The organism is Curtanaerobium respiraculi (assembly GCF_024609215.1).
Lineage (GTDB): Bacteria > Actinomycetota > Coriobacteriia > Coriobacteriales > Eggerthellaceae > Curtanaerobium > Curtanaerobium respiraculi.
Genome location: NZ_JANIPD030000034.1, coordinates 173,014 through 227,823, shown reverse-complemented (window position 1 = coordinate 227,823; position 54,810 = coordinate 173,014). Strand labels below are relative to the sequence as shown.

At 62.0% G+C, this 54,810-nt stretch carries 47 protein-coding genes (1 of these 47 only partly in view); 32 read left to right on the top strand and 15 right to left on the bottom strand.

Annotated elements, in window-relative coordinates:
* The first annotated feature begins 151 nt into the window (after positions 1-151).
* The 3 genes from NOV21_RS08865 to NOV21_RS08855 all read left to right on the top strand — a co-directional run bounded on the left by NOV21_RS08865 (position 152) and on the right by NOV21_RS08855 (position 4,071).
* The gene (locus NOV21_RS08865) at positions 152-868 is read left to right on the top strand and encodes a hypothetical protein (protein WP_283170686.1); all 717 of its coding nucleotides are present in this window, start codon (positions 152-154) and stop codon (positions 866-868) included.
* 2 nt (positions 869-870) lie between these two features.
* Complete coding sequence (locus NOV21_RS08860; protein ID WP_283170685.1) at positions 871-1,866, top strand: VirB6/TrbL-like conjugal transfer protein, CD1112 family; 996 nt, start codon at positions 871-873, stop codon at positions 1,864-1,866.
* Positions 1,867-1,950: 84 nt separating this feature from the next.
* A complete protein-coding gene (locus NOV21_RS08855; RefSeq protein WP_283170684.1) occupies positions 1,951-4,071 on the top strand; it encodes a VaFE repeat-containing surface-anchored protein in 2,121 nt (706 codons plus the stop codon).
* 146 nt (positions 4,072-4,217) lie between these two features.
* Here NOV21_RS08855 and NOV21_RS08850 read toward each other — a convergent pair whose 3' ends face one another.
* From NOV21_RS08850 to NOV21_RS08835, 4 genes are all read right to left on the bottom strand, one after another.
* Positions 4,218-5,186, bottom strand: coding sequence for an Abi family protein (locus tag NOV21_RS08850; protein ID WP_283170683.1), 969 nt, complete (start codon positions 5,184-5,186; stop codon positions 4,218-4,220).
* A 94-nt stretch (positions 5,187-5,280) separates the two neighbouring features.
* Positions 5,281-5,847: a hypothetical protein gene (locus tag NOV21_RS08845; RefSeq protein ID WP_283170682.1), complete on the bottom strand. Its 567-nt coding sequence runs from the start codon at positions 5,845-5,847 to the stop codon at positions 5,281-5,283.
* Positions 5,837-7,093, bottom strand: a complete 1,257-nt coding sequence (locus tag NOV21_RS08840; protein ID WP_283170681.1) for a relaxase/mobilization nuclease domain-containing protein — start codon at positions 7,091-7,093, stop codon at positions 5,837-5,839. The genes NOV21_RS08845 and NOV21_RS08840 overlap by 11 nt, the downstream gene beginning before the upstream one ends.
* Before the next feature lie 2 nt (positions 7,094-7,095).
* Positions 7,096-7,503, bottom strand: a complete 408-nt coding sequence (locus NOV21_RS08835; protein WP_283170680.1) for a hypothetical protein — start codon at positions 7,501-7,503, stop codon at positions 7,096-7,098.
* Between the two features lie 312 nt (positions 7,504-7,815).
* Between NOV21_RS08835 and NOV21_RS08830 the strand changes: the two genes are divergently transcribed.
* A complete protein-coding gene (locus NOV21_RS08830) occupies positions 7,816-8,217 on the top strand; it encodes a TIR domain-containing protein (RefSeq protein ID WP_283170679.1) in 402 nt (133 codons plus the stop codon).
* 5 nt (positions 8,218-8,222) lie between these two features.
* Positions 8,223-9,209 carry a caspase family protein gene (locus tag NOV21_RS08825; RefSeq protein ID WP_283170692.1) on the top strand — a complete coding sequence of 329 codons (987 nt, stop codon included), beginning with the start codon at positions 8,223-8,225 and terminating at the stop codon, positions 9,207-9,209.
* Positions 9,210-9,295: 86 nt separating this feature from the next.
* Here NOV21_RS08825 and NOV21_RS08820 read toward each other — a convergent pair whose 3' ends face one another.
* From NOV21_RS08820 to NOV21_RS08805, 4 genes are all read right to left on the bottom strand, one after another.
* Positions 9,296-12,421, bottom strand: coding sequence for an Eco57I restriction-modification methylase domain-containing protein (locus NOV21_RS08820; protein WP_283170678.1), 3,126 nt, complete (start codon positions 12,419-12,421; stop codon positions 9,296-9,298).
* Between the two features lie 424 nt (positions 12,422-12,845).
* A complete protein-coding gene (locus NOV21_RS08815; RefSeq protein ID WP_283170677.1) occupies positions 12,846-13,196 on the bottom strand; it encodes a YraN family protein in 351 nt (116 codons plus the stop codon).
* A 370-nt stretch (positions 13,197-13,566) separates the two neighbouring features.
* Positions 13,567-13,935, bottom strand: a complete 369-nt coding sequence (locus NOV21_RS08810) for a plasmid mobilization protein (RefSeq protein ID WP_283170676.1) — start codon at positions 13,933-13,935, stop codon at positions 13,567-13,569.
* Positions 13,935-15,005 (bottom strand): site-specific integrase, encoded by a 1,071-nt coding sequence (locus NOV21_RS08805; RefSeq protein WP_283170675.1) that lies wholly within the window; start codon positions 15,003-15,005, stop codon positions 13,935-13,937. Before NOV21_RS08805 ends, NOV21_RS08810 begins: the two co-directional genes overlap by 1 nt.
* 151 nt (positions 15,006-15,156) lie before the next feature.
* On the opposite strand from NOV21_RS08805, the gene NOV21_RS08800 reads away from it, so the two are divergent.
* Positions 15,157-15,582 carry a helix-turn-helix domain-containing protein gene (locus tag NOV21_RS08800; RefSeq protein ID WP_283170674.1) on the top strand — a complete coding sequence of 142 codons (426 nt, stop codon included), beginning with the start codon at positions 15,157-15,159 and terminating at the stop codon, positions 15,580-15,582.
* A 586-nt stretch (positions 15,583-16,168) separates the two neighbouring features.
* On the opposite strand, the gene guaA is transcribed toward NOV21_RS08800, so the two are convergent.
* Positions 16,169-17,761, bottom strand: coding sequence for a glutamine-hydrolyzing GMP synthase (gene guaA / locus NOV21_RS08795; protein WP_283170673.1), 1,593 nt, complete (start codon positions 17,759-17,761; stop codon positions 16,169-16,171).
* Between the two features lie 224 nt (positions 17,762-17,985).
* Here guaA and NOV21_RS08790 point away from each other — a divergent pair, with 224 nt between their 5' ends.
* The 6 genes from NOV21_RS08790 to pgi all read left to right on the top strand — a co-directional run bounded on the left by NOV21_RS08790 (position 17,986) and on the right by pgi (position 25,735).
* Positions 17,986-18,852 carry a hypothetical protein gene (locus NOV21_RS08790; protein ID WP_283170672.1) on the top strand — a complete coding sequence of 289 codons (867 nt, stop codon included), beginning with the start codon at positions 17,986-17,988 and terminating at the stop codon, positions 18,850-18,852.
* Positions 18,853-18,893: 41 nt separating this feature from the next.
* Positions 18,894-19,808, top strand: a complete 915-nt coding sequence (locus NOV21_RS08785) for an undecaprenyl-diphosphate phosphatase (RefSeq protein WP_283170671.1) — start codon at positions 18,894-18,896, stop codon at positions 19,806-19,808.
* A 77-nt stretch (positions 19,809-19,885) separates the two neighbouring features.
* Entirely contained in the window at positions 19,886-20,167 is a 282-nt protein-coding gene (locus NOV21_RS08780; protein WP_283170670.1) for a chorismate mutase, read from the top strand.
* Between the two features lie 221 nt (positions 20,168-20,388).
* On the top strand, positions 20,389-22,776 hold the full coding sequence (locus NOV21_RS08775; RefSeq protein WP_283170669.1) for an ATP-dependent helicase: 2,388 nt from the start codon (positions 20,389-20,391) through the stop codon (positions 22,774-22,776).
* A gap of 32 nt (positions 22,777-22,808) precedes the next feature.
* Entirely contained in the window at positions 22,809-23,744 is a 936-nt protein-coding gene (locus NOV21_RS08770; protein ID WP_283170668.1) for a manganese-dependent inorganic pyrophosphatase, read from the top strand.
* A 299-nt stretch (positions 23,745-24,043) separates the two neighbouring features.
* On the top strand, positions 24,044-25,735 hold the full coding sequence (pgi, locus tag NOV21_RS08765) for a glucose-6-phosphate isomerase (RefSeq protein WP_283170667.1): 1,692 nt from the start codon (positions 24,044-24,046) through the stop codon (positions 25,733-25,735).
* A 12-nt stretch (positions 25,736-25,747) separates the two neighbouring features.
* Here the strand turns inward: pgi and NOV21_RS08760 are convergent, their stop codons facing one another.
* Positions 25,748-26,338 carry a CYTH domain-containing protein gene (locus NOV21_RS08760; RefSeq protein ID WP_283170666.1) on the bottom strand — a complete coding sequence of 197 codons (591 nt, stop codon included), beginning with the start codon at positions 26,336-26,338 and terminating at the stop codon, positions 25,748-25,750.
* A gap of 91 nt (positions 26,339-26,429) precedes the next feature.
* Here NOV21_RS08760 and NOV21_RS08755 point away from each other — a divergent pair, with 91 nt between their 5' ends.
* The gene (locus tag NOV21_RS08755) at positions 26,430-26,963 is read left to right on the top strand and encodes a GNAT family N-acetyltransferase (RefSeq protein ID WP_283170665.1); all 534 of its coding nucleotides are present in this window, start codon (positions 26,430-26,432) and stop codon (positions 26,961-26,963) included.
* A gap of 51 nt (positions 26,964-27,014) precedes the next feature.
* On the opposite strand, the gene ygiD is transcribed toward NOV21_RS08755, so the two are convergent.
* On the bottom strand, positions 27,015-27,788 hold the full coding sequence (ygiD, locus tag NOV21_RS08750; RefSeq protein ID WP_283170664.1) for a 4,5-DOPA-extradiol-dioxygenase: 774 nt from the start codon (positions 27,786-27,788) through the stop codon (positions 27,015-27,017).
* A 235-nt stretch (positions 27,789-28,023) separates the two neighbouring features.
* Between ygiD and NOV21_RS08745 the strand changes: the two genes are divergently transcribed.
* Complete coding sequence (locus NOV21_RS08745; protein ID WP_283170663.1) at positions 28,024-29,160, top strand: aldo/keto reductase; 1,137 nt, start codon at positions 28,024-28,026, stop codon at positions 29,158-29,160.
* An 11-nt stretch (positions 29,161-29,171) separates the two neighbouring features.
* Here NOV21_RS08745 and NOV21_RS08740 read toward each other — a convergent pair whose 3' ends face one another.
* From NOV21_RS08740 to NOV21_RS08730, 3 genes are all read right to left on the bottom strand, one after another.
* Positions 29,172-30,692: a cation:proton antiporter gene (locus NOV21_RS08740; protein ID WP_283170662.1), complete on the bottom strand. Its 1,521-nt coding sequence runs from the start codon at positions 30,690-30,692 to the stop codon at positions 29,172-29,174.
* 411 nt (positions 30,693-31,103) lie between these two features.
* Positions 31,104-32,558: a flavin monoamine oxidase family protein gene (locus NOV21_RS08735; protein ID WP_283170661.1), complete on the bottom strand. Its 1,455-nt coding sequence runs from the start codon at positions 32,556-32,558 to the stop codon at positions 31,104-31,106.
* 159 nt (positions 32,559-32,717) lie between these two features.
* On the bottom strand, positions 32,718-33,710 hold the full coding sequence (locus tag NOV21_RS08730; RefSeq protein WP_283170660.1) for a hypothetical protein: 993 nt from the start codon (positions 33,708-33,710) through the stop codon (positions 32,718-32,720).
* Positions 33,711-33,993: 283 nt separating this feature from the next.
* On the opposite strand from NOV21_RS08730, the gene hypB reads away from it, so the two are divergent.
* The 4 genes from hypB to NOV21_RS08710 all read left to right on the top strand — a co-directional run bounded on the left by hypB (position 33,994) and on the right by NOV21_RS08710 (position 37,026).
* A complete protein-coding gene (hypB, locus tag NOV21_RS08725; protein WP_283170691.1) occupies positions 33,994-34,686 on the top strand; it encodes a hydrogenase nickel incorporation protein HypB in 693 nt (230 codons plus the stop codon).
* 83 nt (positions 34,687-34,769) lie between these two features.
* The gene (locus NOV21_RS08720; RefSeq protein WP_283170659.1) at positions 34,770-35,918 is read left to right on the top strand and encodes a 4Fe-4S dicluster domain-containing protein; all 1,149 of its coding nucleotides are present in this window, start codon (positions 34,770-34,772) and stop codon (positions 35,916-35,918) included.
* 97 nt (positions 35,919-36,015) lie between these two features.
* On the top strand, positions 36,016-36,357 hold the full coding sequence (locus NOV21_RS08715) for a hydrogenase maturation nickel metallochaperone HypA (protein WP_283170658.1): 342 nt from the start codon (positions 36,016-36,018) through the stop codon (positions 36,355-36,357).
* A gap of 123 nt (positions 36,358-36,480) precedes the next feature.
* Positions 36,481-37,026: a TetR family transcriptional regulator gene (locus tag NOV21_RS08710; protein WP_283170657.1), complete on the top strand. Its 546-nt coding sequence runs from the start codon at positions 36,481-36,483 to the stop codon at positions 37,024-37,026.
* 47 nt (positions 37,027-37,073) lie between these two features.
* Here the strand turns inward: NOV21_RS08710 and NOV21_RS08705 are convergent, their stop codons facing one another.
* Complete coding sequence (locus tag NOV21_RS08705) at positions 37,074-38,291, bottom strand: MFS transporter (protein WP_283170656.1); 1,218 nt, start codon at positions 38,289-38,291, stop codon at positions 37,074-37,076.
* A gap of 371 nt (positions 38,292-38,662) precedes the next feature.
* Between NOV21_RS08705 and NOV21_RS08700 the strand changes: the two genes are divergently transcribed.
* The 14 genes from NOV21_RS08700 to NOV21_RS08630 form a co-directional block, all read left to right on the top strand.
* Positions 38,663-39,166, top strand: coding sequence for a hypothetical protein (locus NOV21_RS08700; RefSeq protein ID WP_283170655.1), 504 nt, complete (start codon positions 38,663-38,665; stop codon positions 39,164-39,166).
* 37 nt (positions 39,167-39,203) lie between these two features.
* Positions 39,204-39,683, top strand: coding sequence for an RNA polymerase sigma factor (locus NOV21_RS08695; RefSeq protein WP_283170654.1), 480 nt, complete (start codon positions 39,204-39,206; stop codon positions 39,681-39,683).
* Entirely contained in the window at positions 39,680-40,759 is a 1,080-nt protein-coding gene (locus NOV21_RS08690; RefSeq protein ID WP_283170653.1) for a hypothetical protein, read from the top strand. The genes NOV21_RS08695 and NOV21_RS08690 overlap by 4 nt, the downstream gene beginning before the upstream one ends.
* Before the next feature lie 257 nt (positions 40,760-41,016).
* Positions 41,017-42,501 carry a rhamnulokinase gene (locus NOV21_RS08685; protein WP_283170652.1) on the top strand — a complete coding sequence of 495 codons (1,485 nt, stop codon included), beginning with the start codon at positions 41,017-41,019 and terminating at the stop codon, positions 42,499-42,501.
* 109 nt (positions 42,502-42,610) lie between these two features.
* Positions 42,611-44,032, top strand: a complete 1,422-nt coding sequence (locus NOV21_RS08680) for a hypothetical protein (RefSeq protein ID WP_283170651.1) — start codon at positions 42,611-42,613, stop codon at positions 44,030-44,032.
* Between the two features lie 59 nt (positions 44,033-44,091).
* Entirely contained in the window at positions 44,092-44,922 is an 831-nt protein-coding gene (gene rhaD / locus NOV21_RS08675; RefSeq protein WP_283170650.1) for a rhamnulose-1-phosphate aldolase, read from the top strand.
* Positions 44,923-44,953: 31 nt separating this feature from the next.
* A complete protein-coding gene (locus NOV21_RS08670) occupies positions 44,954-46,237 on the top strand; it encodes an MFS transporter (RefSeq protein ID WP_283170649.1) in 1,284 nt (427 codons plus the stop codon).
* A gap of 115 nt (positions 46,238-46,352) precedes the next feature.
* Positions 46,353-47,210 (top strand): MurR/RpiR family transcriptional regulator, encoded by an 858-nt coding sequence (locus NOV21_RS08665; protein ID WP_283170648.1) that lies wholly within the window; start codon positions 46,353-46,355, stop codon positions 47,208-47,210.
* A 93-nt stretch (positions 47,211-47,303) separates the two neighbouring features.
* Positions 47,304-47,855, top strand: coding sequence for a helix-turn-helix domain-containing protein (locus tag NOV21_RS08660; protein ID WP_283170647.1), 552 nt, complete (start codon positions 47,304-47,306; stop codon positions 47,853-47,855).
* 20 nt (positions 47,856-47,875) lie between these two features.
* On the top strand, positions 47,876-49,549 hold the full coding sequence (locus NOV21_RS08655) for an AMP-binding protein (protein ID WP_283170646.1): 1,674 nt from the start codon (positions 47,876-47,878) through the stop codon (positions 49,547-49,549).
* Positions 49,550-49,580: 31 nt separating this feature from the next.
* Positions 49,581-50,849, top strand: coding sequence for an iron-containing alcohol dehydrogenase (locus tag NOV21_RS08650; protein ID WP_283170645.1), 1,269 nt, complete (start codon positions 49,581-49,583; stop codon positions 50,847-50,849).
* A gap of 29 nt (positions 50,850-50,878) precedes the next feature.
* Positions 50,879-52,264 (top strand): aldehyde dehydrogenase, encoded by a 1,386-nt coding sequence (locus NOV21_RS08645; RefSeq protein ID WP_283170644.1) that lies wholly within the window; start codon positions 50,879-50,881, stop codon positions 52,262-52,264.
* Between the two features lie 148 nt (positions 52,265-52,412).
* Positions 52,413-53,816, top strand: a complete 1,404-nt coding sequence (rd, locus tag NOV21_RS08640) for a rubredoxin (protein WP_428978391.1) — start codon at positions 52,413-52,415, stop codon at positions 53,814-53,816.
* A 245-nt stretch (positions 53,817-54,061) separates the two neighbouring features.
* Positions 54,062-54,810 carry the 5' portion of a magnesium transporter CorA family protein gene (locus NOV21_RS08630; protein ID WP_283170643.1) on the top strand. 208 nt of this gene lie beyond the right edge of the window, so 749 of the gene's 957 nt are visible here — the first part of the coding sequence; its start codon is at positions 54,062-54,064; its stop codon lies beyond the right edge, outside the window.

The window sequence follows — 54,810 nt, the reverse complement described above, 5'->3', positions numbered from 1 at the left end:
GCCCGGCGACATCCTCTGGCGCCCGGGGCACGTGGCCATCTGCATCGGGGGCGACCAGTACATACACGAGCCGCACACGGGAGACGTGTGCCGCATAGGGACGGGCATCTCGTACTTCACGTGCGCGATCCACTACTAGGAAGGAGAGGCAATGGAGAGGAAGAGCAAGGTCATGCTCGCGGCCGCGCTGGGCACGGTCGCGATACTGGTGGCGAGCTCGGTCGTGCGCTGCACGCTGGCCGGCCCGCAGCGGGACGAGGCGCCCGAGGAGGCCGCCCGGGCAGCCCAGGGGCAGGAGGCGGAGCCGCAGGACGCGCCGGAGGGCCAGGGCACCCTCGCGCTGCTTCGCTCCCACGCCTGGCAGGCCGAGGGGGACGCGGGAAAGACCGCGGCCTTCACCGACGGCGCCATCGTGGAGACGGACGGGGGCGGCGTCCACGTGAGCGCCTTCGAGGTCGTCTCCGAGACCGAGGACTCCCTCGACGTGAAGGTGACGAGCGACGGGGGCGGCGAGCGGTCCGCAACCATCTCCATATCGGGTGCCGAGGGCTCCTACCGCGTCTCCTGCGACGCCTTCCAGGTATCGCAGGCCTACGTGCAGGGAAGCGCCGGTAAGGCGCCCGTGGCGGTGGAGGGCGTGACCGAGCCCTACACGACCCTCGTGGACGGGAAGACAGACGAGCTCGCCTCCGCGATAGCCGCCTACTGCCGCGCGCACGTGCCCACGGCGACGAAGGCCGTCTTCGACGGCGAGGTCTTCCTCGACGTGAGCGCCAAGACGGTGTCGGCAACCTTCCACTGCGACGACGCGGCGGCGACCATCCTGCAGGTGACCTACGCGGACGGCGCCTTCGCCGTGGCGGGCTAGCCATGGGACGCGCCCTCGCCATAGCGCGCGACCGCAGGTTCGCCCTCGCGTTCGCCGCCACCTTCACAGCACTTACGGCGCTGCTCCTCCCCGAGCCGGCGTTCGCCTCGATCGCCGACGACGTGAACGCGTGGCTCTGCGGCCTTCTCCGCGACACGTGCAATTGGATCTTCAACAGCCAGGTGGGGATGCTCAAGTCCATCGGGACCGACGGTGTGCTCTCCGCCGGCTTCACGCAGATGCTGGGCAGCTCCGGCAGCGTCACCATGTACGACATCGCCCACGGGGTCTGGGAGACGGCCATCCTTCCCATCGGCTGCGGGGTGCTCTCGTTCGTGTTCACCGTGCAGCTCATCAAGATCAGCCAGCGCATGGACGGAAACGCCGCCATGCCCGGGGTGCGCGAGGTCGTGTTCCTGCTGGTCTTCTTCGCGGTCTTCCTCTTCCTCGTGCAGAACAGCTTCGCCATCATGCAGTCGGTCTACGAGGTGGCAAAGCTCGCCATCGACCGAGTGGCGGGCCTCTTCGACACGGGCGCGGCCATCGACCTCCAGACCGTCTCCATCACGACCACCGACGACGATGCGGCGGCCCTGCTCGCCATGCTTGTCGTGGCGCTCGTGAGCTGGGTCGTGATCATCGTCGCCTACGTGGTGGCGCTCGTGGTGAGCTGGGCGCGCGCCATACAGATCTACGTGCTCGCCGCTTTCTCCCCGATCCCGCTGTCGCTCATGGCGCTCGAAGAGACGCGGCAGATGGGCGTGGGCTACCTCAAGAACTTCGCCGCCGTGTGCCTGGCCGGCGTCATCATCCTCGTGCTCCTCGTGAGCTTCCCGATCGTGCTGGGCGGTCTCAACGCCGCGAGCGCGGGCGTGCCCGTGGTCGACTCGATCGTCGGCGGGCTCAGCTACGCCCTGCAGTACCTCGCCCTGTGCATCCTGCTCATCCTCTCGCTCGTCAAGAGCGGGGCCTGGGCGCGCGACGTCATGGGCGGCTAGAGGGGGAAGGTTTCGCCATGGGGCCGTGAGGAAATGAAACAAGCGTCGGCGATAAGGGTCAACCACGACAAGAAGGAACGAGAGATGGAGAGAACGAGACGGAGAAGGGCGCTCAGGCGAATCGTCGCCGCCGTCGTGGCGGCGGTGCTCGCGGCGGTGCCCCTGCTCCCGCACGCGACCGCCTACGCCGACACGGGCGGCGTGCACATCAGCAGCTACGAGATAGAGGGCGGCTACGCGCCCGTGAACGAGGGCGTGGGCTACCGCACGTCGGGCGGGCAGGTGTCCTACTGCTACGACCACGGCGCCCACGGCCCGGGACGCGCCGGCCAGGACTACACCGACATCCGGGAGGCCACGCACGAGGAGGACTACCTCCTCGCCAAGGGGTATCCCATGACCAGCGAGATCGGGGGAACCAAGTGGAGCGACGCCGAGGCCCAGGCCGTGACGCAGATGGCCGTGTGGCTCGCCTCTGGAACGGCCAGCGAAGGCGACTTCGCGGACGCCGACCCCGCCATGGTCGCGGCCGCAGAGAGCCTCGCCGGAGAGGCGAAGGCATATCAGGGCGGGGACGCCGCCATCGACGGGCGCGGCACCGTGTGCTTCGTGGCGGGGAAGCCCGCCGTGCAGTCCATGCTTGTCGCCAAGCCGGGATGGAACATCCTGCTCGATAAGGGATCCGCCGACGCCAAGATGACCGCAGGCAACGCCCAGTACTCGCTCGCAGGAGCCGTCTACGGCGTCTATAAGGGAGAGGCGCTCGTGGCCCGCATCACCACGGACGCAGACGGTCACGGGACGACCGACATGCGCCTTCCCGACGGCGCCTACACCGTGCGCGAGATGGAGGCCCCTGCGGGCTACGCACTCTCCGACGAGGCCAAGACCGTCGTTATCGATGGAGCAGATGCCTTCGTGGGTGCCGAGGACGCCCCCGTCACCGTGAGGCTCGTCCTCGTGAAGAAGGACTCGGAGACCGGCGAGGCGGTGCCCCAGGGCGCGGCCACGCTCGACGGGGCGGAGTACGAGGCGACCTACGCCTACGACAGCGGCACCAAGACCGTGAGGGGCACGACCGAGGGCGCGCGCATCGTCTTCGAGGGCATCCCGCTCGGCACCGTCACGGTACGCGAGACCAAGGCGCCCGAGGGCTACCTGCCCGACACGGAGGAGCACGTCCTTACCGTGACCGCCGAGGACGCGGGCCACGAGGCCGTGTTCGAGCTCGCGCCCGACGGAGAGTTCACCGAACAGGTGAAGCGCGGCGACGTGGAGCTCGTGAAGGTGGGCGAAGGCGACTACAGCCGCCTGGCAAGCGTGCCCTTCAAGATCACCAGCAAGACCACCGGCGAGAGCCATGTCATCGTAACCGACACCAACGGCTACGCCTCCACGGCGGCGAGCTGGAACGCCCACACGGCGGACACCAACGGCGGCACGTCCGGATCCGGCATCTGGTTCGGCACGTCGGAGCCCGACGACTCCAAGGGAGCGCTCCTCTACGACACCTACACGATGGAGGAGCAGCGCTGCGACTCCAACGCCGGCCGCGCGCTCATCCCCGCCTTCGACGTCACGGTCTACCGCGACTCCGTGAAGATCAACCTGGGCACCATTGAGGACCCAGCGGGCCCCGCGGTGAGCACCGAGGCTACCGACGCCGACGACGGCGACCACGAGGCTGTGGCAGACGACACCGTGACCCTCGTGGACACCGTCTCCTACACAGGCCTCACGCCCGGCAAGGAGTACACGCTCACCGGCACGCTCGTGGACAAGGAGACCGGGCAGCCCGTGCAGTCGGACGGCCGCGACGTGAACTCCACGATCGCGTTCACGCCAGAGGCCCCCAGTGGCTCGGTGGACGTGACCTTCGAGTTCGACGGCAGCGCCCTTGGCGGGCACGCGATCGTCGCGTTTGAGAGCCTGAAGCAGGACGGGGAAGAGGTCGCCTCCCACGCCGACATCGACGACGAGGGGCAGACGGTCGAGCTCGTGCCGCCCGAGACCCCTCCCGCGACGCCTCCCTCCGAGGAGCACGGCGGCGGTAAGCTGCCCCAGACCGGAGATACCGCCTCCCTCCTACCCACCAGCCTCGCCGCCGCAGCAGCGGCCTGCGTAGCCGGGGCCCTTGCCGTCAGGTGCAGGAAGGGTATGACGACCCGTAAGGAGGCTAATGACGAGACTGTAGCTGAAGCCTAGGACCAGCTGCCAACACCCATAGACACGAAAGGAGCGCGCATCGCGAATCTCCGGTGCGCACTCCTTATTTGCCCCCATAAAAAAACTAGAGCGAGGCCCAGTGGGTCCCGCCCTTACAAAACCCTAAGGTTTTCCATGTGTCTGTATTATGAGCCGTCGGAGAGCCAAATGTCAACCAACCTCCAGATGAAGTCGAAGAACGACACAATCCCGTCGTTGGCGCGGGAGAGCACGCCGCAGCCCTCGGCGTAGCGCCTTACCTCTGCGAGGCGGGCCGCGTGCCTTTCCCTCGTGGGCTCTCGCGTGCAGAATTCCCTCACCGAGTAAAGCGTGGCGGCGATCTGAGCGACCCTGAGGTTCCTGAGCTTGGCGCGTCTCGACTTTGTCTTCGTCATGCCGTGTTCTGCAAGCGAAGTCGTGACCGCCCTGGACGCTTGGTAACCAGCCCTCTTGGCGCTGCTCGAGAACCCGTTCACGATCAGGCTGTTGTGCGCGCAAGCGTTTCGGAGAGCCTTGACGCTCTTGAGGACGTAGTGCTCGTCTCGCATTTCCTGCTCGTTCCACCTCCCGGCGCAATAGCGCCAGAGGTCGACGAGCACGCCGAACTCGGTCACCTCAAGAAACACCCAGATGGGATACCCGGCGGCATAGTGGGCGATGAGGTCGCCGGAGTACTCGTCGTGCGCGCGCCCTTCGCCGCCCCTGGCAGCAAGCGCGCCCTCGATCCGGGAGCGCTGCTTCTCGCCTATCGACGCGAGGTAGTCGGAGACGATCGCGTAGCCGTCCTCGTTATGCTCCTCGCACATGCGCAGCAGGCGCAGCTTGGCGAAGTGCTCGACGTCTATGGTCGCGGAGAGGAGCGCCTCGCGCAGGCGCCGGTCTATCGCGGAGAGCTCCACCAGGTCCTTAAAGTCGAGGTTCACGTAGTCGCCAGGGTTGTCGCCGTCGACCTGGCGGAAGTAGAGCTTCCTGTAGGCCGCCGCCCTGAGGTAGTTGTTCGCGTCCGAGAGGTACGCCACCGCGTCTGCCTCTGGACAGAGCTCGAACGCCACGCCCCTGGACTTCAGATGCCCGACCAACTGTTTCGCCGTGAGCATCGGCTTTCGCGTCCTCATGTCTCCCGCCATCTTCCCTCCCATCTTCGCATGTTCCATTCTACCGCCCATGTCCCAATCTCACATCCACCTGAACACGGCCTTGAACAACAACCTAGCGATCCTCAAAACGGTTCTCATCGTCAGCTCCTTCTATGTCTTCCTGACGGTCATCAGGAACTGAAGTCCTGCGCTGCATCGTGGCCACGCGCTCGTAGGCGCTCTCCGAATATCCGATGGCCTCGCAAGGGTCGCATTCGTCGTCCGCCGCGAGGCAGTAGTCGTGCGTGGCCACCGCCGCCGGGTTGGTGCGCCATGCCGCGTCGGAGGCCGCCTTCAGCCTCAGCGCGTCCACGAACTCGTCCCCCTGGCGCAGAAGGACGTCCTCACCGTCGACGCTCACCTTGATGAGCGTCTTCAGGTCCTCCTCGTCGGCGAGCACGCAAGACCATCCGTCCCTGCGCCGCGCCACGGGCAGGCCGTGCGGGTTCGTGTCGCCCCTGTAGGCGTCAGCCGCCTCGTAGTAGAAGAGGTCGAGCCAGAGCGCCCTGCCGCCTCGCGCATCTGCGACCTCGAGCGCGTAGTCCGTGAGCACATTGCCCTTGAAGGGCGACGTGTCCGTCAGCGTCGCGGTATCGAACACGTCGAGGTGCCCTGTGCTGTAGTAGGTCTTAACGAGCATCTCCGCCCCTTCCGTCGCGGTTTTCCCTCTGCTTGCGTGGCGCCTGCGGCTCCTGATGCCGCACGTCGCCGTCTCTATTCCTCATCCATGCGGGCCGGTCCTTCTCCCAGGACCTTTCTGGCGCGCGGGCGCGCCTCTGAGCTCCACGTGCGCCGTGGCGGGGAAGGAGTCCCTTCTCGGAGACGTAGGCCACGGCCGCCGCAGCCCTTGCGGCATCCAAGCCCTCGGGCAGGCGTCCCATCGCATGGGCGAGGTCGTCCATGCTCCTCGCCCCCACCGCCTCGCACACGGACACGGCGTCTGCGAGGCGGCGCAGCTCCTCCACGTCGCCGAGGTCGCATGCCTCGCGGGCAAACTCGTAGAGCCTGCGCTCCGTAGCGTCGGCAAGCCGACCCGCAGCCCCAGTCGCGAAGCGCCGCTCCAGCGACTCGCGGGAGAACGACAGGCCGAGGCGCTCCCCGCCGACCCTTCTCGTGGGCTGATCCGCCAGGGCGTAGACCCAGTCGCGATGCGCGGCCTTGGCGGAGTTCTCCGAGACCGTGACGCCCATGGCGGAGAGCACGCTCTCGAACTCGCCCTCGCTCCTCGCCACCATGCGCGCGATGGCCACGCGCGAGCGGATGTCCGATACCCAGGAGTACACTCCCTTGAAGGCGAGCTCACGCTCCGCGCGCCCTATGTGAACGCGCTGGCGCGGCCTAGCCGCGCGTGTCCGCCGAGATGCGGATGGGTGGGGCGCGTCCTCGAAGCACGAGAGCCCCATGTCGCGCGCGAGCTTCTGCACCGAGCGCTTCACCGCCCTCGGGTCGGGCTCCTGGATGCGCCGTCCCGTCGCGAGATTCGTGTTGTTGACGACGACGTGGGCGTGTGGGATGCGGCCCTCGTTGTCGTCGTGGTAGACGATCGCCACCTCGTAGTCGCCGAAGTTCTCCTTGGCCCACGCGGTGGCGAGCCTGCGCAGGCGCGGGAGCTCGATGCCGTCTGTGGGGTTCGGCGAAAGTATGTAGTGCTTCCACGTCCGCGCGCGGTGTCCGTTCCAGGCGGCATCGTTTCCGAAGGCGGCGCGCGTGCGGTCCATCTCGCGCCACCAGTCGATGCGCCCGTGGTCCTCGAGGCCATTCCTCACCCCGGAGACCGGGGCGTCGATGTTCAGGAAGTCGGTCGCCAGGGCGCGTCCGCCCCTCTCGAGGTAGCGCTGCACGGCACGGGCGCTCGTATGGCCGGATATGCACTTCACGTAGGGCACGGCTACACGCCCACGATCGCGTGGCTGCAGATGCCATGCGTCTCCTCGCGCAGCTGCACGACGGCGACGTTCAAATCCTCCAGCTTTCCCGCCGCGACGCTCAGCAGCCGCTGCGCCTCGTCGGTCCTGAGGCTGCCGCGCTCGGCGTAGTAGGCGATGCGGTTGAGCGCGTGCACGGCCTGGTTGTAGTGGTTGCCCCAGCGGCGCATCTCGCGCTCGAGCCTGCATGCGGAGGCGCGGTCGAGCACCACGGCGGTGCGGGCGCCTTCCACCGTGCAGTCGGCGGGCAGCTGGATGAGCACGCGAACGAGCTGCGAGACGGTGAGGCCGTTTCGCGACGCGAAGTCGAGCGCCCGGTCCTTCTCGCCGGGCGTGAGCCTCACATATACGCGCTCGCAGCGTCCGCTCATCGTTGTTCCTCGTCTTCAGGGCAGGTGCTCGGAGGGCACCTGCCTCCCAGGGGCGCGGGGCATCCCCCGCAGCGTCATCGGCCGGAGGGCCGCGACGCTCGGTCGCAAGACGGCCCCCACGGCAACGCATGCGCTGACGAAGGGTTTATTGCCGCCACCGACCCAAGCCCTATGCGTGCGCCTTGTGCGTACGACATAGGAAGCTTGCTATCGTTTGGATTGTACCACGATACAGCACGAAATCGTGCTGTATTTGCTATAAGGGAGGTACATGAAATATTTCGTGGTGGGTATCATTTATAATGAATTCGTATGATTTTGAGCACCGCTCAGGAAGGATTGAGCATGAGAAACAAAACGGTGTTTGTTGCATTCGCAATAGAGGACGAACATCAGAGAGACCTGCTCAAGGGACAGTCCCTCAATACGCTATCTCCTTTTGAATACATAGATATGTCTGTCAAAGAGGCATATCTCACTGGTTGGAAAGACAAGGTACGTACTCGCATCAAGCGTTCTGATGGAGTCATTGCTCTTGTCAGCAAGAACTCTCTTAGCTCAAGCGGGCAAAAATGGGAAATTCAATGCGCCCACGAAGAAGGTGTGCCGGTACTGGGCGTGTGGGCTTATTCAAACGACCGTACTAACTTGCAGGGCGTGCGAACTGTCTCCTGGACTTGGGAACATATCGAAGACTTCATTGACAGTCTGTGATTGCGATGAGTGAAAGTAGGATAGCTTTAGTAGTAGGTATAGATAACTACCAGAACGTCAACCCGCTCTCATGCTGTGTTTCTGATGCAACCGCAGTTAATGGCTTGTTGGAACGAAACGGTGATGCCGAACGTTCCAAGAACTTTGACACAAGGCTGCTCGTAGCTGACGGTAATAATGTCATCACTAGAGCTACTCTCAAAGATAATGTAGAGAAGCTCTTTAAAACCGATGCCGAAATAGCCCTCTTCTATTTCGCCGGTCACGGATACGTCGAATCTTCAGGTGGATACATAATCACGTCAGAATGTATGCGAGGCGACGAGGGACTGTCGCTACGCACATTGGTTGACATCGCAAATGGATCTCTTGCCAGGAATAAAATTATCATCCTGGACAGCTGTTTTTCTGGAGCTGCAGGGCAGATTCCGAACCGGGAGAATCACTCTGCTATTGCCGACGGAGTGACCATTCTCACCGCCTCAAGGGATGATGAACCGTCGACGGAAATCGGAGATCATGGTGTCTTCACCAACCTCCTACTAGATGCGCTAAAAGGTTCAGCCGCCAATCTGACTGGCGACGTTACACCAGGAAGTGTTTATGCGCATATTGACCAGTCTCTTGGTGCATGGGAACAACGGCCTGTATTCAAGACCAACACCGAAAGGTTCGTTTCCCTGCGCAAGGTAACTCCTCCTATTGCCGTCGAAGAGCTCAGGAGCATCTCCGAATTCTTTCCTTCGGAAGGCTACGTATATCGACTAGACCCTTCATATGAGCCTCGTGATGAAGGCAGAGCGCCTGATATGCCGACGAGCGATTCAAGGCATAATGCCATCTTTGCTGTCTTGCAAAAGTACAACCGCCTGAATCTACTGGTACCCGTTGACGCAGATCATATGTGGAACGCCGCCATGGAAAGCACAGGCTGCAAGCTAACGTTGTTGGGGGAACATTACAGGCGGCTTGCAAACAAAGGCGCCATATAAGACTGCTACTTATTTTATCAATTCGCGGACTGCCATGCGCGTCTGGGCAGCACATGGCAGTCCGTTTTCGTTAAAGGCAACACGCATCACGTCTCAGTCACAATAGATTTTACTAACTTATCTAGCTCTTCTTCATCTTCATTGGACACTGGTGACTCACTATAGGTGAGCTTTTTCCCAAGCGAGCTTAACCTCGTCATAGATTCATCCTTGCCATTAAATTTTGGGATTTTTAGGTAGTCAACCACACTAGTGCCCAAGCTCAAATCCGACGAGTATGCACTAACTGCACCTGATACAGATCTAGCATTGAGGAAGGCGGTAAGGTATGCCGCTTCATCTTCTGTTTCTACAGGTATGAAATACACCTTATGGTCGGGAACAACAATCTTCTGTTCCCCGTTCGGGAGCATCTCTGAACCAGTATAAGAGGCGACAAAATTTGCCCCAGACATCTCTTTCCAAACAACCTTAAAAGGCGCGAATGTATAGCTGCCTACAGTCCATACGGACCAGAAAGGCTTATTCATTTGAAATCGTCGATAGCTCGACCTCGATTCAAGGACACCCTTAAACCTTGCAAGATATTGGAAAAGATTTGGCGAAGACGCAGGGAGATTTTCATCACCAAACATACCTGTTTGCGGAACAATAACGCAGCTGTTTTCAGCCCGTGTAGTCCCAAAGCGTTTTATCTCCCGTCCCCGTAAAAGCGGGAAAATATACTCGCTCTCTACTTCCAAAGTTAACTGTGGAAGTTCGCGTCTGCCATTTGCAGGATCATTGGTTATAGATAATTGATTCTGACCTGCCCTATTTGACTGACTTGCAGTAACGAAATAAATGCCATTGGCATCAGTAGTGACTCCCTTTCGTGCGCTATAGCAAGGGCTAGGACTACTCGCGTCAATGAGATGCGACCAAATAGCCAACTGGTTGCGATTTCCCACTAGCCACGGCCCGTCGTCTGCGCCCGGAACAGGGATGGCTTCCATTTCTACTGAATTAGAGAGATGCTCCGGCAGCGTTTTTAACTTCCTTGATTTGCTGAAAACTCGATAGGTAATGGGGTATTTTGTTGGCTTTCCATTACGGCGTATAACGAGGAGAGTCGGCCAATTAACTACGCCATCAAATGGCTTCAAGTCTTTATAATCCTCTACCAGCTCAACACACATCTTCTCTTCTGAGCCTTCTGTGTGTAGAGTCCAGCGACGAAACCCTTGGCTCGACTCGTTCTTGAAGACCGTTCCCGTTATTAGAAATGCAAGCGTGCCATTCTTTCGCACGAATCTCTCAAGGGCGTGATATGTAACTACGGTTGAAATGTCCGATTGAATTCCGCCTACCCAAGAATCCTCACTAAAGATATCCATTCGCTCGCACAAAGGTTTAATGAACTCAGCATAGGGTTTAGGAAGGTTGCTCCATTTCACCCAAGGTGGATTGCCGATTACGTAGTCGACATCCTTAACGCAACCGGCTTTGATCCTGTCGAACAAAATGAAACACCAAATGCCATTCCAGTGGCTTTTATGCAGGTCAACTAAATCTTCGATTGTCCGTTTTAAGGCGTCCCTCATATCAGCTTCTAGATACCTTACGGTCGCTGACACCTTTTCAAGAGCTGGCATTATCTTGGGCGCTTCAATGTCTGCGTCTATGCATACGCGCAGATGATTCATTACGTCATAGAACTCAGGAGATACCGCAACTTCATAAGGTATCGCGAAGGTCTTCTTACCTTTTTCGGTAAGAATGCTATGGGTAAAAACTCCGTCAACGGGATCCGCAGTATTAATTGCGTCCGCAAGGTACACAGGAATAATGGTTTGCTCAGTAGCAGAAAAATAATTCGAGAGAAATACAACAAGCGAGGCCCTCGCAGTCAACACGGCCAGGGGATTCAAATCAAAGCCATATAGACCCGCAAGAATATCTCCTGCCGTGTTGCATGGCGCAGCATCTTCAAGGCGGTGTTTGACTGCCTCTAAAAGAAATGTGCCACTTCCACATGTGGGATCAAGCAAAGAGTCATAGGTAGACCACCCTGCCGCCTTCATAACATGTGAAGCCAGCCAATCGGGAGTGTAATATTCCCCCAAAGCATGCCTCATTGGTGCCGGGGTAAATTCCATATAGAGCCCCTTGAATAGATCTATGACGGATTCGGGGCTTTTTCTTGTAACGTCAAAATCTAGAGCATCAAGATGCGTAATCAGCAATTCAAGATTGGTCGCAAGCGACGGTGCCACGTCGTCGCCAAGATACCAAGAGAAGAAGTCAGTTGTTAGCATGTTCTGAATTCCTCTATCCTGAAAGTACCTATCGCTTTCTACATCTCTGAGAAATTCAACTGGTGAATTTGAACTGGCAACAGGCTCATTACCATTCATTAATGCATGTGCCGCACAAACCTTTGCAACTATGGCGATATAGGTACTGAGCGCAAAAACATAAGCCTGAGGATATGACTGATAGTCTGTATCGTGCATCGATGATGCCCTTGCAAGATACTTCTGAAGTCTTTCAGAACTGACGCCATCCACCTGGCTAAATAGTCGAGACCACTCAGTAAAAATCAATTTGGTTCGCGTTGTGGCGGGACTCTGTATCGCCTGCACAATGGCGTTGTATAGGGCGGGTATGACTTGTTTTCCAATTTCGGTATCTGGCCCAATAAACTGTTTCAGCGTCATGGGGCTCACAAGTGGCTTTCCGCCTTGTTTTATATGCAATAACAGTTTCGATAGGCATGACGCATCGAACAGTTGAGCGTCATCCCAATAGGCTTCTTCCTGATGAATGAAGCCGAAGGAAATAGTCTCGCCATCCCAAGCTACAAGTGTGTAGGCGTCATTTCTTCTGCCTTCTTCTTCTCCCAGCAGCTCGCAATATTCTTCTGCCTGCTGACGAGCGTGTTTAAGCTGAATGCCTACCCTGCCATTAAAAGATCGAGGTGGTTCATATTCAATGATTGTCGAGCCGTGTACTGCATCGAGTCGGCGTTTCCCTGATTTAAATGAGTGCTCGTATGTATACGGATTCCAGAAAATATTATTGGCATGGCACAACTCTCTCAAAATATTCTCTAGACCAAACTTTAGTTGTTCTTCGTTTTCAGCATTCTGAGTTGCCTCATGTATGTTGGCAACATATGGCAATAGTTCATCAGGTATTGGAATATTACCTGTTTCAATATCTACAGGCATTCAACCCTCATTCTTAGTCGTATTGTTGATGGTGTTTTGGCCAACACTCTTTACATCGAATTCACTCTATAGAAAATGATATGCCTCTGAGGGAGATTTTTAGTCTGAGCTGCTCATCCACTTTGCTACTCCTACCCCGGCATTCGTTTAAACGCTATTAGCAAACGCCGGCATCGTAGACATATCTACCCTCGCTCTAGTTTGAAAGACATTTTAAATCATGGTGCATTTTCGCCTCTACAACTTAATCGGCATGTGGTGACACTAATACAGATCCTACATTCGCAGTGACACCTCAAGCGCGAGGCACGCAAGGGATTCAATATTGCTAGCTTGATATCTATCAGCAAGAGCAGATCACAAAATTGGTGGGAAGCCGACGCTTGCCCCCCCGGGAGCCGAAGTCCCCGGGGGCGCCCTGCGCTTAGAGCGTGCCGAGCGCGTTGAGGTGGTGGCGAAGAAGTGCCCGGCTCTCGCCGACGATGAGCATACTCACGACGTCGAACCTGATCCGGATGTCCTCGGAGTCCAGGTGCTCGGCGAGGTAGGCACCCGCGAGCCGTTCGAGCGCCACGCGATTCGCGTCCTCCTCGGGAAATCCCTCGCCGCCGTTCTGCGTGATCTGGCAGTGGACGAAGACCAGGTCGTCCTCGTCGCGGGCGATGAAGTCGGCGACGTCCCCGCCGTGCGCCCAGCCCTCCTCCAAGATCTCGAAGCCTCTGCGCTCGAGGTAGACCCTGATGCCCTTCTTGGCCCTGGTGTCGATGGCCTCCATAACGTCCTCCTTAGCTCCCGGCCCGCCCCGGTGGCGCGCCTTGTGGCTCGCATGCCGGCGGGGTTCGCGCGGGTGCAAGGGGGAAAGCAAAACCCGGAGGACCCGAGTTTTCGAAAGGGCGCCCCGTGCCCGGCAAAAAGTTTTTGCGGCCCTTGCGGCCGTAGGCGGTTCCCGGCGAGCCTGCAAGAGTCCAAGGAGAGCCCCTGGAGGTGGGCAAGGTGCAAGGAGGCATTGGATGCTCACACGAGGCTTGGAGAAGCGTCAGGGTACGTCGCAGGGGCATCTCGGGCTCTGGAGGATGCGTGCGCTGGCAACGTTGCCCTCATCGCCACGAGGGACTGCGGTTCTGCTATCTGCCAGGCATGCAGGGCTATCGACGGCTCATCTCGAGTATGTCATGTCGCTCGGTGTTGACGGTGGCGGCGTCCACCTCCCCGCGCAGGTCGATGAACTCCTTGGTCAGGCGCTCCACCTCGTCGTGAAGCCGCTCGTCGACGGTGCCGCCGGCCTGTATCCGCGACAGCTCCCTAAGCAGCTCCAGCATGTTCTCGCGCAGGGCGCGGTACACCCGGATGTTCGGCACCACGGTGATTGCCTCGTCGTGCAGCCTCGCCATGATGAAGTCCTGCTTGCTCATGCCGCTCTCGGCCGCAACCCGGTCGAGCCAGAGCTTCTGCTCCGGCGTCATCCGGAAGGCCACCGTGGCGCTCCGCCTCCTGCGGTCGTTCGGGCACGGCATCAGATGCCCGCCCTGGTCGCGTCGAGGGCGCGCGCCATCTCTCCCTGCTTGTCGGGGAAGAGGTGCGCGTAGCGGAAGGTCACGTCCGAGCTCTCGTGGCCCAGGCGCTCGGCTATGGCCACGGCGGAGAAGCCCATCTCTATGAGCAGCGAGACGTGGCTGTGGCGCAGGTCGTGGATGCGGATGCGCTTGACGCGCGAGTGCTTGCAGCCGCGGTCGAGCTCGTGGTGGAGTTTTGCCTTGGTGAAGGTGAAGATGCGCTCGTCCTCCCCGATGGGAAGCGATTCCACCCACTGTTCGAGCTCGTCGGTGAGGAACTTGGGCATCACGATGGTTCGGACGGACTTGGGCGTCTTGGGCGGCGTCACCACGTCGCGTCCGTGCAGGCGCTGGTAGGACTTCGTCACCTTGAGCTCGGAGCGGGAGAAGTCGAAGTCTGGCGGCGTGAGGGCCAGGAGCTCGCCAAGGCGCAGGCCGCACCAGTAGAGCACCTCGAAGGCGTAGTAGCTCTCCGGCTTGTCGGACACCGCGTCGGCGAAGCGCAGGTACTCCTCGCGCGTCCAGAAGAGCATCTCGCCGCCCTTGGACGAGCCCATGCGCGTGGTCTTCGCGCAGGGGTTGCCCTTGAGGCCGTAGTAGCGCACGGCATGGTTGAAGATGGCGGAGAGTTGGTTGTTCACCGAGCGCAGGTAGGTGGGCGCGTAGGGCTCGCCCCTCTCGTTGCGGTGGGCCATGAGTCGGTTCTGCCAGCGCACCACGTCGATGGGCTCAATCTCGTCCACGCGCATGTTGCCGAAGTACGGGAGTATCTTGCCCTCGATCATGTAGCTCTTGGTGTACCAGGTGTGATCGCGCAGGCGCGGGCGCATGTCGGCCTCGTAGACCTCGTAGAAAGCGGCGAAGGTGGAGCTGACCGAGCCTTGCGCGTTCGAGGAGAACTCCTCCTCCCAGGCAGACGCCTCTTCCTCGCTCTTGAAGCCTCGCTTGGTCTTGTGCCGCGAGTCACCGTTGTAGTCGCGGTACCACACCTGCGCCGTCCACGTTCCGTTGGGCTCCATCCTCGCTGACATGCGCCGTTCCTCCTAATCATTCCGTAGGAATATACAGCACGGTATCGTGCTGTATATTTCTGTACAGTAACAGCACATATTCGTGCTGTCAATCGATTGCGCACGGAAGCGTGCTGCAATATCCTGTACATATACGTTTTCAGGAGGAAAGATGACGATAGGCGCGCGCATACGCAGGTACCGCAACGAGGGCGGCATGACGCAGAGGGAGCTTGCGGACGAGGTGGGGCTCACCGAGTCCGCCATACGCAACTACGAGCGGGACATCAGGACGCCCAGCGACCAGCAGATAGAGCGCATAGCCGGGGCCCTGGACGTCTCAGCTGACTCCATACGTGAGATAGGCGTGAGCGGCGCGAGGGGTGCCCTCGAGGTCCTGTTCCGCTACGAGAGGGAGCTGGGCCTCATGCCCGTCGTCACCGAAGACGGGGTGGCCGTGGCGCCCGATCCCAAGAAGGAAGGCTCGCAGAAGGCCGTGCAGGCCCTCAAGGCATGGAAGCGCATGAGGGACCAGCTTGCATCGGGCGAGATAGACGAGGGCGACTACGAGGCCTGGAAGGCCCGTTTCATGGGCTAGGGCAGGGCGTAGAGCGCTTACGGGGACGCTGCGGCGCCCCTTTTCTTTGCCGCAAATCGTCACTCTCGCATTACTATTGCCGGTTTTCGGGGGCCAAAACGGGCCCGAAATCGCCTATTGCACACGATGTTGAGAGTGACAAACGGCTTTCCGAATACCCCGAAAACGGCCCGGAATCGCCGGAAAACGAGGATTTTCTCGATTTGTCACTCTTCACTCCTACCTGCGGTTTTGCGAAACGGAGGGCTGAAAAGGCGGGGTGACTACAAAGTGACTACATGGGTCGGGTCAAAATAGGCTTGCGGCTAAAAAACGCGATGAAAATACTCTTCTCGCTTTGGCATGTTTTGGCATCTAGTCGCTTCTCTTTGCAACGGGTCGCAACGCGTCACCCCAGCGCGGTTGAGCGAAGAGTATTTCCGCAGGTTAACACCCATAAAATAAGCCCCGAAATCCGAAGACTCCGGGGCTTTCTCGCGTTTGTCACTCCCCGAAAGTCCCGGTGGCTTTGTCCAATACAGGGCACTAGTTGCAAGCCACCACGACTAGACGCGCAGGATGAGACTAGATGAAATGGGCTATCTCCCTATTCCCACTCTATCGTCGCGGGCGGCTTGCTCGTGATGTCGTACGCCACGCGGTTCACGCCGGGTACCTCCGCCACGATGCGTCCGCTCACGCGCGCGAGCAGTTCGTAGGGCAATTTCGCCCAGTCCGCGGTCATCGCATCGCTGCTCTCCACCGCGCGCAGGATGATCGGCCGCGCATACGTGCGCTCGTCGCCCATCACGCCGACGCTCTTCACGTCGGGAAGCACCGCGAAGTACTGCCACACGCTGTGCTCGCTGTTGCGCTCGCCGGTCTCCTCGAACAGCCTCGCGTTATACGAATCGATCTCCTCGCGCACGATCGCGTCGGCATCCTTAAGGATTTCCAGCTTCTCGGCATCCACCGCGCCGATGATGCGGATGGCCAGCCCCGGACCGGGGAAGGGCTGGCGGAACACGATCGGATCCGGCAGTCCCAGCGCCGTTCCCAATGCCCGCACCTCGTCCTTGAAGAAATGATCCAGCGGCTCGATCAAATCGAAGCTCACGCCCTCGGGGAATGGGACCAGATTGTGATGGCTCTTGATCGTGCTCGCCCTGCCGCCGGTCTTCCGCGCACCGCTCTCGATGATGTCGGGGTAGATCGTTCCCTGCGCAAGCCATTTCACGCCGTCGAGCTTCTGCGCCACGGCGAAGAACTCGTTCCAAAACTGCGTTCCGATGATCTGTCGCTTGCGCTCCGGATCCGTCACGCCCGCCAGCAGTTTCGCATACCGCTCCTCCGCATGCACATGCACGAAATCCACGTCGAACTGCTTGGTGAACACCTCTTCCACTTGCTCCGGTTCGCCCCTGCGCAGCAAACCATGGTTCACGAACACGCAGGTCAGCTGTTTGCCGATCGCCCGCGAGCACAGCGCCGCCACCACGCTGGAATCCACGCCGCCCGAAAGCGCCAGGATCACACGGTCGCTGCCTACCTGCTGCCGGATCTCTTCCGCCATGCGCTCTGCCAGGTTGTCCATCGTCCAGGTGGGCGCCAGCCGGCATATCTGGAACAGGAAGTTCTTCAGCATGTCCGTCCCGTAATCGGTGTGCCGCACCTCGGGGTGGAACTGCGTGGCGTACAGGCGCCGTCCGGCGTCTTCCATCGACGCCACCGGGCACGTCTCAGTGCGCGACGTCACGGTGAAGCCCGCGGGTGCCTGGGTCACCGCATCGCGATGGCTCATCCACACGGTCTGCGCGTCGGGGGTTCCCTCCAAAAGCTGCGCATCGCCTGTGCGCAGCAGCCTCGCCGCGCCATATTCGCCCTTCTCGGTATGGCCGACCGTGCCGCCCAGCGCGGTCGCCATGACCTGCTGCCCGTAGCAGAAGCCCAGCACCGGCACGCCTAGATCGAACACCCGCGGGTCGACGCTCGGCGCATCCTCCGCGTACACGCTCGCCGGCCCGCCGGAGAGGATGATGGCGGCGGGGCGCTCGGCGGCGATCTCATCCGCCGATGCGTCGCAGGGCATGATCTCGGAATACACGTGCAAATCGCGTACGCGGCGGGCGATCAGCTGCCCGTATTGCGCGCCGAAATCAAGCACGATGACTTTGCTCGAAGCATCAGATCCGCTGACCATGGGTTCTCCTTCGCATCCGGATGGGAATCAAATTTTGCCGCGCCTATCCTACTCTCAAAAAGCGCCCCCGCGCAGCTCGTCCGCGATTTCCCGCCGCCAGAACGCAATCCACCATCCAAGTAACAGAACTGTGACTCCTATGCGGCGCTTCCGTGAATTCAGGTTCGCTTCATAAAGGATGCGTAGAGTATGGAATCTATTCGTACCGAAAAGGGGGGACCGCCGTGGCCGAGGAAACCGAAGAATCGCAGAAAAGCGCCGGCATCTTCGATGACCTGTCCCTCGTGCAGATCATCGCCACAGCGATTGCCGCCACCACGTCGTTCCTGCTCGCTTCCCAAATCGGCATCGCGGGCTCGGTGATCGGCGCCGCGGTGTCGGCGGCCGTCTCCACCATCGCCACGCAGATGTACAAGAACATACTGAACCGCTCCGCAACCAGATTGAAAGAGCGAAAAGACGCGGGTGCGGATTCTCTTTCGGAACACGAATCCCCGACTGCGCGGCGCTCCGCAAGCGCGGACACCTCTTCCGAAGACGAGGTCCCAGCCGCCCTCCACGCCGCAAACGGAGGCTCCGCCACGGCGACGCCCGTCTTGGGAAAGGATGCCGATCTCAGCGTGGCGACCGTGAGATCCCATCGCGTGCAGCGGCGTCGGAAGCAGGTCGCGGCCGGCGTCATCGCCACCGCGGCCATCTCGGGCCTGTTGATGGTGTTCATCTTCGCGGGCGCGGTCACGGCAGCCACCAACGGCGAGGGGATCGGCACCAAGCCCGCCGCTATCACCGCCACGTCCGCTTCCACGTCCTCCGCAGGCAAGACTGCCTCGCCCGGCACGAGCGCCACCTCGTCCGAGAAGGCGACCGCCTCGTCCTCGTCGGCTGCCGCAGGCTCTTCATCGCCCGCATCGAAGAGCGCGCCGTCATCCTCGTCTGCGGCTGCATTGAAGAGCGCCGGCACCTCCGCGGATTCCGCGTCCGGAGCCTCCGCCGACGCCGGCGGCGCGGCGAAATCATCCACGTCCGCCTCCGGCAAGGAGACTTCTGCTTCTTCTACGTCTTCCGCCGGCTCGGCGACGTCGAGCCGGTAAACTTAAGCCGTTTTCCGCCCGATCCGAGAAGAGGCCCCCGCATGCTCATCGAAATACTGAAAGCGCTGTTCCTCGGCTTCGTCGAAGGCGTCACCGAATGGCTGCCCATTTCCTCCACCGGCCATATGATCCTGGTGGACGAGTTCCTGAAACTCGACGTCTCGGAGCAATTCCTCGCCTTGTTCCTCGTGGTGATACAGTTGGGCGCCATCATGGCGGTCATCATCCTGTACTTCCACAAGCTCAATCCCTTCAGCCGCATGAAAACCCGCGAAGGGCGCCGCGCCACCTGGAGGCTCTGGGGGATGGTCGCAATCGGCTGCATTCCCGCCGCGATCGTCGGCCTGCTTCTGGACGATTGGGTGCACGATCATCTGTACAATGCGGTTGTGGTGGCCGGCATGCTCATACTGTACGGCATCGTCTTCATCGCCATGGAGCGTCGCAATCGCGGTCGCGAGGAGCGCATGATCGCCGTCACGCGAGGAGCGCATGCGCGCATTTCCGGCAGATCCGCAAGCGATGTGACCATCTTCCGGGTGGAATCCGTCGACGAAATCGATATCCCCACCGCGCTGAAGATCGGGCTCTTCCAATGCCTGGCGATCGTGCCCGGCACCAGCCGGAGCGGAGCCACCATCATCGGCGGGATGCTGGCGGGATGCTCGCGTACCGCGGCGACGGAATTCACGTTCTTCCTGGCCATCCCCATCATGTTCGGCTGGGGCATGGTGAAGGCGTTCAAGTACCTGGCAAGCGGCCTGGCGATGTCGCAGGTGGAGATCGCCGTGTTGGCGGCGGGCGTCCTGTGCGCGTTCGTCGTCTCGGTGGTCTCTATCAAATTCCTGATGGGCTACATCAAGCGCAACGATTTCACTGCATTCGGATGGTACCGCATCGCCGTCGGCGTGGTCGTGCTGGCGTACTTCGGGGGCAAGGCGGCGAATCTGATCTAAGAGCGCAGCCGCCGTCTGCTGGGCTCCGTGCTAGAATGGCGCCCGGTATCGGCCGGTTTTCGCAAGGAGGGTGCATTGTGCCGAATCGTGACGAATATCTCGACCGGATCGAAATCCATCGTTTGCAAATCGACGAGATCGACCGGCGGCTGGTCGCCCTTCTGAACGAGCGAGCCACCCATCAGATGGCCATCCGCTCGATCAAGGCGGAGGCGCGTCTGCCCGTGTACGACCAGCGCCGCGAGGATGAGGTTATCGAGCGCGTGCACGCGCAGAATGCCGGGCCCCTCACCGAGGAGAACCTCGACGAGATATTCGAGGCGATCCTGACGGTGTCGAAGGAGATGCAATCGTCCTGATCGATTGCGGATTTGCGTGAAATCGCTGGCATTTTCCTCAAGATGCCGGCCCAGCCCCTAAAGTAGACAAGGCAAAACGCTTGCGAATGCGAGGGAGGCTCGGAGTCCGCCATCGTGCGGAGTCCGCCATAGCCGGGTGCGGCGGAGCGCCTGCTTTTCGACCTACGCTCGGCCCCGGCCCCTTCCATCGCGGCTCGACTATTCGATCGAAGAGGAACCGCATGGCACTTGACCTGGATACATTGAACCCCGAGCAGCGCGAGGCAGTCGAATGCACGGAGGGGCCGCTGCTGGTGCTCGCGGGGGCGGGCAGCGGAAAGACGCGCGTCTTGACGTACCGCATCGCCCACCTGATCGAATGCAAGCGCGTCGCCCCCTGGCAGATCCTTGCCATCACGTTCACCAACAAGGCAGCCGCCGAGATGCGCGAGCGCCTGACCGCCCTGGTGGGTCCCGCCACGCGCGGGATGTGGGTGTCCACATTCCACAGCATGTGCGTGCGCATGCTGCGCGCCGATGCCGAGCGCATGGGGTTCAGCCCGTCGTTCACCATCTACGACGACGATGACAGCAAGCGCTTGGTGAAGGAGATCATGGCGGGGCTCGATCTCGATCCGAAGCGCTTTCCCATCAACGCCATCCGCAGCCGCGTCTCCGCAGCGAAAAACGAGCTGATCATGCCGGGCGATTTCGAGCAGCAGGCAACCGACCCCATCGCGAAGCGAGCAGCCCAGGTTTACTACGAATTGCAGAAACGCCTGCGCCAGGCCAACGCCTTCGATTTCGACGACCTGCTGGTGTACGCGTACCTGCTGTTGAAGAACCATCCCGATGTGCTCGCCGCCTACCAGGATCGTTTCCGCTACATCCTGGTGGACGAGTATCAGGATACCAACCATGCCCAATACGCGATCACGCAGCTGCTTGCCGGCAGAAACAAGAACATCATGGTCGTGGGCGACGATGACCAGAGCATCTATAGCTGGCGCGGGGCAGACATCCGCAACATCCTCGAATTCGAGCAGGATTACCCCACCGCGCATACGGTGAAGTTGGAGAAGAATTACCGAAGCACCGGCACGATACTGGCGGCTGCCAATGCGGTCATCGCCAACAACGTGCACCGCAAGAGCAAGAAGCTCCAGGCGACGGGCGGCGAGGGCGCGAAGATCCAAGTGTACATGGCCAGCGACGAGCGCGACGAGGGACGCTGGATCGCGGGCGAGATCGATCGCCGCCACGCCGAGGGGACGAGCTACAACCAGATGGCCGTGTTCTACCGCACCAACGCGCAGAGCCGCATGCTCGAGGATATGCTGCTGCGCGCCGGCGTGCCATACCGCATCGTGGGGGGCACGCGGTTCTTCGACCGCGCCGAGATCCGCGATGTCATGGCGTATCTGAGCTTGGCGGTGAATCCCGCGAACGACGTCGCCGCCAAACGGGTTGTCAACGTCCCCCGCCGCGGCATCGGGGGGACGACGGTCAACGCGATCGAGGTCACGGCGCGCGAGCGGGGCCTCACCTTCATGGAGGCGGCCCAGGCGGCGGTCGCGGACGAGGGCATCCGACCCGCCGCCCGCCGCGCGCTGGGGGAATTCACCAGCCTGGTGGGGGAGGCGGCAACCTGGAGCGGCGACCTGCGCAAGGTGGTCGAGATGATCATCGACCGAAGCGGTTTGGTGCGGTCGCTCGAGGACGAGGGGACGGACGAGTCCCGCGGCCGCGTGGAGAACGTCAAGGAGTTCCTGGGCGTCGTGGACGAGTTCATCGCCACGCACGACGTCGAGGAGGCGCCCTTCGCCGCTCCGGTGGCCGGAGGGGGCCCTGCGGGCTTGGCGGGGGGCGAGCGGGTCATCGATGGCGGCGCCCCCGCATCAGCCGACGGCGAAAAGCCCCCGGTGCGCGTGCTGCGCGGCGATTCGCTGGCCGACTTCATCGAATGGGTGGCGCTGCGCACCGATATGGATACCGTTTCGGAGGACAACACCGCTGTCACGCTGATGACGGTGCATGCGGCCAAGGGCCTGGAGTTCGATTGCGTCTTCGTCGCCGGCATGGAGGAGAGCATCTTCCCCCATATGAACAGCATGCACGATCCCTCAGGCGTCGAAGAGGAGCGGCGGCTTGCCTACGTCGCCATTACGCGCGCACGCAAGCGCCTGTACATCACGTGCGCCGGCCAGCGCAAGCTGTTCGGGCAGACGCAGGCGAACCCCACCTCGCGCTTCCTCGCCGAAATCCCCCAGGAGCTCCGCAGCACGAGCGGGTTGGGCAGCGCGGGCTTTTCCGGCACCGGGTGGGAAAAGCGCGGAAGTCGACGCGGCATCTCGGGCAGCGGGCGCGAAGCGGGCGAGGGGAAGGTCTTCGGCCGCAGCAGCGCGAGCGGGTCGCGCGGCCGTACGCCCGCGGGGCGCACGGTTGAGTCCCATAAGAAGGAGGCGGCGGGCGTTTCCTTCCGCAAGGGCGATGAAGTCGACCATAAGGTGCTCGGCCGCGGCATGGTGATCGCCGTCGACGGGGATATGCTCTCCGTTCGCTTCGCAAAAACCGGTTCTGTGAAAAAATTGTTGAAGGACTACGCTCCAATCGTCAAAATCAAAGGGTAACGGCAACGTTCGATCTGAAAGGATATGTCGAAATGGCGGATCCGATTTTGATCATCGGCCACAAGAATCCCGATAACGATGCGATCTCTGCGGCCATCGGCTTTGCTTTCTTCAAGCGGGTTCTCGAGCGTCGCGAAGGCGGAACCGAGGAATACAAGGCGGTGCGCTTAGGGCCCCTTCCGCCGGAGACCGCGTGGAATCTGGCGCTGAACAACATCGAACCGCCTGAATTGATCGATCACGTCGAACCCGGCCAGCGCGTGGTCATCGTCGACCATAACGAGCTTCCCCAAGCGGCGGACGGCATGGAGTACGCCGAGGTGCTGGAAGTGGTGGACCATCACCGCATCGGCGGCATCACCACGCCGGGCCCCATCTTCATGACGCTGCGCCCCTGGGGCTCCACCGCCACCATCGTCACCTGGCTGTGCCGCCGCCATGAGGTGGGCATTCCCACGGGTATCGCCAACATACTGCTCGGCGCCATCCTCACCGACACGGTCATGCTGAAATCTCCCACCACCACCTCGGCCGATTTGGAGCAGATCGCCTATCTGGAATCCATCGGAGGCAGGCCGTATCGCGAGTTCGGCATGCAGCTGTTCAAGTGTCGCGGGAACGATGCCGAGATCCCTATCGAGGAGTTCGTGGGCGCGGACGCCAAGGAATACGAGGTGGGCGGCAAGACCGTCCTCATCGCCCAGCACGAGACGTTCGACCTTGCCGAGGCGATGCGGCGCGAGCGCGAATCGCGCGACTACATGCGCCGTCTGGTGAGCGATCGCGGCTACGACTACGTGCTGCTGCTGGTGACCGATATCATGCAGGAGGGGAGCAGCTTCGTCGTCGAGGGCAATCGCGAGCAGGTGGACCGCGTGTTCGGGATCGATGCCACGTCGGCGGTGTTCCTCGAAGGGGTCATGTCGCGCAAGAAGCAGGTCGCAGCCCCCATCCTGGCTTCCGTGTAGCGGGCCGGCGGGTTTTTCATCGTATCCGGTTTCGGTTGAACCGCCCATCCCGGGCCGGGCTTCACGGTCCGGCGCGGAATCCGGGATGCGCTCCGCTGCCTGCGGGCCGCTGTTCCGTCGCATTTTGCTGCGGCCGGAAGACGGGGTGCGCTAGGACGGAGCGCGCCGCTAGAACGGAGCGAGCCGCGATAAGGCGTCGCGGCCGAGTGGCATGCCCTCGCGTCGCGCGGCCGCTCGCCGGCGATTGGCGTACAATGGAGCCAGCCTTTCGCCCGCATATCCGTGAAAGAGGGAATCGCATGACCAGTGTCCCCGCGCCCATCGATGCCACGCAAACCGCTTCCTGGCATGCTCTGCAACGCCATTTCGACGACATGCGGCGGAGTTTCACGTTGAGGGGGGCATTCGAGGCGAATCCCCGGCGCGCGGAGCAGCTCTCGTTCGAGGTGAACGACTTGCTGTTCGACCTTTCGAAGAACCTCGCCACAGGGGAGACGCTGTCGTTGCTCGCCGACCTCGGCCGCGCGGTGGGGCTGGAGGAGCGCCGCTCCGCGATGTTCTCCGGGCAGATCATCAACACCACCGAAGATCGCGCCGTGCTGCATACCGCCTTGCGGCGCCCCGCATCGGATGCGGGGAAGGTGATGGTGCGCGGCCAGGACGTCGTGGCAGACGTCCACGACGTGCTCGCCCGCATGTACGCCTTCGCCGAGAAGGTCCGTTCGGGACGATGGACGGGTGTGACGGGCAAGGGGATCGAGCACGTGCTGAGCATCGGCATCGGGGGCTCCGACCTTGGTCCGGTGATGGCGTACGAGGCGCTGAAGCCGTACGCGGATGCGGGCATCGATTGCACGTACGTATCCAACATCGATCCGAACGACATCGCCGAGAAAACGCGGCATCTGGATGCGGAGACCACGCTGGTCATCGTCGTTTCGAAGACGTTCACCACGCTCGAGACGCTCGTGAACGCCCGAGCGGCAAAGCGGTGGCTGCTTTCGGAGCTGCGCGCCTCGGGGGCGATCGACGGCACCGAAGAATCCGCCGCGCAAGCCATCGCCCAGCACTTCGTGGCGGTCTCCACCGCGTTGGACAAGGTGGCGGAGTTCGGTATCGACCCGAGAAACGCCTTCGGGTTCTGGAGTTGGGTAGGAGGCCGCTATTCGGTAGATTCCGCCGTCGGGCTCTCGCTCGTCATCGCGCTGGGGCCGGATCGGTTCGCAGAGCTGCTGCGCGGCTTCCACGATATGGACGTCTATTTCTGCGAGACGCCGCTTGAGCGCAACGCGGTCGCTTTGATGGGGCTTTTGAACGTATGGTATGTGAACTTCCACCATGCGAAGAGCCATGTGGTCCTGCCGTACTGCCAATATCTGCATCGGTTCCCCGCCTACCTGCAGCAGCTGACCATGGAATCGAATGGCAAAACCGTCCGTTGGGATGGCACGCCGGCGACGAGCGATACGGGCGAGATCTTCTGGGGCGAACCGGGCACCAATGGCCAACATGCGTTCTATCAGCTGATCCATCAGGGAACGCAGCTCGTTCCCGCCGACTTCATCGCGTTCGCCAATACCGCGCACGCTGCGATGGACGGCGAGCAAGACGTGCATGAGCTGTTCCTGGGCAACTTCCTCGCCCAGACGAAGGCGCTCGCGTTCGGCAAGACGGCGGACGAGGTCCGCGCGGAGGGCACGCCGGAATGGATGGTCCCCGCGCGCGTGTTCGCGGGCAACAAACCGTCCACATCGATTTTCGGGCAGGCGCTCACGCCGCATGCCCTCGGCGAGCTGATCGCGCTCTACGAGCACGTCACGTTCGTCGAAGGCACGGTCTGGGGCATCGATTCATATGATCAATGGGGCGTTGAGCTGGGAAAGCAGCTTGCAGGGGAAATCACGCCAGCGTTCCATGACGATGCCGCGCTCGACCTCCAGGATCCCAGCACCAAGCTGCTGATCGGCTACTATCGGGAGCATCGCGAATAGCCGGGAACGCCTTTACAGCGCCAGGGCGCGTGCGAGTTTGGAGAGCGGTTGCCTCTCCAGCCCGTGCTCGCGCTCGATCTTGCGGGCGAAGGCGTGGAATGCTTCGAGCGACCCGCCCTTGAACTCAAGCTCGACCTCGTGTATCGGACCTTCCTTGCCGGCGCGCCTCATGGCCCCGCGATCGATCGCCAGCTCCGCGGAGAACCCATTCGCCAAGAACGCGAACGCGCTGCGATCGAATTCCGTCTCGCATTCCACCGCGATATCGCTTTCGAGCAGGTTTCGGCAGATGTCCTCCGGTGCCCCCACGGCGGGCAGCGTACGCAGCCCGCTGCGGATATCGGACGCCTCCACCTCGTATTCCCTTCGCGCCTTGAACCCCTCGCCCGATTGCGCGGAGAGCTTCAGGCAGCATACCGATCGGCCGTCCTCGCGCCGGATGCGCAATCCTCCGCGGGCCCGCGCGATCAGGCCGTCCGCGCTATCGTAGTATGCGGCGTGCATGTGGATGGAGCGCTCGTCCGGCTCGAACCCGCGTACTTCGCCTCGCAGCGATGCGATGGCGGTTTCGTCGGGCATGTCCCATTTGTATTCGATTTCCATGCGATCCTCCCATGGCGTACTCCGCTCGCAGCATGTTTTCGCATTCTATGATACCGTGCTTTGCATGAGCCTGTCGGAAGGGGAGGAACCTATGCGAGCGGTGGACGTCTGGTCGAGCGAGGATACGATGCGCGCAGTGCGCGACCTTATGGGAAGCGCGTTCCCCGAGGACGAGCGCATGCCGGTCGATCAGCTGGTGGGAACCGCGCGGTCGAACCCCGCCGAGTTCAAGGCGTTCTACGACGACGGCGAGTTCTGCGGGTTCGCCCTGTGGATGTGGCGGGGAAGCGTGACGTATCTGCTGTACCTGGCCGTTTCCCCTGCCATGCGCTCGAAGGGCATCGGCGGGAAGATCGTGGATCATCTGAAGGCGGACCGCCCCGGCGACAAGATCCTGCTGGAGATGCAGAGCATGTCGGTGGAGTGCGACAACCGCCCGCAGCGCGAGGCGCGCCTGAGGTTCTACGAGCGCCATGGGTTCCACCAGACGGGCGTGCGCACGCGCGATGCCGGGGTCGTCTACGATGTGCTATGCTCCAACGGCGACACGACGGACCTCGACGAATGCCGCGAGCTATTCGGGTCGCTTCCCGGCATCTCCCTCGGCGAGATAGAGGTCTTCTAGCGATCCGCGCGCCCCGACGGGCCGGGGAAGCGGGACGTGCGGGGCTTGCACCTACTGGAACAGGTAGGATGTGTGGGACATGCTTCCCAAATCGAAGATCTCGTTCCACACCTCGACGGAGTCGTCTTCCGCAACGGCGCCGAGCGCGGTCAGCAGCGGGAAGAAATGGTCCGGCGTGGGAACGGCTTTCCGCCATTCCGGAAGCTGCCGGTATTCCACGACGGATTTGAAATCCCGCGAAGCGATCGCATCGCGCACGGCCCTGTCGAATCGTTTGTTCCACGCAAACCCATCGTGCGAGCTCCAATCGGTTGCCTGCAGGTTGTGCACCACGTTCCCACTCGCAAATAGCATGGCGCCTTCGTCGCGCAGCGCGGCAAGCTTGCGCCCGGTTTCGAACTGCGCTTCGGGGGAGGCCGAAGCGTCGGTGCTCACCATCACCACGGGAACATCGGCATCGGGGTACATGTTGCAGAGCACGGACCACACACCATGGTCGATGCCCCAGATCCCCGTGCCGCGGGCGCCGTTCCCCAGCAGCTCGAGCGTCTTACGTGCCAAAGCTGTATTGCTCGCCGGTTCGTATTCGACTTCGTACAACGCGTCGGGGAATCCGTACATGTCGTCGATCTGCTCGTTCATCGGCTCAGTGCGCACGAAGCGCCCGTTCGCGTACCAGTGTGCCGACACGGCGACGATCGCCCTCGGTTTTCCGAGGCGCTTGCCCATGTCCCTCCATCCGCGGCGGATGGAATTGTTCTCGATCGCGTTCATCGGCGACCCATGCCCCACGAAGAGGACCGGTGCTTTTCTGTTCTTCGACATGTCGTTCTCATTTCTCTGCTGCCTCAGAGCTGCCGGCTGCCAAACCGGGTGGCGTGCGGGCGGTTCATGGTTCGGTGACAGTGTAGGCGTTTGCCGCGACATGTCCATGCTTTTCAGTTACCAAAGGATACCGTGAAGGATTATGGATTCCGCTCCCAGTTGCCGGTTTCCACTCTCACGGGAAGCTGAACGCGCGAGAATATCCCATAGACAGGTTGCAGGACGGGGGAAGCATATGCTGTACACGAACTTCGCAGGAGAATCCATTTCGGCGCTCGGGCTGGGGATGATGCGCCTGCCCGTGATCGACGGCGATGATTCCAAAGTGGATGGGCCCGCCGTCCAAGCCATGGTCGATTACGCGCTCGAACAGGGCGTGAATTACTTTGACACCGCTTGGGGCTACCACAACAGCGAAAGCGAGCTGGTTGCAGGCCGCGCGCTTTCCCGCCATCCCCGCGACAGCTACCATCTCGCCTCGAAGTTCCCGGGGTACGATGTGTCCAACTTCGGCAAGGAGAAGGAGATCTTCGAGCGACAGCTGGAGAAATGCCAGACGGACCATTTCGACTTCTACCTGATGCACAACATCAACGAGGGGAATATAGCCCAGTATCTCGACGATGCGGGCCGGTACAACACGATCGAGTACTTCCTCGGCCAGAAGGAAGCGGGGCGCATCCGCCATCTGGGATTCTCCGTCCACGGCGCGTTCCCCACGTTTCGGGAGTACATGGAGCGCTACGGCGTGTGCATGGAATTCTGCCAGATCCAACACAACTATTTGGACTACGAATTCCAGGATTCACGGGCGAAGATCGACTATCTGCAGCAGCATGGCGTGGGCATCACGATCATGGAGCCGCTGCGCGGAGGGAACCTGGTGCGTTTGAGCGATGAGCAGATGGGGGCGCTCGAGCGGCTTCGCCCGGGAAAGAGCGCGGTCGACTGGGCGTTCCGCTACGTGATGGGCACGCCGGGCCTGGTGACGGTGCTCTCGGGAATGTCGAACATGGACCAGCTGAAGGACAACATCCAGATCTTCGACGACGATCGGCTGCTTTCCGACGAACAGGTCGAGGTGCTGCTCGGGCTGGGGGAGGAGATGGCGAACGGCACGGGCGTTCCCTGCACGGCATGCCATTACTGCACGCCGCATTGCCCTCAGAGTTTGGACATTCCCGAACTGCTGCGCCTGTACAATGAGAACGCCTCGCGCGAAGGCGGGTTCATCGCGCCGATGCGGGTGCATGCGATGCCGGAGGAGCAACGTCCCAGCGCGTGCATCGCGTGCGGGTCGTGCGTGGAGGTCTGCCCCCAGCAGATCGACATCCCGGCGGCGCTTGCCGAGCTTGCGGAAGCGGTGGAGTAGGGGGCTTTCCGCTATCGTCCGGAATGCGGCTTGAACGCGAGGTCCAGGAGACGTCGGCGCTCTTCGTCGCCGGGCGGGTTGTCCTGGTGGAACGATGAGTACAGATCGATGATCTCGTCCCGCTGCCTGCGAGCCAGGTCGCGCATTTCCCCGGCATGCTTGTCCGCCAAATCGAACGCGGCCTTACGCTCCTCGGGGTCGGGGATGGCGTTGATGCTGCCGTAGACTCGGCGTTTCGCAGCGGCGCGATGGGCATGCGCGCGCTCGCGCTCCCGTTCCGCATGCTCGCGAAACACCGTGCGCGCGTCCTGGTGGTCCTGCACGATCTCGCGCACGGCGGCAATCGGCTCCGCATCGGCTACGCGATAGGCGATCGCTCCCAGGAACGGCATGAGGAAGACCGTGAGCGCACCCGCTGCCACCAGCACCGATGCCGTGGACGGTTCCATCATCCCGCCATCGACCGCCACCGAGGTGATGGCGACGATGAGAGGCAGCGCCGTGGTGCAGTAGAATGCCGTCGCGAGGCGGTTGTGCATGGTGACCTCGTTCCGCGTCGCCTTGCGCAGGGAAAGAGAGACGACGATGGGCACGGTGCGGACCAGCACAAGGCCCAGTATGAAGAGCGCGAGCATGAGGGGGGCGCCCGCGACGGCGGACAGGTCGATCTTGCTTCCCGATACGACGAAGAACAGCGGGACGAAGAAGCCGTAGGCCATTCCATCGAGTTTCGCCTCCAGTTCGGGCGTCCCATCCGGCGCGATGGCGCGCATCACGAATCCGGCTGCGAAAGCGCCGAGCACGATATCGAGGTCGAAGATGGCGGAGAACGCCACCAGTGAGATGAGCATGACCACCGCCAGGCGCAGCATGGTCTGCGAGGTTCCGTTCGATTTGGATTCCAGGAACCGGTACAACGCGGTGCTTCGCTTGTGCGATTTCGTCGCCACGGTGGCGATCGCCACGCAGAGGGCGAACAGAATGAGCAGTATGACGGCGGTTTGCCAGGTGGCACGCGTGGAAAGCAATACGGCCATGGCAAGAACCGGGCCGAGCTCGCCCCACGTGCCGTAGGATATGACCAGGTCGCCCACGCGCGTGCCCGAAAGCCCGCGGTCCTTCAGTATGGGCATGAGCGCTCCCAAGGCGGTGGTGGTGAGCAGCAGCGATGCGGCGACGAGCCCATGGGAGCCGGTTGCGATCGAGGGGAGCAGCAGGGTGTACACGACGGCGATGCCGAACGTGGCGACCCATGTGGCGAGCCCGTGCTTGCCGTCGGCACCCATGAGCGCCTTGGGGTCTATCTCGTAGCCGGCGAGCAGGAACAGGAACGCGCAGCCCAGCTCCGAGAGCAGCTTGATGGCGTCGCCGCCCGATTCGATCGCGCCGAGCATGTTCGGTCCCAGAACGGTGCCCGCGGCGATGAGCAGGACCGTTTCCGGAACGATTTGGCGTGGGATGACGCGCGCGATCACGGGCGATGCGGCGGCGACCGCCGCGATGACGGCAAGCGATATGAACTCCGAGGCCATTGGTCCTCCCTGCTAACGAAACCAACGTGCGGGAGTGTAATCCAAAGCAGTCGTGCGCGCTCCAATTCCATGCAATGCGTTCTTCCCCGCCACATATTCGGGGAAAGGCAACCCTCCGGACCGCCTGCGTCAGGTTCAGCGGTCCGGAGGGCTCTTCCGTGCCGCCCCGCTTGGGGCGCTTATCGGTTCTTGCGTGCGGTGGCCACCGCGGCGGCAGCCTCGCCGGCGAGCACGCCGACGGCTGAGAATTCCGTCGTTGCCATGGTAATCCTCCCCTCCAGAACATCGTTCAACGCCGCGGGCCCATCCTCGGAAATGAAATCCCCGGAGATGGGCTTCGAAGCGAATTGCGGATTCGATTAACGACTGGCATGCGGGGCTGATCAGCTTATCAGCCCCGCATATGCTATGCTACTTGCGTTTCGACAATGCAGCTGCGGCCACGACCGCCGCTGCCCCGGCGGCGGCTGCCGCTGTGGCAACCTTGTTGTTCTTCGCGGCGGACACAACCTGCTGCCCGCAGTCGGCGAGGACCGCGCCATATGCCTGCAATGTCTCTTCGGCGCCCTTCGGGCCAGCGGGGGAGGCGTACGGGATGGAGGGCGCCGCCGCGTAAGCGTCGGGCTTCTCGTCCACGGTCTTGCCCAGCACCTTGTTCGCGGCGTAGATGCCGCTGATGGCGGCGGGCTCCATGCCCAGGCCGTTGTGGTCGCCCGCCATGATCAGGCCGGGCGCGAGGTTCTGGGGCAGTGCTTCGGTCGGGCCGGTGAACATCGCGCGCGGCCACGCCTTCCTCCCCTGGATCTCGTAACGCTCGAAGTACTTCTCCATGCGGTTCCCTTCCTCGAAATCGACCTCGGTGAAGATCTCGTACATGTCCTCGCCGGGCATGGTGGAGATGAAGATGATGGGCGTCTTCTCGCTGAAGATGTGGACGGCATGATGCGCATAATGCTCGCGGATCTTCCCCTTGAGCAGGTAGGCGTAGAGCGTGCATGCCTTGCGGGCCTTGAATGCCGGCACCTCCTCCACCGGTTCGAGCAATCGCTCCGTCACATCGGCGGGCGTCGCCATGACGAGGTTCTCGGCGGTGAAGGCCGCTTCCTCGTCGGTGGTCACCTTCCACCCGCCTTGGATCTTTTCGACAGTGGTGACCAGGTTGCCGAGCAGCACCTCGCCGCTTCCCCGGCCGAGCCGGCCCGTCATCTCGTCCGTATCGAAGTCGAAGCGGGTCAGGCTCATGACGAGCTGCATGCTCGGCAGCCGCATGGAAAGCGGTTGGACGGTGTTCAGGTAATCGAGCGCCATCAGCTCCGCCGGGGGCGTGCCGGTGCAGGCGTGGGCGAACATGCTCACCAGGTCGTCGGCGATGGGCTTGATGTTCAGGCGGTCGATCATCTGGGCGGCGGTCTCGTGGAACAGCTGGTCGATGAAGGGGTCCTTCGCCAGGGCCTCGCGCACCTCCATGATCTCGCAGTCCTTCTTGAATTGCTCGTAGTGCGGCAGGAACTCGTTCACCATGAAGCTCTCGAAGCGCCACAGGCTGGGCAGGTCGCTTGCGGTTTTTGCGGACAGCGCGCCCCACTGACGGCTGTCATCGGGGTTGCATGCTGCGGCGGTCAGGCTGGGGACGACGTCGGTCGTCGGCTTCAGTATGCCGCGCTCCTTCGACAGCATGGTCCGGTAGCTGCCGAAGTAGAACACCGCGCCGTAGTTCATGTGCCTGCCGGTGTCGTTGAGGATGCGCCCGCCCATGTAATCGGCGATCAGCAGGTAGTCGTGGTTGGCCTTCTGCAGGTCAAGCGCGCAGTTCATGCCAGCGGCACCGGCGCCTACGATGATGGTCTCGTGATCGAATGTTGTCATGGTTTCTCCCTTCGTTTAGCGCTTGCGCGCTCTCTTGAAAGCTTGAGTTGGAGGATCGCGTGTTTCGCTTCTGCGCGGTTTCTTCGAGTCCGCTGGAGAATCGGTGCAGCACCTTATTCGGAAAGTGCCTAGGGTCCCCCCTGCAAAGTTCCCTGACCTCTATTTCTTGCTGTCGGGGTAGGTCATGCGTCCCTCGGCAAGATTCTTCAGGCAGTTCATATAGCCGCGGCCCATCACGATGCTGGCGGTGCCTAGGATGAACACGACGAAATACTTGTTCAGACGGTGGTAACGGTCGAACGTGCAGTCGCAGCGCCAGATCAGACGGCAGCGATCCGGCTCGCCCGGCACGCTCTTCACCTGCCAGTTCCATGTCCAGCAGAACCGTTTGAACCAAAGTTTCAAGGCTGCTTCGCCGTTGGGACCGCGATTCTTATAGCTAGGGTCGGTTGCGGTATCAGAATGGCTCGCCCATCCGTAAGGCTCTTCGTCGCTGACGTAAGTGACCCATTCGCCGATCGACCAGGGCGCCTGATGGAACCACTGGTAGTCGCCGGGTTTCAGGTTTTGCCACTCGGGGTGGATGTCGTAGTGATTGTGGATATCGAAGGTGAACAGCCGCTCGAGCCAGTCGAAGCTGTACCAGCCTGCCTGGGTCTGCCCCGATTGCTTCACGTACTGCCACACTTTCGCAGCGGGCGCATCGATGGTGACGCCGCTATCGTAGCGCAGGTGCTTTTCGCCCGGTTTGATCCAATCGTCGCCCGGCAGGACGGTGGCTTTCTCCTCCGGGGTCATCTTGAAGCGCATGCCGTACACCCACATGCTGCCCAATATGATGAAGAGGATGGATACGACCAGCCAGAAAATCGACCAGCCGGTGATTTCGGTCCCGATGATCATGTCGCCTGCGGGTATGCCGAACAAGGTCAGCCCATTGGCGACCAGGACGAATTGGCAGACTTCCCTGAGAGCCCAGCCGATGAAGCCCAGGTAGATGGCTTCCGCGCTGCATTCCATCATCTTCTTGCGGTGGCCGATCGCCCAATCCAACAGCACACCGATGGGCCCGAAGATGAAGCCGAGCGCCGCGTACCCGATTTTTCCTCCCCAGTTCAGGCGATATCCATCGCGCTTGACATCGTATTCCACAACGACCTCCTCCGACGGTATGGTTTCAATGGTCCAACCGTACGGGCGGGGAAATCGATTGTCGAGAAACGATGCTCTGGAAAGATATCAGATTGAGACGTTTGCAACGTTCTGTATCGGGTGCCATCTCCGGGAGCGATTCGGTTCGAAGGATGCCGCAGCGGGCATCCATGAGACTAATCCCTTGCCGAGTCTCATAGATAGACGTATTAGGCGCTTCGTCTCTGGACGTTTTTTCTAAGGTATCCCATCATCGTCTTGGGAGATAGCAGAACGCTTGGCGATGGAGATGGGTATGGATACGTCTCGCATTATTGAAGTTAAGCAAGATATCCTGTCGGATAATTCGAACGCTGCCATGGCATTCCGGCACGCGTTGGCCGATAGCGGAACATTCTTCGTCGATGTGATGGCAAGCCCAGGCGGCGGTAAGACCACGCTGCTCTTAGAGATCATCAAGCATTTGAAAGGTCGCGCTCGGCTCGGAATCATCGAAGCGGATCTTGAGTCGACAGTCGATGCCGAGAAGATTAAACATGCCGGTATCGCGTCGGTCGAATTGAACACGAAGGGCATCTGCCATGTGGAGATGAACATGGTGAAGAAGGCTTTCGGTGCCTTCGGCAACGAGCATTTCGATTACCTTTTTCTCGAGAACATCGGCAACCTCGTTTGCCCTGCGGATTTCGACACCGGGGCGCATGCTCGCTTGATGCTGCTTTCGGTGCCTGAAGGATACGACAAGGTGTACAAATACCCGCCCATGTTCGCCATCGTCGATGCGCTGGTTATCACGAAAACAGACTATCTTCCGATGAACCCCGATTTCGATATGGCAGCATTGAAGAAGCAGGCGCGCATTCTCAACCCCGAGTTGAGGCTTTTCGAAACTTCTGCGCGCACGGGGGAGGGGATCAGCCGCCTTGTTGATTGGCTTGAAGAAACGCGGAAGGAGACAGTTGCTTCTCGCTCGTAATCGCATGGATTTCCATTCCGAGGTAGTTATTGGTTGAGGACGCGTGCACCAGGGAGAGCGGTGCGCGCAAGGAAGGAGGACGTATGAGCGCAAAACTGATGAGAGAATTGACTGCCGAGGAAATCGAGGAGGTGTATAGGAATTTCAGCGCCTATGTGAACAGCTTGAGCTTCGGCTATCTGACGACCGATGAAACCATGAAAGCCGCCGGGGCGGACCTGGCTATGCTGAAGCATTTCTATACTCCCCAAGAGGCCCTCTATATCATGGACATGCCGAAGGATGACTTCTTCACTCCCGAATGGTTTGCCGACAAAGAAGATATGGATCTCGCGGAGGCGGTCGAGCTGTTGACCGATCTCGCCAAGCGGGGGAATATCTACCGAGAATTGCGCGATGATGGGAAAATCTGGTATCACAACGCGCCGGCTGCGCATGGCATTTTCGAATTCCACGCTGGCGAAGCGATGGATCCGTCATGGCTCGGCCCTCTGTTCGGCACGCTGGGAACCGGGACGCTTCAGATATGCTACGACGCGGGCGTCCCGTTCTATCGGTGCGTTCCCGCCGGAAAAGAGCTGGTAAAAGATGAGGCGCTGTTGCCCGAGGACGATATTTTCGAGAAATTGAAGTCCCATCGGAGGTTCTGCCTCTCGCCGTGCGCTTGCCTGGACGCGGTGCGCGATAACTTGGGTCAGCATAATTGCGATCACCCCAAAGGCGTTTGCCTCCAGACCGATAAAATGGCGGACTTCTATCTGGACGATATGAATTTGGGGGAGGAAATCACCCTGGAACAGGCGGAGGGGGTCCTGCGTCGGGGGATAGCCAACGACCTTGCGATCCAGACCACCTATGCGAAGGACAATGAGATCATCTGCCAGTGCAACGTCTGCCATTGCGGGATTCTTCCCGCGCTGAAGAACTGGCCGGGCGATGCCGCCGACGCCGTCACGAATTACGAAATAGCCTTCGACTCATCGAAGTGCGTCCAGTGCGGAACTTGCATCGAGAAGTGCACCATGAAGGTGCTCGAGTTCGATGAGAGCGGCTACCCTGCCTTGAATGGGCCATGCATAGGATGCGGTCTCTGCGTTATCAATTGCCCCCAAGGCGCGCGCATCCTGGTTCGAAAGCCCGAAGACCAGCTCGCCGAATATCCGCAAAGCGTTTGGGAGACCTACCGCATTATGGAGGACAACCGCCGCGCCAAAGGCGCCCTTGCAGATTAACCATCCCAGTCGTTCCGAATTCCACAGCGGGCGCATCTCAATCTGCTGTGAGCGCCCGCTTCTTTGAATGCCTGTATGGAGGCGCGCCGTGCACGAGATGTCTATAGTGAATAGCGTAGTCGACAAGGTCATCGAATACGCATCGAGGGAGCAAGCCGATCGCGTGCTTGGCATCACGTTGGTGGTCGGTGAGCTGCACGATGTGGTCGACTCCCTGATGGAAAGCTGCTTCCAATACCTTGCGCGCGGCACGATTGCGGAAGGGGCCTCTCTCCATTTGGTTAAAGTTCCCATGCGGGCTCAGTGCACGGATTGCCTCCTCGTGTATCCGATGGATCTCAAGCGGAAAGAGACTCTCGTCTGCCCCGAATGCGGAAGCTCGAGTTTCAAGATCTTCAACGGGAACGAATTCATCATCCGGGATATCGAGATCGCATAGGATCGGCGGGGCTTTTTCGCCGGCGGGTTCAAGCATGGCCTATTCCGCTGCATTCGGTGCATGGAATCGGGTTACAATGTGAGACATCATAGAAAAAATGTCTCACATTGGAGCAGCCCGCCTATGGTCAAGCGCACGTACCACGCCATCATCGATGCGTTCAACCGGCTCATCGAGGTTCGGCCTTTCGAGGACATCACCGTTGCGGACATCATCGAGGAGGCCGAGGTCAGCAAGGCCACGTTCTACCGCTACTTCAAAGACAAGTACGACGTGATGAACAGCAACTACAAGGACCTGCTCGACCGGTTCCTGCACGTGGGCGACTGCACGAACTACCGCGATCTGTATTTCAACCTGTACAGCGCGGGGGAGACCGAGCTCCGGCTGCTGAAGGGCAACTTCCGCACCAGCGGGATCAATTCGTTCGAGAACTACATATACAGCTACTCGAAGCAGATCGTGGTCATGATCACGATGATGAACCGCGACGGCAAGGGTTTGACCTCGGCGGAGGATCTGCAGCTCGACGTGTTCTGCTACGGCATCAGCTACATGTACAAGAAGTGGATCCTGGGCGGTTCGTATGATCTGACCGCCGATGAAGCCGCCGACAAGCTCTACGAGCTCATGCCCGAAACCCTGAAGCACTATTGGCTTCCGGAGTAGGGAAAGGCGTTCCGCGACCGCTCGATGATCCCTTTCCAATCCGTCCATCAGTTGCGGTTGGATTCGGAGCGGCGGAGGGCCGAGATGAGGAGCGTGAACGCCACGGCTTCCACGATGCAGGAGAATACGATGATGGCGGCGGGGGAAATCTCGTACAGGGCACCCGCCGCGATGCCGCCGGCCAGCTGCCCTATGCCGATGACGACCGAGAACATGCCGTACGAGCTGGCACGCTGATTCGAGGGGACGAGTCCCGCAACAGCGGCGCGCATGGTGGATTCCTGGATTCCCAAGCTGGCGCCCCAAAGCGCGATTCCCGCGATGACGAACGCGAGGCTCTGCGTGTATGCGAGGAAGGGGATGGATGCGCAGACGAATGGGAGCGCGAGCAGCACGCGCGGCCCGAATTTATCGTACAGCGTGCCGGTGATCGCCGCGAAGACGGCATCCACCCCCATCGCAACCGCGTACAGAACGGGCACGAGCGCATCATCCGCCAAGCCGGTTGAGACCATGTGGAAGGAGATGACCCCGAACGTGGCAACCCCGACGAGCATGATGCCGCAGGTGAGCGTGTATGTCCAAAATATGCGGGGGAGGCGGGGAAGCCCAGCGGGCTTCGACGTCCCGGGTGACGCGTTATCGGCGTTCTCGTATACCGCGGGGTTCGGAACCCGGTGCCTCAGCGCCAGCAGCACGCCGATGGCGATGATGCCCGGGATGATGAGCAGACCCAGCGCGACACGGTAGTCGTTGCCGGTTGCCGACAGGAGCGCCGCAACCGCCAAGGGGCCTCCCACGGCGCCGATCTGGTCCATCACCTCGTGCAGCGCGAATCCTTTGCCACGGCCCACCGCGCTGGCGGCGTGGCTGAGCATCGCATCGCGGCTGGGCGTCCGCAGGCTCTTCCCAAACCGCTCGAATATCACCAACGCGGAAACGCCGACGAGGCTGCCGACGAACCCCATCGCAGGCACTGCGAGCGCCGTCGCCGCATATCCCAGGATGGCGAACGTCCAGTACCTCCCCGTCCGGTCGGCGAGCGGGCCGGAGAACAACCGCCCTGCAAGCGCGGTTGCCTCGCCCAGGCCCGAGACCAGCCCCACGATGAACGCGGAGGCTCCCAGCGATGCCAGAAGCGGGCCCTGCACGGCAAGGGCCCCTTCGTACACGGTGTCCATGAGCATGCTGACCACGCCGAACGACACGATGAAGGCGTACGGCTTCACGGATGATGCGCTTGATTGATCGCTCGTTTGGAGCACCCCCTCGGTTCCCTCAGCGTTGGGTTGGTTATTTCAGCGTCGCAGTGAGCTTCACCGGATTATGGTCGGAGTATGCGAAGCCCGTGTCAATGGTTTGTCAATAGTTTGCAGCGCATCGATTTCCACATTGTCCGAAACGATGGACCCGTCGATCAGGTAGAACTGGAAGTCATCGGCGGGGGAATCGCGGGCACGAACGCGACGCGATAGTTGAGCGCGGTCGCGTTGGCTCCCTTTCCCGATAATCCCCATGAGGAACCGGATAGTCGGATAATCTCCGATTCGGATGCAAGGATTCGCGGCGCTCATTCGTTTTATAGGTAAAGGGGCCTCTTAGAGCGAGATATCAAGACCAGGGGAAGGGATACATCATGAGTGCGAAGAAGAAAGCGGCCGCTCTCGCGGCAACATGCGCATTCGTTGCGCTTGTCGGAGCCCAGGCCGCATTTGCAGCGGGCGGGCCTGACGGCGGGTATGCGGATGGCCGCGATGCGCAAACCGGCAACGCGGCGGCACCGTGGGAGGGCCGCGCCGCCAATTTCATAGATGCTGACAGGGATGGCGCGTGCGATCGAGCGGCGGCGATGGTGCGCGCCTCGTTCGTGGATGCCGACGGCGATGGAATCTGCGACAATGCCGGGCAAGGAATGCGCGCTGGAGTCCGCGGTCCGAACGGTGCCGGATTCGGCTGGGGCGCCGGCTTCATCGATGAGGATGGCGACGGGGTCTGCGACAATGCCGCCAATGGCAGCGGAGGCGGCTTCGGTCGTGGGTTCGTGGACTCCAACGGCGACGGGGTCTGCGACAATGCGGGCGTAGGCGGCGGTGCGGGTCGGCAGGATCGCGGAGGCAGCGGCTTTCATGGCGGTCGCTGATTCGGGCGATCCGACGTTCCGGTAGAGCGGGAGCGCAATGCGATCTGATGACGATATCGAACAGGCTATCACGCGGTACGGCGACGCGGTGCTCCGCGCCTGCCGCGCCGTGCTCCCCCGCACGCACGAGGCCGAAGATGCGTTCCAGGACGTCTTCCTTCGATACGCCTCCCGCGACGAGCCCTTCAACGGCGAAGGCCATCGCAAGGCATGGCTTCTGCGCGTCGCCATCAACCTTTCGCGCGATCGGCTTCGCCGCGCGTCGGAGCGCGACGTCGCCCTCGATGCGATCTCCGACCCCTCGATCCCGCCCGAAGATGAGCGAATCGCCCAACGCATGGCCATGCAGGATGCGCTCGCCGAGCTATCCGTCGACCAGCGGACCGCCATCCTCCTTTCGGTGGTCGAAGGATATCCCGCCCGAGACGTCGCCCGCTTTATGGGCAAATCGGAAAACACCGTGTACTCGCTCATTGCGCGGGGCAAGAAGAAGCTGAAGGAGGTGCTCGTGCGATGACGGAACTCGATGAAGCCATTCGCTCCGCTTTCGCAGAAGTGCGCGTGAGCGACGGATTGCGGTCGTCCACGATGGCGGCCGTCCGGGCCGCCAGGGCATCCGGGGGCATGCGTTCCCCCTCCTTCTGCGACGATGAAGGGGAAACGCCCAAGGGCGCCTTTGGAGAAACGGAAGAGGCTCGGGCGGAGGATCCTTGCGTTGCCGCGCCCGTTGCGTCGCGCGCTGATGACGGTCGCGGTTTCGACAACGTCCGCCCCGAGATGCTTGCCTCATCGGGTGTCGACGCGCGGGAAACCCGTCCCCTGGCGTCCGTTGCGAAGGATGCCGATCGGAGGAGACGCGGACCGCGTGCCGAAGCAGCGCTGCCCGATGCTGCGGTGCCCGCCGCGAAGCGCGCCCCTTCGAAGAAGCGCCCCTGGTATCGGGGCGTCGCCGCTAAAGCAGTTGCGGCGATGCTTTGCGTGGCGCTGGCGGGGGCGGGCGGCACGTCGCTGTACGCCACCGAGACCGCGTTCGCGAGCATCACCGCGCAATCGTCGATCACCCTGGGCATCAACCGCTTCGACCGCGTCGTGAGCGTCGACGCGACCCGCAACGAATCGGGAGTCGACATCGAATCGCTGCATCTGGAGGGCATGACGTACGACGAGGCCGTCGCCGAACTTGTGGGGAGCGGGTATCTAGGCGAAGGGGACGTCAACGCCCAGGTGGATTCCGACGACCAGACCCAGCAAGGCAACCTGGTGGAGGCCACGCGGGCCTGCCTGTCCGAGGCGGGATGCTCGGGCAGCTGCAATGGCAAGCGCTACGGCCGGGATGCCGGCCAGGGCCAAGGGCTCGGCCAAGGCCAGGGAGGCAGAGGAGCCCAGAGGGCCGGTCAGAGTTCGGGAGGCGGCCAAGGCGATCGTGCCCGAAACGGGGATGCGCAGCCGACCCCCTCCGCGGGCGACGGGGGCCCTGGCTCCGCGTTCGGCGGAAACGGCGACGCGACGGGCGCGGGCACCTGCGATGGAACCGGCCAAAGCAGCAAGGGCGGCAACGGGCTGGGGCAGGGCAGGGGAGATGGCCGCGCCTAGCGCGCCTCCGCTGCCCTACCGCATCCGCGCCTCGGCAATCCGCCTTCGATGGGCTGCTCCTTCTCGGCGAAGCCGTTCGCCGGCGATTACCCGCCGCTCGGATGTTCCGGAGGAAGTTCCAAAGATTGAAAATCGTTTCCCTGAAATCGGGAAACGCTAAAAACCAATAACGTTGTTCTCGAATCTGGCAAGAAAATCATTTTCATGGATGTTAAAATCTTCGATATCAATTTTCAAGCAGGTTTAAAGGGGACGACATGGTGGATCTGCGGGGAAAGAAATGCTACGCGGCGGTGGATATCGGGGCGTCGAGCGGACGGGTCTACCTCGGATGGGTGGAGGATGGCAGGCTCCGCGCCGAGTGCGTCCACCGTTTCGAGAACTCCCAGCGCCGCGTTAACGGGCACGACTGCTGGGATGTCGGATTGCTCGCCGACGAGGTCATCGCCGGACTGGCTTCGTGCAAGGAATCGTTCGAGGCGGAGCCGGCAAGCGTGGGGATCGATACCTGGGGCGTCGATTACGTGCTGCTTGATGCCGAAGGGGACATCGTGGGGGATACCGTTGCCTACCGCGATGCCCGCACCGCGGGCATGCTGGAGGCGGCCGATAAGATCATGCCCGCCGAAGAGCTCTATATGCGCACCGGTATCCAGCGCAATCCCATCAACACCATCTATCAGCTCCTCGCGCAGCGTCTCGAGCATCCCGATCAGCTGGAGGCGGCGCAGCGGTTTCTGATGGTGCCCGATTATCTGAACTTCGTCCTCACGGGGATCGCCGTCAACGAATACACCAACGCCAGCACGACGGGCATGCTCGATGCCCGCGCCTGCGATTGGGATCCGACGATACTGGAAGCGTTCGGGATTCCCGCGCGGCTTTTCGAGACGCCGACGATGCCGGGCACCGTGCTGGGCGCCTTCACGCCCGCGATCGCCGCGCGCGTGGGGTATCAAAGCGCCGTCGTATTGGTCGCGAGCCATGACACGGGCAGCGCGTTCCTGGCAGCGCCCGCGAAAGACGAGGACTCCGTGTGCATCTCAAGCGGCACGTGGAGCCTCATCGGGGTCGAGCTTGCGGAGCCCATCACCACGCCGGTCGGCCTCTCGTGCAATTTCACCAACGAAGGCGGCTTCCGAAAGCGCTATCGGTTCCTGAAAAACATCATGGGGCTCTGGATAAACCAGTCGGTGCGGCGCGAATACAACGGCGTGGATTACGTCGAAGGCAAGACCGACAACACGGCGCTCGCCGACCATCGAATCGATTTCGGGGAGATGGTCCAAGCTGCCCGCGACGCTCACGGGTTCACCGCCTACGTCGACGTCGATGACGAGCGCTTCCTCGCGCCCATATCCATGATCAAGGAGCTGCGCGCCGCATGCACGGAAGCGGGCCAGCCCGTTCCCCAGACGCTCGGCGAGATCATGCGCACCATCTACTGCAGCCTTTCCCGCTCCTATGCTGAGGCGGTGCGCGAGCTCGAGGGGATCACCGGGCGCACCTACACGTCCATCTGCCTCGTCGGCGGGGGAGGCCAGGATGAGTACCTTGACGAGCTGACGGCGCAAGCAACCGGCCTTCCCGTGTACGTGGGGCCTACCGAGGGGACCTGCTTCGGGAATTTCGAGGTGCAGCTCATCGCGGACGGAACGCTGGACACCGTCCAGCAGGCGCGCGACCTCGTTGCCCGCTCGTTCCAGGTGAAGGTGTACGAACCGGAAGCCCCCTCCAAATAGGCGCTTCCCGCGGGGAAACCCGCTCCGAGCCGCATGGCGACGGATCGTCGCCCCTCGCGGACAAAACCATAGCCGGATGGAAAGCAAGCAAGAGAAAGGTGAGACCGACATGCTAGTAGAGACCAAGGCAAGGGTGGGCGTCTTCTCGATCGCCCTGGGGGCGTATTTGCCCCAGTTCCCACAGCTGGTGCCGGAATTCGAGGGCCAGTACGAGGCATTCAAGAGGACATTGCCCGATACGGTGGAGGTCGTCGACGGCGGGCTGGTCACGACCAAGGAGGCGTCCCAGGCGGCGGGCGATGCGTTTCGCGCGGCGGATGTCGATGTCGTGTTCATGCAGCTTCTGACATACGCCACGTCGTACAACATGCTTCCCGCGGTGCGCGATCTCAACGTGCCCGTCGTCTTGGTGAACGTGCAGAAGGTGCGACGCCTCGACTTCAAGACCGCCGAGATCCCCGATTGGCTGGGGGTCGGGTACGCGGGCGGCGCCGTGGGCGAGATGGTCGCCGACCTGAACCGCGCCGGAAAGCGCCACGCCGTCATCACGGGCGTCGTCGAAGGGGGAGACCCGCAGGTTCAAGCGGAGATCGAGGATTGGTGCCGCGCCGCCCAGGTGCGCCGCCGATTCCGCGACACGAACCTCGCCCAGATCGGCCGGCCGTATCCCGGGATGATGGACCTCTACATCGACGAGGCCAACCTGTACAACCGAATGTTCGTCTACACCAAGCAGTTCGATTGGGAGAAGATGTGGGCGATCGCCGACGGCATCGACGATGACGCCGCGATAGATGCGAAGGTCGACGACATCCACGCGACGTTCGACGTGCTGGGCGAATACGAGGAGAGCGATATTCGCGAGATGGCGCGCTATGTCATCGCGTTCGAGAGGTGGGTCGAAACCGAGCAGCTTGGCATGGTGGCAAGCCACTACGACGGGTTCGCGCAGGGCGCTGCCGGCAAGTTGGACAGCATGCTCATCCCGGCTTTCAGCATGCTGATCAAGCAGGGCACGGCATGTGCGGTGGAGGGCGATATCAAGGTCGCCATAGCGATGAGCATCATGAAGACCATTTGCGGCACCGGCCAGCTGTCCGAGTTCTACACCATCGACTTCGACGACGATATCGTGGTCATCGGCCACAGCGGCTCGGGCGATGCCGATATAAGCCGAGCGCGGAAGCCGACCATGAAGATCGTGCCGGTGTTCCACGGCAAGGCGGGCGGCGGGTATCTCACCCAATTCTATCCGCCGGCGGGCCCGGTCACGTTCCTGGGCATCACGCAGGATGCCGACGGGCATTTCAGGTTCGTCGTGTCGGAGGGCGTCAACGAGCCGGGCCTCATACTGAAGATCGGTGATACCAACATGCGCACCCGCTTCAGCATCGGCGCACGGGAGTGGAACAACCGGTGGTGCGAATGCGGCCCGACGCACCATTTCGCCGCAGGAGCGGGACGCCATATCGACACCGTCCTGAAAGTGGCCAAGATATTCGATATCCCGGTGGACGTCGTCTGCCGATGACGGAACGGCAAGGTGACTCGCGGGGCATCCCGCGTGCGATAGAGAGGAATGCAACAGCAATGGCAGTCGAGGAATTGGATTTCGTCAAGGGCTTCTGCCGCATGTGCGACGACGGCTTCAAGCAGGGCTGGCACGAACGCAACGGCGGAAACCTGACCTACCGCATGGCCGAAGGCGACATCGCGGCATCGCGCCCGTTCTTTGCCGAGGCGGGCCCGTGGGTCGGGATGGGCGTCCGGGCCGACAACCTCAAGGGCGCGTACTTCCTGACCACCGGTTCGGGAAAGTACATGCGCAACGTCGCCGGCGACCCGGCGCGCAATATCGGCATCGTGGAGATCAACCCTGCGGGGGATGCGTACCGTATCGTATGGGGTCTTCTGGGCGGTGCGAAGCCGACCAGCGAGTTCCCCAGCCACTTCATGAACCACAGCGTCGCGGCGAAGCGCACGGGCGGCGCCAACCGCGTGATCTACCATGCGCACACGCCGGGGGTCATCGCCATGAGCTTCGTGGTCCCCCTTGACGATAAGGCGTTCACGCAGCGCCTGTGGAAGATGATGACCGAATGCGTGGTCGTATTCCCGCAGGGCGTGGGCGTGGTGCCGTGGATGGTTCCGGGCGGGGCGGATATCGCCCAGGCCAGCTGCCTCCTCATGGAAACATACGACGCCATCGTATGGGCGCATCACGGGCTGTTCGCCGCCGGCCCCGACTTCGACACCACCTTCGGCCTCATGCACACCGTTGAGAAAGCGGCTGCCCTGTACCTGCAGGCACGCGCCGCGAACGGCGGATCCGACCGGTTTCTGAACGAGATCTCCGATCAGGACCTCAGGGACACGTGCCGCGACTTCAGGGTATCCATCAACGAATCGTTGATCGGCTAAAAGCCTCGGAAAGGAAAGAGGAGCACATCTCATGGCATCATTAGTGAAAAAGCAGCCGAACCCGTGGTACGTCGCGGTTGTTTCGGGCATGGCTTCCTACATCGACTCGAGCTGCATCATCACATCGGGCACGGCGCTCACCATCTACCAGGCGGCGCTCGCCAATTCCGCCAACGCGATCAGCAACATCCAATTCGGCGCCCTTCAATCCGCGCTGACCCTGTGCATCGCCATCGCGTCCATCGTCGGAGGGCGCATCGGCGACCTTATCGGCCGCCGCAAGGTGTTCGCCGCGACCATGGTGTTCATCATCACGGGCTGCCTCCTCGTGGCGTTCGGGTCGAGTTTCCCCGTGCTGCTCGCAGGGCAGATCCTCATCGGATGCGGCGTGGGCGCGGACCTTCCGGTTTCCCTGGCGACCATCTCGGAGGCGGCGCCCGATGAGAAGCGCGGCAAGATGCTCGGCTTCTCCGACGTCCTGTGGGTGGTCGGCATCCTGGTCGCCTACGCCACCGGGTTCCTCGTGGGCGATTGGGGCCTCATCGGCGGGCGCATCATGTACGGCGTGCTCTCCGTGGTGGCGGCGATCGTGCTGGTGCTGCGCCTGACCATCCCCGAATCCGAGATGTGGCTGCAGGCGTACCGCGACCGCCTCGCGGGCAAGGCGACGAAGGAGGAGCGCGGGCGTATCGGCGACCTGGTCAGCAACAGGAGCTACGCCATCCCCTTCTTCGCGTTGATCGTCTTCTACATCGGCACCAACGTCCCGGCCAACACGCTCGGCCAGTTCAGCACATGGGTCGCCACCAACATCCCCGAGATCGGCCTCAGCGTCTCCACCGCGTCGCTCATCTGCATGCTGGTGTATCCCGCCCGCGCGCTGCTCGACTTCGTGTTCATGAAGTTCGTCGACACCGACAAGCGCATGCCGCTGTTCTACATGGGGGCGGCGCTCTACCTCCTCGGATACGCCATGTTCCCGCTGTTCGGCTTCAGCGCGGCGACGTTCGTCCTCACGCAGCTGCTGTACTGCTGCGGCGCCGCCTTCGCCTTCGAGAGCATCCTGAAGGTGTGGATGCAGGAATGCTTCCCCACGCTGCTGCGCACCACCGCGAACGGGACCATCGTGTTCGTGTCGCGCTTCTGCTGCAGCGTCTTCGGACTGTTCACCGCATCGATCGTCGCGTTCGACGCCAAGTTGGCGTTCACGCTGCTCGCGCTGCTCTGCGTCATCGGGTTCGCCGCCGCGATCTGGGCGTTCCATGGCAAGCGGTACAATACCTTCGCCGCGGAGGAAGCGAACCGGGCGGAATAGGCCGCATATCGATCGCGTCCTTTTGACGAAGGGGCGCAGATGCCCGCGGGGCGTTGCCCCCGCGGGCATCGCGGTATATTCTCAGGGTCCGAACATGGATTGAAACGAGGTTGAGATGGTAGAGACGACGGTTACGGGGGCGATTCTCGCGGCGTACGACCGCCTTTCCGAATCGGAGCGGCGCGTCGCCGATTTCATCCTCGCCGGAACCGCCGAGATTTCGACGCTGATGGCGGGCGAGGTGGCTGAACGCTCGAAGACGTCGAACACCACGGTGTCCCGCTTCGTGCGCGCGCTCGGGTACGATTCCTACGCCGAGATGCGGATAGCCCTCGCCCGCGAGGAGGCGGCGAAGGCCGTCTCGGGGGAGGAGGGCTCCCCGCAGGGCATCTCCGTCGACGACATGGAGGCATCGGTCCGCTTCATCCTCGACCAGAAGGAGGCGGAGCTCGAAGACACCGTCGCCCAACTGGACCTCGACGAGCTCTCCGCTATCGTGGACATGATCCGGAGCGCCGATTCCGTCCTCGTGGCAGGCGTGGGCACGTCGCTGGCGTTCGCCCAGATGCTCGCCATAAAGCTCTCCCATGCGGGGGTGCGCGCCATCGCGCCCGCCTCCTCGGACTCCGCCATAGCCCTCACGCCGACCCTCACCGGCAGGGACTGCATCCTGCTGGTATCGAACTCAGGCAGATCGAAGCGGCTGGAGGCTATATTCGACATCGCCGACGACGAGGCGATCCGCACGGCGCTGCTCACCGGCGACGGCCTCTCGCCCGCGGCGCGGCGTGCGGGGCATGTAATCACCGTATCGGTCCGCGACCAGATCTTCGCCGACGGGGTGGTGCTCTCCCATAACTCCCTCAACTTCGTGGGGGAGATCATCACGCAGCTCCTCCTGCATTCCAATGATTCGGCCCCCGAGTCGCTGCGGCAGTACAGCCGCTCGGTCCGGCACGCCCTCAAGGAGTAGGCGCAACGTGGCGATTGCGTTAAGGAGCGCTAGCGCATACTAAAGTGGTGTACACTGCACGGAATCATGCATCCCGGCAAGAAGGGGGATTTCGTGGAACCGGATTTCAAAGAGCTCGGCGATCGCATCCGCGGCCTGCGCGAGGCATGCGAGGTGTCGCGCCATTCGATGGCGCAGGAGCTCGGCGTCGATGTCGAAACGTACACCACCTGGGAGGAGACCGGCGCCGACGTGCCCATCTCCGCCATCTACCACATGGCCCAGAAATTCGGAGTCGAATTCACCGAGATCCTCACGGGGGGCGAGACGCGCCTCGACACCATCCAGGTGGTCAAAAGCGGCACCGGCCGCGAGGTGAACCGCCTCCCCGGCTATCACTTCGAGGACCTGGCCTGGCGTTTCTCGCGGAAGATCATGCAGCCGCTCCTGGTCACGCTGGATCCTTCCGACGAGCCGGCGGCGTTGGTGACGCATGAGGGTCAGGAGTTCAACTACGTGGTGGAAGGCTCCCTCGTGCTCACATACGACGGGCGCGAGTACATCCTCGACACGGGCGATTCCGCCTATTTCGATCCCACCCACCTGCATGGGCAGCGCTGCCATGGCGACGTGCCCACGAAATTCCTCACCTTCATCACCGAGTAGACCGCCCCAAAGGAACAACCGTGGATTACCTTCTGAAAAAGTACTGCCCCCGCATCGAGTTCGACTCCTACGAGGATTTCTTCGAGAACTTCAAGATCGACGTGCCGGAGAACTTCAACTTCGCCTACGACGTCGTGGACGAGTGGGCGCGCGTCGAGCCCGATAAGAAGGCGCTGGTCTGGATCGATGACGACGACGGTCACGAGGAGTTCACGTTCGCCGATATATCGCGCCTGTCCAACAAAGCGGCGAACGCGTTTTGGAGGCTGGGCATCCGCAAGGGCGATGTCGTGCTGATGATCCTCCGACGCCGCTGGGAGTACTGGGTGTGCGCCATGGCGCTGTGCAAGATCGGCGCCACGATCGTTCCCGCCACCGTGCAGCTGACCAAGAAAGACATCGCCTACCGGTGCAACCTGGCCAAGGTCGAGGCGTTGGTGTGCGTGGACGACGACTACGTCTGCGACCAGGTGGACGCGGCGCTCGCCGACGCGCCCAGCGTGCGCCAGCGCATCACAGTCGCGGGGCGGCGCGAGGGGTGGAGGTTCTTCGACGACCTCATAGCCGGCGAGAGCAGTGAATGGAAACGTCCCGAAGGCGACGCGGCCACCCGGATCGACGACATCATGCTGATGTATTTCACCAGCGGCACCACGGGCAACGCGAAGGCGGTCGAGCATAGCTTCAAGCACCCTCTGGGCCATATCATCACGGCGAAGTACTGGCAGCAGGTGCAGGAAGACAAGCTCCACATGAGCGTGACGGAAAGCGGTTGGGCGAAGTTCGGCTGGGGCAAGATCTACGGCCAATGGCTGGCGGGTGCAACCGTGTTCTGCTACGACATGGAGAAGTTCGTTCCGGCGAAGCTGTTGCAGGTTATGCAGGATTACCAGCTTGCCACGTTCTGCGCCCCGCCGACCATGTACCGCTTCATGCTGCAGGAGGACGTCGCGAGCTTCGACCTGTCGAGCATCCAGAATTTCGCGACGGCGGGCGAACCGCTGAACGCCGAGGTCACCGTCCAGTGGGAGCGGCTGACGGGCAAGAAGATCCGCGAGGGCTTCGGCCAGAGCGAGGGCCCCGTGCTGATCGCCAACTTCCCGTGGATCGAGCCGCATCCGGGCAGCATGGGCAAGCCCAGCCCTCTGCTGAACATCGATCTGCTCGACGACCGGGGCGGGGAGGTGCCCGACGGCGAGGAGGGCGCGATCTGCGTGACCCGCTTGAAGGATGCCTATCCCCCCGGGCTGTTCGTGGGGTACTGCGGCGACCCCGCCCGCACGCAGGAGGCCGTCGGCGGCGACTACTACAACCTGCACGACATGGCCTGGCGCGACCCGGACGGCTACTACAGCTTCGTGGGCCGCAACGACGACGTCATAAAATGCTCGGGGTACCGCATCGGGCCCTTCGAGGTCGAAAGCGCCCTGGTGGCGCATCCCGCGGTCATCGAATGCGCGGTCACGGCAGCACCCGACCCCATCCGCGGGAAGGTCGTGAAGGCCACCATCGTGCTCGCCCAGGGCTACGAGGGGACGCCCGAGCTGACCAAGGAACTGCAGAACCATGTGAAGCGCACGACGGCGCCCTACAAATACCCGCGCATCGTGGAATACGTCGACGAGCTGCCCAAGACGGTGGGCGGCAAGATCAAGCGGAAGCTCATCCGCACCAACGACGGCATCGTCGATTGATTCCGAGGGCCCCGTGAAGGGGTCCTTTCCCATGAATACGGGTATACTGGACGGGAAGAGCCATCCGATGGAAGGGGCATGTATGAATCCTGCACGGGCAGCCTACTGTCGAACGTTTCAGAAGGCGTTTCGCGCGGCGTTGCCGGCGCTTCCGTACCGAGAACCCGAGATCCTCACCGACATGGAGCGCATCTCCGACGTGTGCTCCGAGAAGGGGTACCGCGGCGTGCTGGTGGTGACCGACCCGGGCATTGCCGAACTCGGGCTGATGGAACCGATGCTCCGCTCGTTCGAGGATGCGGGCATCGAGGCGGTCGTCTACGCCGACACCGTGGCAAACCCCACGATCGCCAACGTGGAAGCCGCCCGCGAGCTGTATCTGGACAACCGATGCCAGGCCATCGTCGGCTTCGGCGGCGGAAGCGCCATGGACTGCGCGAAGGCGGTCGGCGCGCGCATCGCGAAGCCCCGGCAGAAGATCCCCCAGATGCGCGGACTGCTGAAGATCCTCGTCCCCATCCCGCCGCTTTTCGCCGTCCCGACCACGGCGGGCACCGGATCCGAGGTGACCGTCGCCGCGGTCATCACCGATTCCGAGACCCACTACAAATACCCCATCAACGATTTCTGCCTGATTCCGAAATACGCGGTGCACGATGCGCGCGTCACCTTCAGCCTGCCGAAGCACATCACCAGCACCACGGGCATGGATGCGCTCACGCATGCGGTCGAGGCGTACATCGGCCATAGCACCAGCGCCTACACGCGCGAGAAGAGCGAGACGGCGGTCAAGCTGATCCACGACCACCTGCTCCGCGCATACGAGGACGGGCACGACGAGGAGGCTCGCGCGAAGATGCTGTACGCGTCGTATTGCGCCGGCATCGCCTTCACGCAAAGCTACGTCGGCTACGTGCACGGCGTGGCGCACAGCCTGGGCGGCCAGTACGGCATCCCGCACGGGCTGGCGAACGCGATCATCCTGCCGCATTTCCTGCGCGCGTACGGCAAGGCATGCGCCCCGCAGCTGGCGAGGCTCGCGCGGATCTGCGGCATCGGCCCCCAGGCGACCGACACGATCGCCGCCGCCAATTTCATCGATTGGATCGACGACATGAACCGCCGCATGGACATCCCGCGCTACGTCGAGGGCATCAAGGAGGCGGATATCCCCCTGATGGCCGCCCATGCCGATGCGGAAAGCAATCCGCTGTACCCCGTACCCGTCGAGATGGACGCACGGGAGCTGGCGGGGATGTATTACGTGGTTGCGGGCAAGCGAATGGGATTCGGAGCCTAGCAGGCGTTCCGGGAAAGGTGGGAGAACCCATGGATGCAAAGCACATCGCCGAACTCGTCAAACGCCAGCGGGCGTTCTTCGAGAGCCGTCTGACCTTCGACGTCACCTATCGCGTGCAGGCGCTCGAACGCCTGCGCCGATCCGTCATAGAGCACGAGGGGGACATCTGCGACGCGCTCAAGAAGGACTTGGGCAAATCCGCGTCGGAAAGCTACATCGGCGAGCTGGGGCTCTCGCGGGACGAGATCCGCCATCAGATCGCGCACGTGCGCGGATGGAGCAAGCCCCGCACGGTGCCCACGCACCTGGCGAATTTCGCGGCGAAGAGCTTCACCGTGCAGGAGCCCTACGGGATCGTGCTGATCATGGCGCCGTGGAACTACCCGTTCCTGCTCACGCTCGAGCCCTTGGCGGGCGCGCTTGCCGCGGGCAACTGCGTCGTGCTGAAGCCCTCGGCGTATGCCCCGGCGAGCAGCGCCGTGCTGCGCGACATCGTCGAGGAGTGCTTCGACCCCAACTACGTGGCGATCGTGGAGGGCGGCCGCGCCGAGAACACCGCGCTGCTCGAAACGGAATTCGACCGCATCTTCTTCACCGGCAGCGTGGGGGTGGGCAAGCTGGTGATGGAGAAGGCCGCCGCGCACCTCACCCCGGTGTCGCTCGAGCTGGGCGGCAAGAGCCCCGCGGTGGTGGACGCGAAATGCAACTTGCGGGTGTCCGCCTCGCGCATCGCGTTCGGGAAATACCTGAACCTGGGGCAGACCTGCGTCGCCCCCGATTACGCCCTCGTCGACCAGCGCATCCACGACCGGTTCGTCGAGGCCCTGAATTCGGAGATCACGGCCATGTACGGGGCAAACGCCTTCGCCAACCCCGACTACGGAAGGATCGTGAACCGCAAGCACTACGACCGCATCATGGGGCTCATCGACGCCTCGCGGGACAAGGTGGTGCGCGGCGGCACGGGCAATCCCGATACGCTGCAGATCGAGCCCACGGTCATGGACGGCGTGACGCCCGACGACCCGATCATGGGCGAGGAGATCTTCGGCCCCGTGCTCCCGATCCTCGCCTACGACGGCTTCGACGAGGCCGAGGCGTTCGTGCGCGAGCGCCCGAAGCCCCTTGCCGGCTATCTGTTCACCGAGGACCGCGCCCTGCAGGAGCGCTGGCTGGCCTACACCTCGTTCGGAGGCGGCTGCATCAACGACACCATCGTGCATCTTGCCACGCCGGAGATGGGTTTCGGCGGCGTGGGCGCAAGCGGCATGGGCAGCTACCATGGCAAGAAGAGCTTCGAGACGTTCAGCCACGAGAAGAGCATCATGAAGAAGTACACCTGGATCGACATGCCCATGCGCAACCAGCCGTACAGACCCCTCAACATCAAGATAATCCGCATGCTTTTGCACTAGCATGAGCGGGTAAGGGGGGCGGTTCCGGCCGTCCCCCTCCAACCGTTTGTGCAATATATCGCCCCCTCGCAGTTTCACCATGTTAAGCGGGTACAATGGAGAGCATCGGCATTTTCGGGGCCTTGCAGACTGAAAGGCAGGCAATCACATGGGTAAGCAAATCACCGAACGCGTCACATGGGTGGGCAAGGTGGACTGGCGGCTCACATCCTTCCACGGAAACGAGCTCTCTACCGGCCACGGAAGCAGCTACAACAGCTACCTGGTGCGCGGCAGCCAGAAAACCGTGCTCATCGATACGGTCTGGCAGCCCTTCGACAAGGAATTCGTCGCGCGCCTGCGCGAGGAGATCGACCTCGCCGATATCGACGCCATCATCATGAACCATAACGAGATCGACCACTCCGGCTCGCTGCCCGAGCTCATGCGCGCGATTCCCGACACTCCCATCTACTGCACGAAGAAGGGCGAGGGCATCATCCGCGGGCATTACAACGAGGCGGCCGCAAACTGGAACTTCATCAATGTGGGGACGGGCGACACGCTTTCCTTGGGCGATGTCGAGTGCACCTTCATCGAAGCATCCATGCTGCATTGGCCCGACACCATGTTCACCTATCTGAGCGGCGAGAACATCCTTTTCAGCAATGACGGCTTCGGCCAGCATTTCGCGACGGAATCGCTGTACGACGACGAGAACTGCCTCGAGGACATCCTGTGGGAGGCGGAGAAGTATTACGCCAATATCCTGGCCATTTACAACCGGCAGGTCAAGGCGAAGCTCGCCGAGATCGCGGGCATGGACCTGGCCATCGACCTGATCGCCCCGAGCCATGGCGTCATATGGAAGAAGAACATCCCGCTTATCCTGGACAAGTACGCGCAATGGTGCGACGCTTACCAGGAGAACCAGATCACCATCATCTACGACACCATGTGGAACTCCACGCGCACCATGGCCGAGGCGCTGGCCGCGGGCATCCTCAGCGCCGACAAGAATGTCGTGGTGAAGATATTCAACGTGGCGGAGAAGGACAAGAACGACATCCTCACCGAGATCTTCCACAGCAAGGCCATCCTGGTCGGCTCCCCCACGGTGAACTACGGCTACACCTATGCGATGGGCGGCATCCTGGAGCTGATCCACGGCGCGCACCTTGCGGGCAAGAAGGCCGCGGCGTTCGGCAGCTACGGCTGGAGCGGCAACGTGAAGAAGAAGATCGCCGCGCAGCTGGAGGAGGCCGGTTTCGAGATCGTCGACGACGGCATCCAGAGCCAATGGGTTCCCGACCAAGCGGAAATCGAGAAGGTTCGAGCATACGGCGCGCAGTTCGCAGCTGCGGTCGCAGGCGAGGCATACGAGGAGGAAGAACAGGAAGGAGCACCCCGGATGCAGAAATACGAGTGCAGCGTGTGCGGTTACGTGTACGACCCTGAGCAGGGCGATCCGGATAGCGGCATCGCGCCCGGCACCCCCTTCGAGGATATCCCCGAAGATTGGGAATGCCCGGTGTGCGGCGTGACGAAGGACAACTTCGAGCCGGTCGACTAAGGCACGGCAAGCCATGCGGGGGGCCGGGCCGTTGCGGTCCGGCCCTTTTTGCCGCGCCGATCCCATTCGGCCCGCGTGAGGCCGCGCCTCTTTCCGACCTCGCCCGCTCCCCGTCCTCGCGTTCCCGCTCGGCTGTCGCGGTGGCGCATGAGCAGCGGTTTCCCTCCGTTCGCGCAGGTGCCCGACGCCCCGGCGTTTCGGTGTATACTTTTCCCGCTGCTTACGTTCGAGGCAAGGGGTTCCGGGTGATCGAGAGCTTTCTAACCGATGAGATCGGCTTCCATTCCGTCGATACTCCGACGGAAGGATGCTGGGTCAACGTCGTCGCCCCGACGGCGGACGACCGCAGGTTTTTGACCGAGGACCTCGGCGTCGACGAGGCGTTCATGCGCGCCGCCCTGGACGACGAGGAAAGCTCCCACGTCGACTACGATGACGAGTCCGGCCAAACGCTGGTCATATTGGACTGCCCGTTCGTGGAGGACGAGGATGAGGCCGAGGACCCCGACATGATGCAGTACGACACCCACCCCCTGTCCGTGCTCTTCCTGCGCAGCCAGGACATGATCGTCACCATCAGCCTGCGCGAGAACGCGGTTTTGAACCATTTCGCGTGCGGCAAGGAGCGCGAGTTCAACACCCACCAGCGCACGCGCTTCCTGCTGCGCATATTCCTGATGATCTCGCAGGCTTACGTGCGATACCTGCGCACCGTCAACCGGCAGTTCATCAAGATCGAGAAGACACTCCACAAGACCATGCAGAACGGCGAGCTCGTTCGCATGCTGGGCTTGGAGAAGTCGCTCGTGTACTTCAGCACCAGCTTGCGCGCCGACGAGGCGACGTTGCAGAAGATCGCCAACGGCCGGGTGGTGCGCCTGTACCAGGACGATAAGGACCTGCTGGAAGACGTATCGATCGAGCTGAAGCAGGCAATCGAGATGAGCACCATCTACTCGTCGATCCTGAACGGCACCATGGACGCGTTCAGCAG

What these genes read in the sequence shown, in the direction of transcription:
- rhaD (WP_283170650.1), top strand. Translation starts at nt 44,092, where the DNA reads ATGGCAGTCGAGGAATTGGATTTCGTCAAGGGCTTCTGCCGCATGTGC.
- NOV21_RS08745 (WP_283170663.1), top strand. Translation starts at nt 28,024, where the DNA reads ATGCTGTACACGAACTTCGCAGGAGAATCCATTTCGGCGCTCGGGCTG.
- hypB (WP_283170691.1), top strand. Translation starts at nt 33,994, where the DNA reads ATGGAGATGGGTATGGATACGTCTCGCATTATTGAAGTTAAGCAAGAT.
- NOV21_RS08710 (WP_283170657.1), top strand. Translation starts at nt 36,481, where the DNA reads ATGGTCAAGCGCACGTACCACGCCATCATCGATGCGTTCAACCGGCTC.
- NOV21_RS08700 (WP_283170655.1), top strand. Translation starts at nt 38,663, where the DNA reads ATGAGTGCGAAGAAGAAAGCGGCCGCTCTCGCGGCAACATGCGCATTC.
- NOV21_RS08720 (WP_283170659.1), top strand. Translation starts at nt 34,770, where the DNA reads ATGAGCGCAAAACTGATGAGAGAATTGACTGCCGAGGAAATCGAGGAG.
- NOV21_RS08685 (WP_283170652.1), top strand. Translation starts at nt 41,017, where the DNA reads ATGGTGGATCTGCGGGGAAAGAAATGCTACGCGGCGGTGGATATCGGG.
- NOV21_RS08785 (WP_283170671.1), top strand. Translation starts at nt 18,894, where the DNA reads ATGCTCATCGAAATACTGAAAGCGCTGTTCCTCGGCTTCGTCGAAGGC.
- NOV21_RS08830 (WP_283170679.1), top strand. Translation starts at nt 7,816, where the DNA reads ATGATTTTGAGCACCGCTCAGGAAGGATTGAGCATGAGAAACAAAACG.
- NOV21_RS08735 (WP_283170661.1), bottom strand. Translation starts at nt 32,558, where the DNA reads ATGACAACATTCGATCACGAGACCATCATCGTAGGCGCCGGTGCCGCT.
- NOV21_RS08865 (WP_283170686.1), top strand. Translation starts at nt 152, where the DNA reads ATGGAGAGGAAGAGCAAGGTCATGCTCGCGGCCGCGCTGGGCACGGTC.
- rd (WP_428978391.1), top strand. Translation starts at nt 52,413, where the DNA reads ATGGGTAAGCAAATCACCGAACGCGTCACATGGGTGGGCAAGGTGGAC.
- NOV21_RS08800 (WP_283170674.1), top strand. Translation starts at nt 15,157, where the DNA reads ATGACGATAGGCGCGCGCATACGCAGGTACCGCAACGAGGGCGGCATG.
- NOV21_RS08815 (WP_283170677.1), bottom strand. Translation starts at nt 13,196, where the DNA reads ATGGAGGCCATCGACACCAGGGCCAAGAAGGGCATCAGGGTCTACCTC.
- ygiD (WP_283170664.1), bottom strand. Translation starts at nt 27,788, where the DNA reads ATGTCGAAGAACAGAAAAGCACCGGTCCTCTTCGTGGGGCATGGGTCG.
- NOV21_RS08805 (WP_283170675.1), bottom strand. Translation starts at nt 15,005, where the DNA reads ATGTCAGCGAGGATGGAGCCCAACGGAACGTGGACGGCGCAGGTGTGG.
- NOV21_RS08670 (WP_283170649.1), top strand. Translation starts at nt 44,954, where the DNA reads ATGGCATCATTAGTGAAAAAGCAGCCGAACCCGTGGTACGTCGCGGTT.
- NOV21_RS08835 (WP_283170680.1), bottom strand. Translation starts at nt 7,503, where the DNA reads ATGAGCGGACGCTGCGAGCGCGTATATGTGAGGCTCACGCCCGGCGAG.
- NOV21_RS08665 (WP_283170648.1), top strand. Translation starts at nt 46,353, where the DNA reads ATGGTAGAGACGACGGTTACGGGGGCGATTCTCGCGGCGTACGACCGC.
- NOV21_RS08845 (WP_283170682.1), bottom strand. Translation starts at nt 5,847, where the DNA reads ATGCTCGTTAAGACCTACTACAGCACAGGGCACCTCGACGTGTTCGAT.
- NOV21_RS08770 (WP_283170668.1), top strand. Translation starts at nt 22,809, where the DNA reads ATGGCGGATCCGATTTTGATCATCGGCCACAAGAATCCCGATAACGAT.
- NOV21_RS08695 (WP_283170654.1), top strand. Translation starts at nt 39,204, where the DNA reads ATGCGATCTGATGACGATATCGAACAGGCTATCACGCGGTACGGCGAC.
- NOV21_RS08645 (WP_283170644.1), top strand. Translation starts at nt 50,879, where the DNA reads ATGGATGCAAAGCACATCGCCGAACTCGTCAAACGCCAGCGGGCGTTC.
- NOV21_RS08690 (WP_283170653.1), top strand. Translation starts at nt 39,680, where the DNA reads ATGACGGAACTCGATGAAGCCATTCGCTCCGCTTTCGCAGAAGTGCGC.
- NOV21_RS08775 (WP_283170669.1), top strand. Translation starts at nt 20,389, where the DNA reads ATGGCACTTGACCTGGATACATTGAACCCCGAGCAGCGCGAGGCAGTC.
- NOV21_RS08650 (WP_283170645.1), top strand. Translation starts at nt 49,581, where the DNA reads ATGAATACGGGTATACTGGACGGGAAGAGCCATCCGATGGAAGGGGCA.
- NOV21_RS08680 (WP_283170651.1), top strand. Translation starts at nt 42,611, where the DNA reads ATGCTAGTAGAGACCAAGGCAAGGGTGGGCGTCTTCTCGATCGCCCTG.
- NOV21_RS08810 (WP_283170676.1), bottom strand. Translation starts at nt 13,935, where the DNA reads ATGCCGTGCCCGAACGACCGCAGGAGGCGGAGCGCCACGGTGGCCTTC.
- NOV21_RS08755 (WP_283170665.1), top strand. Translation starts at nt 26,430, where the DNA reads ATGCGAGCGGTGGACGTCTGGTCGAGCGAGGATACGATGCGCGCAGTG.
- pgi (WP_283170667.1), top strand. Translation starts at nt 24,044, where the DNA reads ATGACCAGTGTCCCCGCGCCCATCGATGCCACGCAAACCGCTTCCTGG.
- NOV21_RS08855 (WP_283170684.1), top strand. Translation starts at nt 1,951, where the DNA reads ATGGAGAGAACGAGACGGAGAAGGGCGCTCAGGCGAATCGTCGCCGCC.
- guaA (WP_283170673.1), bottom strand. Translation starts at nt 17,761, where the DNA reads ATGGTCAGCGGATCTGATGCTTCGAGCAAAGTCATCGTGCTTGATTTC.
- NOV21_RS08760 (WP_283170666.1), bottom strand. Translation starts at nt 26,338, where the DNA reads ATGGAAATCGAATACAAATGGGACATGCCCGACGAAACCGCCATCGCA.
- NOV21_RS08850 (WP_283170683.1), bottom strand. Translation starts at nt 5,186, where the DNA reads ATGAGGACGCGAAAGCCGATGCTCACGGCGAAACAGTTGGTCGGGCAT.
- NOV21_RS08740 (WP_283170662.1), bottom strand. Translation starts at nt 30,692, where the DNA reads ATGGCCTCGGAGTTCATATCGCTTGCCGTCATCGCGGCGGTCGCCGCC.
- NOV21_RS08715 (WP_283170658.1), top strand. Translation starts at nt 36,016, where the DNA reads ATGTCTATAGTGAATAGCGTAGTCGACAAGGTCATCGAATACGCATCG.
- NOV21_RS08860 (WP_283170685.1), top strand. Translation starts at nt 871, where the DNA reads ATGGGACGCGCCCTCGCCATAGCGCGCGACCGCAGGTTCGCCCTCGCG.
- NOV21_RS08820 (WP_283170678.1), bottom strand. Translation starts at nt 12,421, where the DNA reads ATGCCTGTAGATATTGAAACAGGTAATATTCCAATACCTGATGAACTA.
- NOV21_RS08825 (WP_283170692.1), top strand. Translation starts at nt 8,223, where the DNA reads ATGAGTGAAAGTAGGATAGCTTTAGTAGTAGGTATAGATAACTACCAG.